The sequence below is a fragment of the Trinickia symbiotica genome (assembly GCF_002934455.1).
GTDB lineage: Bacteria > Pseudomonadota > Gammaproteobacteria > Burkholderiales > Burkholderiaceae > Trinickia > Trinickia symbiotica.
Window position 1 is genome coordinate 57672 of the sequence record NZ_PTIR01000008.1, and the last position, 56800, is coordinate 114471.

A 56800-nucleotide genomic window follows, 5' to 3' on the forward strand; every position below is an offset into this window, starting at 1 on the left:
CTTGAAGCCGGTCAGCGAGTAGTGCCAGATCTGGTTCGTGCCATCGAGGCCAGCCCAAACGTCCCCGTCGGAGTCCAGGCAGAATCCTCCGGTGACGAGCGCAGTTGTCTTGAAGGTATTGAAAGGTCCCGTATTCGGGAGTGCGCCATCGGGTATCGCGATATAGCCGTTCGCCTTGTTGAAGTGATAAAAGAAGAAGTGGGCTGGGCTTTGCCCGGATGCCACGAGAATTCGATTGAGCGGTTTGCCAGGCTGGCCGATAAATGCCATCTGCGCAAAGTTCTCGTCGCGGTCGCCCGTCGTGCTGGTGAGGCGGGGGTCCGATGGGTAAGCAATCGGATCGATCGTGTTCGCTACGAATGTGCCTCCGGCCGTGCCGGTGTAGATGTTGCTGCTCGAGTAAAAATATTGACCGTAGGTGATCGCGTCGGGGACAGGGTCGGGACTCGGGCCCGGTACCCCGTTCACTTCGAATCCGAGCGATTGAAGCTTCCACATCGTGTTGCCGGATGGGTCGAACGCGTGAAGGTCGGTGCCGCCGTGGCGCGCGAGGTCCCAGGTTCCGCCCCATGGGTTAGTGAGCACGTATAGATTGCCAGTCGAGTCTTTGCCGATGCCGACTACGCGCGTGAAGCGCTTGTCGCCAATCTGGCCTTTGACGCCGTACTTCGTATCGAGGTAGCCGCCTCGAACACCGAACGTGCCCGCCAGCGTCGGCTTACGCGTGATGTGGTAGTACTTGATGTTCATGTCGGGCCCTTCGTCGCCGACCCACAGATCTTGAGTCGGCGCGTCGTAGTAGAGCGCGGACGGTCGGGACGTCGATGCCATCCTTATGGTGTCGAGCAGCGCACCGGCCGGACTGAATTTTCGGATCAGGCCTCTGCCCTTCTGCGCGACCCAGATGTTGCCTGCCCCATCGACGGCGAGGGCGCCGGGGCTCGATACAGGAATGTCCAGCTGCGACGCTCCATCGAGCGTATAGACGCGAACGCGGTTCCCAGGGAAATCACTCGCGTAAAGAAGCGAGCCCGAAGTCGCGAGTCCAGTGACGACATCCGCCCGCTGTTCGGACGTATCGGCGCTCACCGGAATGACGAGATCGCGTGTTTGCGTGCTGCGGTTGAAGCGTCCCACGAATCCGCTACCGCCGATCGCGCTGTTAAATTGCAGCGCGGCGAAGACAAAAGTGGCATTGCCTGTAATGGCACTGCCCTGAAATTCGTTGTGAAGCCCGATAGAGCCTTTGTTTTGTCCGCCCTGATATATCGCAACGCCGCCTTCGCCCTCGTCCCACATCGACGCCGTGTATATCGTGCCCTCCGGTGCTACCCACATAGACCGCGCTGCGTTGCCGACATGGGTGGCGTCGGTTCCGAACGTATTCGCCACCCAGTCGGTCGTGTATTGGGATTGGGTTTGCGCCAAGCAGGGGGACGCGTTCGCCGCGGTCAACACTGCCGCGACAAATAGGGCGTGAATTCTCTTCATGGGCCACCGGGAGCAGGCTGTGGGGAGGGCTGCTGTCCGCCAAATCGGCATCAAGCGCAATCAGCTTAGTTAATCGTTGGGCATAAAAAAAGAAAATATATTGCCAACCCCACTGCCTGACGGCGCCGGTCCCGGAGCCGATCTTCGAGCCGTCGGACATTGAGAAGGGCGCCGTGCCGTTGTTGCGTCCCGCGCTAGCCGCGCAATGGAATAATGACCGTCACAATTGCGCTTCGATTGCCGCCTTGTCGATGACCGACCATACCCGTGCAATTTTTCTGTCACGAAACGCGTAAAACACGTTCTCCGTGAAAGAGATCCGCTTGCCGCCGATATCGAGTCCGAGGAAACGGTGGGTGGGACTGCAATCAAACGCCAGACGGCTGGCTACGACAGGTGGCTCGACCACCAGCAGCTCGATGATGAAGCGCAGGTCCGGTATATCGCGTACGTCTCGTTCCAGCATTTCTCGATAGCCCGATAGCCCGATCTGTCGACCGTTGTGAATGACATCGTCGTCGACGAACTGGCCGAGGGCGGACCAATCCCGCCTGTTGAGGCAATCTATGTAGTTGCGGTAAACGTTGCTGAGATTTTGCTCGCTCAAAATGGCCTACCTCCATCTGCTTCTATCGTAAGGTCTTCGAGACAAGCACGCTCGGTACCAAGCAATGACTCGGGCAGGGCGGCTGACGGCGCGCTGGGCCGCTGCGGACGCGTGCATGATGACGCGTCCGCAGTTTTGCATCGGTAGGAACGCCGCTACTACGCGGTCGCTCGGTTCGGTTGCCGTTATGCGCTCCAGTCGAACTCGGTAATCTCCGCGTGGCCCAGGCTTTCCCACTGCCGCATATCGGGATCACGCCAGGAACTGCCTTTGCCGTTCGCGAGCCCAATGTCGTCACGGAATGCGGCCGCGCCGTGCAGCAGTCGCGTGATCTCGCCAGTGGCACCGCGCAACGGTTTGGCGATCGCCACGCCGATTTTTCCGACTGTAATTCGCGTTTCATCCGCGCTGCTCTGGATATCGATCGGCGCATCGACGGTCGGCAGCCATTCCTTGACGAGTTGCCCGACTACTTCATAGACGCCGCCCCGCTCGCCCTTGAACAGTGGCTCGAGCGCGGCCCGCTGCTCGGCTGAAACCGAGGAATCGAAGTAGATGCGTCCAACGCCCTCACCGCCGAGGAAGCCTTTCGGCCAATCGGCAACCCACGCCAATTTGGCGCCGCTTACGTCAACGCCGTCGACATCCCCACTGCCAATGTCGACCCACTGGCCGCCAGAGCACCAGACCTGATCGCCTTCCAACTCACCTAGCACGCAAGGACAGCCCACCTTGCAGCTGCATGGCGCATAGTAAGTTCCCACAATATGCCAGGCCATAGCATGCCTCCTTTTGTTCGCAGGTTATCGAACGCGGCACAGCACGTGTTCTCGTGCCATGCCGCCGCCTGCGGCACACCTGCAGGCGATTTCAGGGATTGGGGTGTCGCCCCTGGAGCCTCAGGCGTTGCTCCAGTCGAACTCATTGAGCTGAGCGTAGGTGTTCTCGTGGCGCATGGCGAGCGGCTCTGGCGCCGTTACCGCCAGGCGCGCCACGCTGGCCATCTCCGCCTTCTTGTACTCGAAGCCGTTCGGCAGTTCGATGCGTGCGCGATGTTCCTCGCCGGTGACCGGATTCTTGATCGGCTCGATATCGCACTCGGCGAGCCCGGAAATGCGGAGTGCGCCGGTGCGGCGCTCGCGATCGACCTGCAGCTCGATCGTGGCGAATGCCGGCTCGAGCGTGTGTGGGCACACGCTCGCCATAATTTCAAAGTATGTTCCGCCTTCTTCGCCACTCTGGATCGCCGCCAGCGCTTGCCGCTGCTCAGGAGAGGCCTGCTCGTCAATGATCCATTGACGGGTGCCGTTACCTTCATGGATAGCGCCGGGCCAACGCACGATCTGAGCGAAGCGCAGGCCGTCGAGGCGAGTGGCGCCGTACTCGCCCGCACGGATTTCGTAACCGATGACCGCCTCGCAATGACCCGTGGTAGGCAGCGCGTTGAACTGACATGGACAGCCCCATGCGCAGTTGCAGCTCGCCACTTCTTCACCGGCCATGCGCCAATTCACCTTGGTCGAGCTCTCCATGGTTCATTCCCCTACCAGTACTATCTTCAGTCGATCGCCAGGGCCGATCCGCCGGGCGATCGTCGACAGTAGGACGCCTTGATCGTTTAGCTGACTCGAGGATTAGTAATTAAGTCGTTATAGCGAGTCCGCCGGAGTCCATCTTTCATTTGGTAAAGGTTAGATGCCGCGCGATGCGAAATCTAGCCGATTGTGCGCTCTGGTGACTTGCCGAAACCAACGTGACGCCTACCCTTGCGACAGCGAGACCGGAACAACGCTTGCTGTGTGCCTAAGGCAGATCAAAGCGACGAGCGGTGCTGAGGCGTAAGCACACGCTCGGCAAAAAGGGACGCAGGGCTTGACGCGGAGATGCCTGTCGCGGTTAGACGCCAGTGGCCGTGGCTGGCGCGATAAAAGCGAAGGACACACGTACTATGAGAAGGCCGTCTGGAACACAGCCGATACTTGCCGCTTTGGCGATTTTGCTCGCTGGGTGTGCCGCCGGCGGCATGCCGTATACGGGGCGGCACCTGACTCCAACGGAGTGCCGTGACCTGGCGGCGCTGAAGACCAACGCGCCGCCTACAATGGCGCAACACCATAGCGAACTCACTGCGCTGAGGAAAGCCGGCTATGACCCATCGCCCTGGTATGACGATCCGTACTACCCGGACGATCTACAGGCGGCACAGCGCCTTGTCGACTATTGGTTCCAAACGGAGTGCCAGCAATCTCAACCCCGCTGAAGAGCCCGTTCGACGTTGCACTGCATAGCGCGCCACGGGCGACAGTCGGAGCGATGTCAGGCCCGCTGGCTCGCATCAGACAGCGCATCATGAAGCAAGCGCTTTTGCGTTAGACCGAGTACTGCTTGCCGCCTTCCGCTTGACTTCGAGAGATGGCGAGCGCTCCGTAAGTGGCGGTGATGAATCGAACCGCGAGCCTTTGAACTGCTGCCGGTATGCCGCGGGTGTCATCTCCTTCGTCGCTTTGAACTGTCTGTTGAAGTTGGCTACATTGTGAAAACCGGATCGAATGGCGACAACGGATATCGGCATCTCCGTATCCGTCAACATGCGGCAGGCGTGACCGATTCGGACTCGGGCGATGTACTGCCCGACGCTCTCGCCCAAGTGCCGCGTGAAGTGTCTCGTCAGCGTGCGTTCGGACAATCCCGCCGCCTTCGCGAGTGCCGAGAGTTTCAATGGCCGCGCGAACTGGGTGTCGATCAATGAAAGGACTCGGTTGAGCTGTTCCGGCTCGTAACCGCGGACAGCACCGACGCGCGTTTCGAAAGCGCCCGGCGACGCCAGAGGTTCGGCAGGCAAGTCCGACAACCAGACGAGGATGTCCAGCACTGCCGCCAGCCTCTCTCGCGCATCGGTGGAAAGGAGCCGATCGAGTTGCGCGCGCATCCGGGTACCGGCGCCTTCGGTGAAAACCAAGCCGCATGCGGCTCGTCGCAGCAGGTTGCGCAGGTCTGCGTACTCCGGGCACAAATCAGCCAGGCGCCGCACCCATGAGCCGTCAAACCATACGACGATGGCGACTTGCGGCTCGGCCGGATCGATAGAGCGATTCGACGACCAAGTATGTGGGAGATCCGGTGGAACCAGCACCAGGTCGTCATCGCCGTAGGCCGCGACAGAATCGCCTATGTAACGCTTCCCACGGCTGTTCATCGTCAGGGTCAGCTCGTACTCCGGGTGGTGATGCCACTCGAACGGCATTCGCGTCAGACGCCGGTGGTAAATCCTGACGGAACAGCTCTCGCCGAATTGAACGTGCTCGTAAGCGGCTTTCATCGTAAAACTAGCCTCGGTTTGAAATCCCGCCCTTCAGCGCGGCGAGCGGGAATCCGGCCTGAAGCCCGGTTCTGCAGCAGTTGCTGTCCGGAATTGCAAAATCATTGGCCCGATCGTATCACTATCGGAGGCGTTGCCGTCGTACGCTTCTCGGGTCAGCAATCACAATATGGAGACGATGCCATGGCCCTGCAAATCGACGACCTCTCGGCTGCAATCAGGCGGGCGAAGCGCGAACTGCGCGAGCAGTTACCCAACTTTAAAGAAGTCTTCGCAGACATCGAGGCGGCGATGATCGATGAGGCCGAGCGTATTGCGAAACTTCGCGACGAAGGCGAAGCCGTCATTCCCGAAATTCGGTTCGATGACATCGTTCACAACCGAATAACGGCGGACCAGATCGCGCTTGTCAAGGCACGGGGCGCCTGTGTCATTCGCAATGTCTTCGACCGCTCGCTCGTCGAGCAGTGGGACGACGACATCGCCCAATACGTCGAGCGAAACAATCTCGATGCGAAGCTGCTCAACCGAGCAGAGGACAGGTATTTCGGTCAGCTGGCGTCGAGCAAGCCGCAGATTTACGGCGTGTATTGGTCGAAACCGCAAGTGATGGCACGCCAGTCCGAGGCACTCACTCTGGCGCGCGTGTTCCTGAACAGGTTATGGAAGGCGGAAAGTGAAGGCCGGGTTCACTTCGACCCGAATCATGTTCCCGTTTACGCCGACCGGTTACGCCGCCGGCCGCCGGGCTCGGAATCGCTCGGGCTCTCCGCGCATTGCGACGGCGGTTCGGTCGAGCGCTGGATCGAGCCGAATTTCCGCAAGGTCTACCGGCACGTGTTCTCCGGCAACTGGCGCAACTATGACCCGTTCGACGCGGCATGGCGAACCGAGGTCGAGGAGATTCCTTCGCCGGCGGTCTGCTCGATGTTCCGCACTTTCCAAGGATGGACGGCACTCACTCCGCAAGGCCCTGGCGACGGCACGCTTCAACTGGTGCCTATCGCCAAGTCGATGGTCTACATTCTCATGCGCGCGCTGCAAGACGACGTCGCCGATGACGACCTGTGCGGCGCAATGGCGGGCCGGGCGCTCTCCATCAAGGAGGCGTATCACGCTCCGTTGTTTCGCGCCCTCTCGTCCATTCCCCCGATGCAGGCGGGCGACACCGTCTTCTGGCACAGTGACGTCATCCATGCCGTCGAAGATGCGCATCGCGGCAAAGGCTACAGCAATGTCATGTACATCGCTTCGCTGCCGTCGTGCGCCAAAAACGACGCATACCTCAAGCGCCAATTGCCGAGCTTCCTCGAAGGGAAGAGTCCGCCCGACTTTCCGGCCGACCATTTCGAAACCGACTTCGTAGGTCGCGCAACGGCCGAAGACCTGACTGCCCTGGGCCGCTCGCAAATGGGCTTGGACTGAGTCCGCCTGATCCGCGATACCATCCACGAGAATGACTCTCGTAGACCTGGAGATGCGAAATGACCAATGCGTCGCGCTCGAGCACCAAATCGACCGGCAGGGAAGACCTCTTTCACGATCGCATCGTGGAAGCTCTGCGAGACGATCTCGCGCTCGCTTTGCGCGCGGCCGCGCACTTCGGTCTGGATGAGGGCGTCTGCAATCACTTCAGTGTCGCGCTGCCAAGCGACGACGGGTTGTTCCTGCTGAATCCGCGCGGGCTGATGTGGAGCGAGGTCGCCGCGGACGATATCGTCATCGTGGATTCCGCTGGTAGTGTCGTCGCCGGCCGTCACGAAGTGGAGCCGACGGCAATGTTCATCCATGCCGCGATTCACCGCCTTGCGAAGAAAGCCTGCGTGCTGCATACGCATATGCCGTACGCAACGGCCCTGACGCTCACGACGAATTGCGGGCTCGATACGACGTTGTCACAGAACGCGATGCGTTTTCACGGCCGTGTGGTCCTGGACCGCGCGTACAACGGCCTCGCGCTCGATGAATCCGAAGGCGAGCGCATCGCGCATGCGTTGGCGGGCCGGGATATCGCATTTCTCGCTAATCACGGCGTCGTCGTCTGCGGAGACCGGATCGATCACGCGTTCGACGATCTCTACTATCTGGAGCGCGCGTGTGCGGCGCAGGTGCTCGCGCTATCGACAGGGGTCGGGCTCAAGCCCGCGACTGCCGATGTGGCGGAACGAGTCGCGCGCCAAATGCAAGGCGAGCGGCTGCAATCCGAAATGTTCTTTGCGGCGCTGAGAAGGACGATTGGGGCGTCTTGACGCAGAGCTGATACACAGCCCGCCGGCAACTACCCCTTGCTCGGAGCCGGCCTCAGCGCATAAGCCCCATCGCCGAGCAAGAACAGCACGATGAGCGCAACAGCCCAGAACGCCGGGTACTCCCATCCGCCGCCCTTGTTCGTGAAGAGCCACCCATTCGCGCCGTGCACCATCGCGATGGTGCCGAGCATTTCAGCCGCGAGGGGCAGCGCGATCCACGATGCATAAATACCGAGAATCAAGGCGATGCCGCCGACGACCTCGAGCACGATCGTCAAGTAAGCCGCAAACGCGGGCAAGCCCAGCGATGCGAAGAAGCCGACGAAACCGGGGATCGAGAACACGAACAGCTTGAGGCCGACGTGTGCGAGGAAGAGGATGCCGAGGCTCACGCGCAATAGCAGCGAGGCGAACGGTGCGGTCTTTGGGTTGATCATGGCGATACCGGCGATTGAGGCAACGCAGTTCGAGAAAGACGACGGCACCGAATCGAGTGCGAGCAGAAAAACAATAAGGACACCGAATGAAAGGCATGCCGTCGAAGCCAGGGCAAACGATACGGTCGCCAGAATGATGGATCAACTCGGCTATGATTGATCCATCATTTACTCCTGGTTGATGATCGGATGGATACCCTCACGAGCATGCAGGTGTTTCGTCTCGCGGTCGAGCTGAAGAGCTTTGCCGCCGCGGCCCGCAGGCTCGACATGTCGCCGGCGATGGCCAGCAAGCACGTCATGCATCTCGAGCAGCGCCTCGGCACGCTGCTGCTCAATCGGACGAGCCGGCACCTGAGCCTCACCGAGCCGGGCGCGGTCTATTTCGAGCATGCGCGGCAAATGCTCGACGATCTCGAGGACATCGAATCGGCCGTAACGAAGGCAAGCGCCGCGCCGCGCGGCATGTTGCGCGTCAGCGCGCCGGTCTGGATGGCGAATCCGGGCTTCATCGGCGTTCTGAACGAGTATCGCCAACGTTACCCCGGCGTGCGGCTCGACGTCGACCTGTCCGGGCGGTTCGTGAATCTGGTCGAGGAGGGCATCGATCTGGCGCTGCGTGCGACGAACCCGGTCTCTTTGAGCCAGACGCTCATTGCGCGGCCAATCGCACCGGTCACCTTCCATGTCGTTGCGGCCCCCGACTATCTGCGTCGGGCCGGACGCCCGACGCGCGCCACGGAGCTCGGCGATCACGCGGTGCTCTCGTATTCGCTGCTGCCGGGCGGCAACGGCTTCGACGTGGAGGGTCCTGACGGCGTCGAATCGGTCAAATTCGAGCCGGTCCTCCAAAGCAACAACGAATCGCTGCTGAGACTCGCCGCCCTCGAAGGCATGGGCGTCGCGTTCTTGCCTAAGTGCCTCGTCGCGCGCGACGTCGAGGCGGGCCGCCTGGAGGTGCTGATGCACGACTATCGGCTCTTCGGCACCCAGCTTTATGGCGTCTACCAGAATCGAAAATATTTGTCGTCGAAAGTCAGAACCTTCCTCGATTTCCTTTGCGAAAAGCCGTCCATAGCGTAAGCGTGTGAGCGGGAAGTAATTTCTGCTGATGCGTGACACAGGCTTTTTTTTTGACTTTCGTCAATTTCACCACGGACGAGAATCGCCTATGCTTGAGGCCAGGCGTGCGTGACGTCCGGCTGCAATGGCGCCGCTCGAAAACGAACAACGGCACGACTTGGGGGGCGGTCATGAAGCAGTGGACGATCTGTGCCATGCTTTGCGCGTTGACAACCTCTGCTCACGCCGAGGATTTGCTTCAGATTTACGGCATTGTCGACGGCGGTGTCGCTTATGCCACGAACATAGCCGGTGCCCATAGCTGGTTTCAGACGAGCGGTGTCGCGCAGTCGGACCGCTGGGGCTTACGCGGTTCGGAAGAACTCGGAGGCGGGAACCGCGCGATATTCCGGCTGGAAAACGGTTTCACTCTCAATGATGGCCGATTTTCACAAGGCGGACTCGAATTCGGCCGGCAGGCGTTCGTGGGTATCGCAAGCGACCGCTTCGGCACGTTGACACTCGGGCGGCAGTACGATTTTATGACAACCAACCTGACGGTTTTTTCGTCGGGAACGTTGACGCCTTCCGTCTTCGCGTTTCATCTCGGCGATCTCGATCGACTAGGCGCCGAGCGTATCGATAACGCCGTCCGATATGTCACGCCCGAATTTGCCGGCTTTCAGCTCGGCGCACTCTACGCATTCGGCGGCCAGCCCGGTAATTTTTCCTCGCATAGCGCGGCCGGTTTTGGCGCGTCCTATGTCATGGGCGCATTCAGAGCCGGCGCGGCTTATACCGAAATTCACGACTATACGGCGGTATTCGGAATCGGCACGACGGTGCTCGGGGCGCCGCTCGTCGGAACGTCCTCGCAAGGATTGCTGCCACGTTTTCAGACGTTCGACAAGTTGACGGGATCGGGCATCGGCGCCAGTTATCAACTCGGGCCGGCCCTGTTTCACGCGCTCTATACGATGGTCGATTTGCGCAAAAACGGTGCAAGTGAAACGTTGCGAACGGGCGAGGGCGGTGTCAGATATTCGATCAGTTACGCGCTCTCGCTTGCGGGAAGCTATGCGCGTTCTACACTGGCAGGCAAAGGATGGAACCAGTTCGTGGGCGGCGCCGACTATTTGCTCTCGAAGCGAACGGACATTTATCTTAACGCGGTCTATTTGCACGCGAGCTCCGGGGTGCGGGCCGAGCTGTTCGGGGTGCCCGGCTCGTCGTCGAACAGCCAGACGGTCGTTACGCTGGGGATGAGACACGCGTTTTAGCGACGTTGCAGCATGGCTGTCGAATTGGATATCCGCGACTTTTTTGATCTAGGTTAACTTTCGGATCCGATTCATACGATATTTTCGGGTTTGCGTTGATAGGGTTTTGCTAGGTTGAAAGGGCACGCCGACACGTTATCCTCATAACATACGGATTGAGGTTTGTCTGAGCTCTCCCGCGCAGCAAGTGCGGCGAGTCGAGGGGGTTTTTGTTTTAGAAAATATACGCGATTATTTTTGCTGAAACCGGTTTTTCCATGCCGGATTTTCAAATGATGGGCCGAAATGGTTTCCTGGGCAAACGAGCGGTTGATGCGCGGTGTCGAGCGATTTGGCTCGGTGCCCACCTTTATGACGGCCGGTTCCGGTCGTCGCTTCGCGGCGCGATGGCATCGCGTGGAGACTGTAGTGCGCGCGAGAATCGATCTAATTCAGCGTTTGCTCGACCAATACTATGGGGGTGGGCTGGCATTGGCCGCGCTGCTGCTCGGTCTTGCCGCGACGTTGACAGTTTATTCGCTGCTTGGCGGATTCGTCGAGCGTGAGGCGCGGCTTCGTTTCGAAAACGATTCGCGAAACGTCGAGCAGCAGATCGCGACACGTGTTCGACTGTATTCGGACGTGCTCGTGACGATGCGTGCATTGATGAGCGCCGATGAGGAAGTGAAAAGAAGCGAATTCCGCGACTTCGTGTCCGGGCTCGATTTGCCGGGCCGATATCCGGGCTTTCAGACGCTCAATTGCGCGTTCTATCTGCGCGATACCGATCTTGACGCATTTGTCGCGCGGCAGCGTATCGATCCGGCGCTGCGAAGCGCGGGAGTCGAATTTACCTTGCATCCGCGCGCTCAGCGCGCGATGCACGAAATACTGACTTACGTCGAGCCGCTCGAACGTAACACGGCGTCGCTCGGGGTCGATCTCGATGCGTTGCCGGACCGCGGCAACGCTTTACAAACATTGCGCGATACCGGTGAAGCCGTCAGCAGCGGTCGATTGATCTACGCCGAGCGCGGCGCCGAGTACGTCGGTCTCGCGATGCGTCTGCCCGTCTATCGCAGAGGGATGCCGACGGCAACGGTGGACGAGCGTCGCCGCGCCTATGTCGGGTCGGTCGGTGCCGGCATCAGAGTGAACGACATGATGGCTGGGCTCTTGAGTGCCCAGACGTTACTCGCGCTCAGATACCGCATCTACGACGCAGGGAGCGTCTACGGCCGCCAGTTCGCACCTTCGGATTCCCGGATGCTCTACGACAGCATCGGCGGAGTATCGGTAAGCTCTGCTGCCGCGGCGAGCGGAGGCGTCAAACCCCTCGATTCCGATAGGCGCAACGGCAATGGCGGGCGGCATGCAGTCGTTCCCGGTGCATCGACGAGCCCGCCGTTCACACGCAGCACGACGCAGCAATTCGCGGGGCGGCGCTGGGTTATCGTATTTTCAGCGCAGCCTGCGGCGTTGATGGGCTCTCAGCGCTATCTGCCGAACGTCGCCCTGCTATCCGGGCTGGTCATTAGTCTGCTGTTGGCGAGTCTCGCGTATGCGCTGTCCACCTCGCGATCGCGGGCGCTGAAAGTGGCCGATGATATGACGGCCGGTTTCCGGGAAAGCGAAAGGGCGCGAGCCGAAGCGCAACGGATCGCGCATTTGGGAGACTGGCGCGTCAATGTAGGCAACGGCGCCGCGCACGTTTCCAACGAGATGGCGCGCCTCGTCGGCCTGAGACGAGGGTCACCCACCGTGAAGATGCTGGCGCGGGCCATCGAATGCGCCGATCGCCCCGCGCTACTGAGTCATCTCAAGCGGACACTCGAGACGCGAGAGCCGTTCGAGCTCGAATGCCGCTACCGCTCGTTACGCGGCAGGCGCGGATGGCTGCGCATCATCGGTCATGCGTGCGGTGAGCCAGGCAGCGGTTGGCTGCGCGGCACCGCGCTCGAGGTGACGAAGCAGAAATCGATCGACCGTGCCCGCGAGCTGGAGCATGCGTTCACGCTTCAACTCGCCACCGCCACGAACGACACGGATATATTCGCCGGGCTCGTCACGCTATTGACGAGCGGCATGAATTGGGACGCGGGCGGGTTCTGGCCGGCCCAGGCGGGCCATCAGCAGTTGCTTCGTCCCGTGTACTCGACATCCGTCGCCGCGCTCGAACAGCGCCTGCGCGCGCAGAGCCTCAAGCCGCCGATCGACGACGCGCCCATCGCTCCGCGCTGGTCCACCTCACGTGCCGCTTCGCCGCGGCTTCCCGCGTCCGGAATTGTCACGACGTTCTCGTTTGCGCTGCATACGGGCAAGGAACTGCTCGGCGTGGCGGAGTTCTATTCGCGCGAACGGCGCCACGTCGAGCCTCAGGCGCTTGCGATGGCAAGCTCCATCGCAAGCCAGATGAGCCATTTCCTGCAACGCCGCATGGCCGAAAGCAATCTGCAATTTCTCGCCAACCACGACGCGCTCACGGGATTGCCGAACAGGCTGATGTTCAAGTCGCACCTCGAGGATTCACTGTCGCGCGCGCATGCGGAAAAGACGGCGCTTCACGTGCTCTTTATCGACCTCGACCGCTTCAAGGACATCAACGACTCGCTAGGTCACAACATCGGCGATCAGATGCTGCGCGCCGTCGCCGAACGCCTCGGCGAGCGCGTGCCGGAAGCCAATATGATCGCGCGCCTCGGCGGCGACGAATTCATCGTGCTCCTCGAGGACCGTGGCGATGGCGCGGCGAACTTGCGGAAGACCATCGACGTCATTCAGGCCGCACTGTCGGACCCGTTCTCCGTATGCGGGATGCAGTTGCGGGCGAGTGCAAGCATCGGCGTGAGTTCGTTTCCGGAGGATGGCAGCGATGCGCAGACGCTGCTGAAGAACGCCGATCTCGCGATGTACGGCGCGAAACAGCGAGGCAAGAACACGTTTCAGATGTACGTGCGCCAAATGAGCATGTCGCTGCAGCAGCGCGTCGAAATGGAGTCGTGTCTGCGGCAGGCTGTCGAGAACCACGAGTTCACGCTGTTCTATCAGCCACGCGTCGATTTGCGCACGAATCACTGCACCGGCGCAGAAGCGCTCATTCGCTGGAACAGTCCGAAGCTGGGGCTCGTTATGCCGGCCGATTTCATTCCGCTCGCCGAAGAGACCGGAGACATTGTATCGATCGGCGCATGGGTGCTGCGCGAGGCGTGCCGCCAGGCGGCGGAATGGCGAGCGGGCGGCCTCGGCGACATTCACGTGGCCGTCAATCTTTCGGCCCGCCAGTTCGCCGATACGCGCCTGCGCGAGACCATTCTCGAAGCGCTCGAAGACGCGCGGCTGCCGGGCCACGTGCTCGAGCTCGAGCTGACCGAGAGCGTGATCATGCGCCAGCCCGAGCAGGCGGTCCACTTGCTCTCCGCGATCAAGAAGACGGGCGTGCGCCTTTCGATCGACGACTTCGGCACCGGTTACTCGTCGCTCGCGTACTTGAACCGATTCCCGATCGACATCGTGAAGATCGATCGCTCGTTCATCCGGCATCTGCCCGAAAGCCATAGCGATGCACAGATCACGAGCGCCGTCATCGCACTGGGACACAGCCTCGGGCTGACGGTCATTGCCGAAGGCGCCGAAACGCAGTCGCATATCGACTTCCTTCGCAAGGAGGGGTGCGACGAAGTACAGGGGTATTTTTTCAGCCGCCCCTTATCCGCCGGCGATATGAGGATCTTCCTCGATCGACCGGTTCAACCGGGGCGCGGCGCCGCGTCGCTGCCCCATTGCACGGACGTGCGGAGCTTGGGCTCCGGGCGTTCGATTCATAGCTGAGACGGAGACGGACCATGCAGGAAAGAAAAAACGACACAGCGGCCATGTGGAGTGCCATCGAGGAACTGGACTTCGAGAGGATCAAATCGAAGCTGCTCCACAAGCATCGTGGGGCGGTGACGGAGCACGACGTCGCGCGTGCCGAGGCGGGATATCGGCAGTTTTTGAAGATCATCGCCAAATATCCCGACGCGCCGGTCGTTCCGAGCGAGGCCGTCGACGAATTCTGGCATATGCATATCCTCGATACACAGCGCTATGGCGCCGATTGTGAGCGGATCTTCGGCTATATGGTGCATCACGACCCGTATATCGGGATCGACGGGCCGCAAGACGAAGCGCGTCTTGCCGATGCGGCGCGCAGCAGCCATGCGCTTTTCATGCGTGAATTCGGTACGGCCGCCGAGGCGCCCGCGTATTGCATTCGATCCGCGGAAGGCGCGATGGCCGCCTATTGCATTCGCGCCGGGGAGAACGGCGCGTCGGCGGCGTATTGCATCAGGCAAGCGGCGGATGCGTCGTCGGCGGCGTATTGCATCAGGCAAACGGCGGATGTGCAGTCGGCGGCATATTGCATTCGACAAACGGCGGATACGTCGTCGGCGGCGTATTGCATCAAGCAAGCGGCGGATGGGTCCTCGGCGGCGTATTGCATCAAGCAAGCGGCGGATGCTTCCTCGGCGGCATATTGCATCAAGCAAGCGGTGGATGTGTCGTCGGCGGCGTATTGCATCAGGCAAACCGCGGATATGTCGGCAGCGGCCTATTGCATCAAGCAGACGACGGATATGTCCTCAGCCGCATATTGCATCAGGCAAGCGGTTGAGCCATCGGGAGCGGCGGCCTACTGCATTCGTTCCGGGCAGCCCGTGCCGGCGTCCGCCGCGTATTGCATTCGAGCCTAACCGGCCGCTCCTTCGTGCTTTTCGCGCGCAAGGCGGGCGATCGTCTCCATCGCGAGATCGAATTCGGTTGTTTTATCGAAGAAATAATCGGCGCCCGCCGAGAAGCTCGCCTTGCGGAACACAGGGGTCGCGTAATTCGTGAGCACGATGGTGACAATCGAATCGGTCCGGTCGCGCAGCGCATGGAGCAGATCGATGCCGTGGCAATCCGTGAGCCGCAAGTCGACGATGACGACCTCAGGTCCGCTGGCCTCGATGCCACGCAGTGCCGTTTCGACGTCTTCCGCTTCGCCCACGACGAGCGCCTCGCCGGCCGGCGGTTCGATGCGGGCGGCAAGGCGCTTGCGGACGAGCGTCGAATCCTCGACGACGAAAACCCTCAGGAGGGACGAGATGGGTGAATTCATGCGCTGAGTATCGTCACCGCCCGGCTTCATGAATATCGGACCGCACACGAAGATTGTGTAGGCGTTGGGGAAACGCCTTGTAGGGCGTTTCCTACAGCCCGCAAAAGCTCGGCTCCGGGCGGTCTTGGCCTGGACAAGTGACGCACCGCTTCCGATCTAAACCTGCTCGCCGTCGTCGAAGAGCTTATGCTGGATCGCGTAGCGGACCAGCGCCGCCTCGTGCGGCATCTGCATTTTCTCGAGAATCCGCGTTTTGTATGTACTTACCGTTTTGGCGCTCACGCAGAGCTCGTTCGCAATTTCGGTAATCGTCTGGCCGGAGGCGATGCGCCGGAACACTTCGAACTCGCGATCGGACAACCGCTGATGCGGCGCCATATCGGTCGGCTCATTGAGGCTTTGAGCAAGCCGCTCGGCCATCGACAGGCTGACGTACACGCCGCCGGCCGCGACTTTCGTTACGGCGGAGACGAGCTCCGTGCTCGCGCTTTCCTTGGTCAGATATCCCGATGCCCCCGCTTTGAACGCGCGCACCGCATATTGCTGTTCGGCGTGCATCGTGAGGACGAGAATCCGTAATGTGGGGATCTCGTCCTTGATCTGCTTGAGGAGCTCGACGCCGTTGCGCGGTCCCGGCATCGAAAGATCGAGCACGAGCACGTCCGCCGGCGTGCCTCGCACGAGCGCGACCGTGCTCGGTCCGTCGTGGGCTTCCCCGGCGACCTCGAAGCCGCTCGTGCCTTGCAGAATGTGCCGCAGACCATCGCGCACGAGCGTGTGGTCGTCAGCCAATAGCACTTTGGTCATGGCAAGGCCTCTTCCTGTTGTATTGCCGCAAGCGGCAGCATGACGGTGAGGATGAAACCGCGATCGGCGGCCGTTTCGATCGATACCGTGCCGCCCAATAAGTGAACCCGTTCCCGAATGCCAAGGAGTCCGAACGAATTCCCCGCGCGTCCTTCGACTTCCTCCGTCGTTGCGCCGCGCCCGTCGTCCGCCACCCGCAATAAGCATCGGCCGCTTTCGACGGCAAGGGCGACGCTGACATGCTTGGCTTCCGCATGCAGCGCGACATTGGTCAGCGCCTCCTGCACGATGCGGAAGAGCGCCGTGGCGCCCTCGCGCGAAAAGTCGAAGGCGGCCGGCTCGATCCGGCGTTCGACTTCGATACCGTAGCGAGTCGTGAAATCGTTGATCAACCATTCAATCGCAGGGCGCAGTCCGAGATCGTCGAGCATGACCGGCCGCAAATCGGCGGCAATGCGACGGGCAGACGCGACCGTGGAATCGATGAGCCGGCGCATGCTCTGCAGCTGAGCGAGAGCGGATGGTGCGACGCCGGGCGTGCCCTCGAGCGTTTGCTGCGCCGAAGAGAGATCCATTTTCAACGCGGTGAGCTGTTGCCCGAGATCGTCGTGCAGCTCCCGGGCGATGCGCGTCTTTTCGTCCTCGCGGACGGTTTGCAGGTTCGCCGAAAGCTTGCGTAGCGCCTCGCGCGATCGCTTGAGCTCGTTTTCGGCTTCAATGCGCGCCGTCGCATCGTGCAGCATGACCGTATAGAATTTGCGCCCCTCGCCATCGGCGAACTGCGTGATCGACGCCTCGATGGGAAACTCCTCGCCGTCGGCGCGCAAGCCGGTCAAAACACGGTGCGGGCCCATTCGTCGATCGCCTGCCGCCGTCGCTCCGAATTGCTCGATATGCGCTTTGTGCGCTTCACGAAAGCGCTCGGGGATGAAGCGCTCGATCGGCCCGCCGATCGCCTCCGTCGCCGCGCAGCGGAAAAGCTGTTCGGCCATCGGATTGAAGAGAACGATTCGCTGCGCCTCGTCGATGGTGATGATGGCTTCCGGCGACGACCGGACGATGGCCATGAGCCGCGCTTCGTTCGGCGTCGAGCTCGAGCGCCTCGCGCGCGCGCCGGCGTCAGAGAACGGCGCGACGCGGCGGCGCCCGAACAGCAATACCCCGGCGCCCGCCGCGAGCGCCGCGGCACAACCCGACCCGGCGAATGCGTTTGTGCCGAACTCGGCGGCCGCGGTCAGCGACGGGTCGCGCGTCGCATAAGTGAGCGCGAACGTCTCGCCGCCGAATCGCAACACGTCGGTGCGGCGAAAAAAAGCTGTCGGCAGCGGCAAGTTGGCGGGCGTCTCCGCGGGTGGATAGAGAACCCGCGACGGCGAGCCTGCCACGACTTCCAAGCCCGTGCGCGGCGTGCGCGCGGCCACGCTCGCGAAAAGGTACTCGGTATCGAGCCGCGCGACGATGAAGCCGGCCAGCGAGGCGCGCCGCTCGGCTGGCTGCGAGGGAGGCGGCGCGTCGCGATAGACGGGGAAGAATGCGTCGACGCGGGGGCGCGGGACGTCGGACGACGACTCTTCATCGTGCGCCGGGCGCATGGCCAGCGCGATCTGCGCGGTATTGGCCGCGCGCAGCAGCGCATTGCGCGTTTCGGGATCCGTGCCGATGCCGTCCGCGCCGGCGCTGGCGTGCAGCGGCCAGAGGAGCGAGAGGCGCGCGATCGGCGTTTCTGGCGGGGCGGCGAACGCATCGCCCGACGCCTGGGCGAAGCCGAGTGTGCGCAGGCACGGCTGTGCGTCCTCGAGCGCGAGCCGGGCGATGTAGCGATCCCAGGCATCGGCCGAAGGAGGAGCGCCCGCAGGTGATTGTTGCGACGCAATGAAGCCACTCGCGCCGCGCATCGCTTCGGTGCAAATGACGAGCTCCCGCCGCAGGTCGGCCGTGACGTGCGCGGACAGCGTCACGAAGCGTTCCTGCGCCGCATCGAGCAGGCGCGCACGAACGAGCGAAGCGGCAACGGCGGTGATGACGAGGACGACCGCGGCGGTCGCGAGCGCAGCGAGCCACGCGCCACGATAGGCGGACATGCCCTCCCGAGCGCGGCCGGGCGGCGGTGCGGCGGGCGACGGCGAAGAACCGGCAGCAAGCATGCGATCGGGCGTAGCGCGAATGGGTCTCGGCGGTACGCCGCGACGGCTTCGACGAAATCGGGAGCCGGCGCTTGTAGGAAACGATTGCCGGCCGCATCGGATCAGATTGTGCGCGATCTACGCAGCAATTGCCAATGATCTATGGATTGTGGCGGAGAACGGCGGGGCCGCGGCCTTCCCGGTTCGCTGTACCCACGAAACGGCTCTCGCGGCGCGCTATCGTGCCTGCGCGACCGGCGCGTTCACGTGGACCGGCTTCGCCTTGCCGCCGGAGTGCGGCGTGACGAGGAAGCGCTCGATGACGTCCGCCTTGAAGACGAGGCAATACGTCGAGCCGCCGTATTGGAAGAAGCCGAGTTCATCGCCCTTGCGGACATGTTGACCCGGCATGACGTCGATGATGCACGACGATACCTCCGCCATACCGATGAAGACGCAACCGACTTCCCCGATCTCGGGGACGTCGCAATCGATGACGATGACGGCGCGCGTGGCGATCGACGTCGTATAGCCTTGCGAATCGTTGAGGCCGTTCGGGTCCGGGCCTTCCGCTTCGAGCGCGGAATAGTAGCTGCCGTCGACGAGGTATGCCTTCGTAATGGTGCCGCTGACGGGCGCGTGCCAGCGATGGTAGTTGTATGCGCTCAGAAACGCCTGGTAGACGGAGCCTCCCGCGAAGCGCTGCGCGAGTTCGCGTTGGCTCGGGGTGAACATTTCCTGCAGCGAATACGGCTGCGACTTGATCCAAAAGCGATCATGGATGTTCGCCCCGCCGCTGATCGCGTAAGGCGACGCCTCGCAGGCGCTGACGATGAGCTTCTCGTCGTCCGGGCTCGCGACCGGGCGCGCGCCCGATTTGAACTGACGCGTGAAAAACGCGTTCCATGAGGCGAAACCCCAGTGAGGTTGATCAGGACTGCATACGAATTGATCGATGCCGACTTTCTCGGTGGCTTCCCGGCTGAACCAGCCGTCCGGCGGGCGCTCGTGCAGATGCATGCGCGAATGAGGCCCGCACAGGAAGCCGCACCATGCGTTGAGGACACGTTTCAGTTGCAGGTTGAGCGCCGGATCGCGAAAGAACGCGTAGCCGCTCGGCATGCACATCGGCCACTCGAGCACGGCGTTGAGCGGACAATGGACGAGGCTCGAGTCGCTGAACGGCGGCGCGTACGTCATCAGGTAATCGATGATGGCGATGAGTTCGTCGATCGTCGAGTGGCCGAGCCGGTAGCCTGCCGCGATGGCATCGTCGATGGCGCGGACGAGATTCATCCGCAATACCGCGTCGTTCTGAATCAGCGTCGCGAGATCTCGCACCACCTCGGCACGAGGTGCGTTACGTGCCCGATCGCGCGCGCGGCGGGCCAAGTCCTCCCTAAATGCGCCGACCTGATCTTCGGCTTGCGGCAGCCAGCCGCCAAGTCGCCGCCGTTCGCCAACCGGTGCATCGGTCCCGTCTGCCATCTGCAAGCTCCGTTCGTTGCGCGTCGTTCGCCGCGAACGCGCAAATAGCTTGCCCGGGGGACTTCGCGGCTACGTCGGGCGCTTTCCCGCCGCGATGTCGAGAATCGCTTCGCGCAGGCGAAACGCTTCTCCCGCTTTATCGAGCACGTAGCGTGCGCCGAGATCGAAACAAGCCTGCCGTATCTGCGGATAAACGAGGTTGCTCAATACGACCGCGACCGCGGACGGCGCACGGTCATGCAGCGACTCGAGTACAGTGAGACCGCTCGTGCCAGACTTGAGCTGCAGATCGACGACGACTACATCAGGTTGGGTCGCACCGATCACATCGAGCGCATCATCGGGATTGTCGGCGGTGCCGACGATTGTCGCGCCCGGGATCGTCAGCACCCATTGCTCGAGTTGCGCACGGATGGGTGCATAGTCCTCGACAAGGAGCACTTTGACGACGGAGATGGGCGAAGGCGAATTCATGGCGCGAGTGTGGTGCAAAGCGCCATGAATTGAAATCGGCGGCGGACGCGATTGCTGTGCGATTTCGTGAGGCGTTGTCGGATACCGCCTACATCGACCGTCAGAATTCATATTCGACCGAGAAGTCGAGGGCCGTTTCCCCTGCCTTCTGCGTCAGCGGACTGCGCGCGGCCGATCCGAACAGCTGCTGGAAGGCCGCGTTGCCGGTGACATACCAGTGCTTGGCCGGCATCCAGGTCGCCGCGACGCCGAGGCCCGCGGACTTGACGCCCGCGGACGCATGGTACGGCGCGTAGCCTGAGCGCGCCGATTGCGCGGCGTTGATGCCGAACCAGCTGTTCATGTAGCGGCCGTCGGCGAACTCGACGGTCGGGCCCGCGAACCACGTGAATTTCTCGGAGCTGCCGGGCATCGGAAGGTAGGCGCCGAGGTCGCCCACCCATCCGTCGTCGCCGCCGATGTCGCGCCGCAAATCCGCCCGCAAGACGAGCGGAAACGATTTCGACACGACATATTCGCCGAACAAGTGAGCGGATGGCGCCGGATTGATGTTGTTCATGCCGTGCAAATGATCGATGTCGTCGGCCGCGCGTCTGCCCAGATCGTAGGAAATCGCGATGCCCGCACGCCAGTTCGGCCCCCTCAGCACGTTGACGCCGAGGCCCTCTCCGGTCGAGAGAAAAAAGAGGTCGCGGTAGCGAATGTCGATAGTTGGGCCGGCGACCACGACGTAGCTGTCCGCGCCGTCATAACGCGGCTGGAAACTCACGGATGGCCCGATTCTGATGCGCCACTTCGGAAGATCCGGCTCGAACATCTGCTCCAGGGTGATGCCAGCCGAGTACTGCCATTGAGCGAGGGGCGAGGGCGTCTGCGCGTGCGCCGGCGCCAGTGTTGCGCCCAGCAGGCCGGCGAGGGCGACGCGCGCTACCGTGGTTGAGGTCGGCATGAGCTTTCCTTCTTCGATTTTGCTGGTGGATTACCGGGTCGCTGAAATCGGCCCTTCGGTTCCGACATCAATCGTGCCAGAACCGACAGCAATGCGCATGCCGTTTCGGTTCCGGATCAGGCGGGTTCGTATTTTGCATTGCAATATACCCGTGCCTCACAGACCCTGCACCGTGGAGCTCCAGTTGAACGACTCTTCTGACGGCGAAGCCAATCAAGACGTCGTATTGTGGCGGACGTTCCGGCCGGCGATGGCCGATCATCGTCGCGTACTGGTCGTCGACGACTACCGCGATGCTGCCGAGGCGTTGCAACTTTTGCTCGATGCTGACGGCTTCGAATGCCGGGCGACGAGCGACCCGCTCGACGCATGCGCGATCGCGCGAGAATGGCAGCCGTTTGCCGCCTTGCTCGACATCGCGATGCCCGGGCTCGACGGGCTCGAACTCGCGCGCCGGTTGCGCGCCGATCCGATCACGGCGGAAATCGTCCTCATCGCGTGCAGCGGCTATGCGTCCTCACACGACCGACGTCGTGCTCGCGAAGCCGGCTTCGACGCGCATTGCGCCAAGCCGCTGACGCCAGAGCTCATCCTGCGCGTCCTCGAGTTCGCGACCCAGGGGCGCGCCGATCACCATTGAGCCCGGTTGCCAAAAGCGCGACGAGCGTGATCAAATCGGGCGGGATCGAGTCGCGCGAATCGTGAGGTTCTAGCTAGCCGCTCGCGCGACTCGCCGTTCCGGGGGCCGACACCGATGAGTCCAACAACGCCGAAGAGCCGCCGCCGCGTCGGGTTCACGTTTGCTCTGCTGTCGCTGCTTGCATGGGGTTGCGCACGAGCCGAAGACCCGCGAGTCAATCGCGGGGGCGATCCTTTCTTTCAGATTTCGCACGCGCTTGGCCGTTGTCCGGCGCCGCTCGGGCCGCTCGAGACGGAGGAGGAGTGGCTTGCCCAGAGTCACTACCGGATCGAGCGCGGCAACAGCTGTTGGTGGGAAGGCCGATGCCGGCTGCCCAACAGCTATCTTTACGACAAGGAAATCGCCGATTCGGTCAAAAGGCGGCTTTCGTTCATCGCGCCTTCCACTCACTGGAAGGAGGGCACGACGCTGTGGCTGACGCTGCAGCGCCGTTTCATCGTCGTTCAAGGCTGCGTGACGCCCGGCTTCGACAAACAGGCGTTCCTGGCCGAGCTTGCAAAAACGGCGGACGTGGAGCGCGTGATCGACGAAACGACGAGCGACCCGAAGGCACCGCCCGCCTACGGCACGTTGGCGAATCCGACTGCGCCCGTGAATGAATGATCGAAAGTCTGGGCTCGACATTCAGTCGCGCTTCACCGCTTCCTCGTGCATGCGGTAACGGCGATACCGCCGCATCAGCGGTGTGGCCGATACGCCGTGGACGAGCACCGAAGCCGTCACGATGGCGAGGGCGATCGGAGCGAGCGCTTTGACATCGCTGCTTGGGTTCTTCTCGAGCGCATCGGCGAGATAGTAGACGGTGCCTACGCCGCGGATCCCGAACCAGCTCATCAGTCCGCGCTCTTTGCGCGAAGCGTGAGATCCGAGCAGCGACAACTCGACCGTGACGGGCCGCACCACGAGGAACAATACGAGGAAGAGCGCGACGTTGCTCCAGGTCAAAAGCGATCCGTTCAGCGTCGCGAGCAGACTGCCCACGACGATCATCATGGCCATCTCGACCATCCGCTCGACTTCGACCGTGAAGCGCAGCACCGTCTCGGCCATGTAAGCGTGCGCGCTTTCGGGGTCGGCGGCGGTGGCGGCCACGTCGGCCGGATCGATCGATCCGATCGCGGCTTGCGGCGTTCGTTCGCCCGTCGCCCGATGCTCGACTCGGCGCATGGCCACACCGGCCGCGAATGCCGCGAGGAACCCGAAGGCATGCGCGAGCTGCGCGGCCCCGTACGACAATTCGATCAGCCCCAGCGCAAAGAATCCTTCGAGGCCAAGCGCTTGCGAGTGCTTCGTGCGCAGCCAGGTCACCGCATGCGTCGTGGCGAAGCCGAAAATGCCGCCGATCGCGATGCCGCCCAAGAGCCCCCAGAGCGTTTCGCCGGCTAGCGCGAACACCTGTCCCCTGCTTGGATGGGCGAGCGAGCCCGCGCAGAGCATCAGTGCGATGATGGTGAAGGGCTGAGCGATTCCGTCGTTGAGGCCGCCCTCGCCCGATAGCGCGAACCGGACGGTATCGAGATCGTTTGCGTCGCGCACCTGCACATCGTGAGCGAGCACGGGGTCGGTGGGCGACAGCATGGCCGCCAGAAGCAGGGCCAGCGGCCACGACAGACCGAGGACCCATACGCCGGCGATGACGATCATCGGGATCGTGATCGCCATGCCGAGCAAACCGAGACGCAGCGGGAGCGTCCAAAGTCTATCGGACAGCGGCAGCCGCAGCCGCAAGCCGATGGCGAACAGCGACGCAAGCAGTGCAATTTCGCTGAGCACGCGCACGAGATGCGCATCGCGGACGATATCGAGCGAGAGCATGCCGGCCCCGGCGGGGCCGAGGGCGAACCCCGCGGCCATGTAGAGCATCGCGCCCGTCAGCGGCAATCGCTTGACGAACGAGCTCGCGACGCCCATCGCGACGCATATCCCGCCGACGACGAGGAACCAGATGGCTTCGTGCATGCGGTATACCGCGTGGACCGCGCGTTACTTGGGACGGCCGAACGCTTCGCGCAACTTGCCCTTGGCGTTTTCGAGCACTTTGCGCTGAGATTTCGGCAAGTTTCTCCCCGCGCGATTGACGTAGAAATTCAGCATCGACATGGCCGACTGGAACGGCGTGCCGCGGCGCCTGCGGCTCGCGAGCGACGAGCGCTTGAGCGATTGAGCGATTTCGTCGGCGTTGCCCGACTTGAAGATGCCCGGCTCGAGATCGAGCGCGTCGCTCTTTTGCATGACCTCGTGCGACCAGCGACGTGGCTTGCCGCCGCTTTTAGCGGACTCCTTGTTCTTGCTCGCACTGGCCTGCTCATGGCGTTGGCGCGGGGGCCGGCCCGAGCGATGACGCGTCGACGCGTGCGGGGTGGAGCTGCGAGTCATCAGTATCCCTTTCTGACAAACGGAATGAATGAGTGGATGTAGCAAATGAATGGAAGCTTCGATGCAACGTGCGTGCCCGGGTCCGCCGCACCGGCGCTTGGCTCATTCGCGCGGACTGGCACGTTAGATGCCTGGACCCATTGATGGTGCGGCGCACGAGCGTGCCGCGCCCGACGCTGCCGATGTTTCACTTTCTGTATGTAAACCGATGGAGGGATCATGGCTAATCAACAACCGTTCTTGACCGACGTCAAAGAGATTCGCAAGCGGGCCCGCGAGCATATCGACGAGGGCGCGGTGACGGCAGGCTACAAGGCGGACCGCGACACCGTCGTGAAGCTGCTCAACGATGCGTTGGCTACCGAGATCGTCTGCACGCTGCGCTATCGGCGCCACTATTTCATGGCGAAGGGCATCGATTCGAAGAGCGTCGCCGACGAATTCCTGGAGCATGCGAACGAGGAGCTGGAGCATTCCGATTTGCTCGCCGAACGGATCGTGCAATTGGGCGGCGAGCCGAACTTCTCGCCGGATGGGCTGCTGACGCGCAGCCATGCTGAATACGTCGAAGGCACGTCGCTCGCCGACATGATCAAGGAAGACCTCGTGGCCGAGCGCGTGGCGATCGATAGCTATCGAGAGATCGTCGAGTATCTCGGCGACAAGGATCCGACGTCGCGCCGCGTGATGGAAACGATCCTCGCGCAGGAAGAGGAGCATGCCGACGATATGGCCGATCTGCTCGCTGGATTGCCGGCGGAGCGCAAGGCGAAATGACGAACGAGGCAGAGGCTGTGCGGGGCGCCAGGCTGGGCACCACGCTTGCTGACTCGGTTCGGAGGACGAGAATGATTCAGTATTTCTGATTCAGTATTTCGTCACTTGTTCGAGGAGTTCGACTCATGACTAAGAAGCTGGAAGGGTGCAAGATCGCGATCCTGGCGACGGACGGATTCGAGGAAGCGGAACTCGTCGAGCCGAAGCGGGCGTTGACGGAAGCCGGCGCGATGGTGCATGTGATATCGAAAAAGCCCGGCCAGATCCAGGGCTTTCGCCATACGGACCGTGGGGGCATGGTGACCGTCGACGCGACCTTCGACCAGGTTCGCCCGGACGACTATGACGCGGTCGTGCTGCCGGGCGGCGTGGTGAACGGCGACGCGATGCGCACGATACCCGAAGCGCAAGCGTTCGTGCGCGAGATCGATGCCGCGCATAAGACGGTTGCCGTGATTTGCCACGGCGGCTGGTTGCCCATTTCGGCCGGCATCGTGAAGGGCCATACGATGACGAGTTGGCCGAGCTTGCAAGACGACTTGCGGAACGCGGGGGCGAGCTGGGTCGATGAAGAAGTCGTCCAGGACGACAATCTCATCACGAGCCGCAAGCCCTCCGACATTCCCGCGTTCAACAGGAAGATCATAGAGTCCCTGGAGCAGCGAGGACACGCGGGTTGAACGAACTAATGCCCGCCCGGCGCTTCCTGGCTGCGGTTTGAAATCGACGAGCAAAGAGCAGGAGGACATGTCATGTCGCTGATCGTGGCTGGCCGGTTCACGACGTTCGCCGACGCGCAAGCGGCGGCCCGGCGCATCTTCGAGAACGGCTTCATCGAAGAGGACGTCACGCTCTTCTTCGTCAATCCGCGCGGCCAGCATGCGCGGTATCCGGTCGGCGGCGACGAGTATGCCGACCCGCAGGCCGCGCGTGCCTCCGTCGGTGCGGGCAAGGGCGGGCTGATCGGCGGCGTGTTGGGCGCCATCATCGGGGTCGCGCTGTTCGGCGTGATGTCCGCGCCGTTTCTGGTGCTTGCCGTGGCGGCGGGGATCGGCGCCTATGTCGGTTCGCTGATCGGTGCGATGACGCATACGGCGGGTGGCGGAAAGGTGCCCGATCATGCGGTGCCTCACGAGTCGCGCGATTCGGGCGTGCTGCTCGCCGTACACGTGAATCCGGACAACCAGCAGACAGCGGCGCGCGTGCTTCGCGAGGCCGGAAGCCTCGAGATCGAACGCGCACACGGGCGCTGGCAGGACGGCCGTTGGGCCGATTTCGATCCGACGAAGGACGTCGAGCCGATCGACGCGGCGGGCAGCGGCGCCGGCCCCGCCCCCGCCCCTCGGCAAGAGCCGCGCGCGAATCGGTAGATGCTTTCGCCCGATGGAGCGGGCGCGAGGCCGCGACAGATTAGCCGCCGAGTGGCGGCGCGTGCCGCGAATCCGACGGGCACGAGCCTTGCAGACCTGATTGTTGTTGCTGCCGAGAATGCCGCCAGTCGGTTGCGCCGCCCATGAAGCAGCAACGCTACTGGTGCGCCGCACTTCAACCCAGGAGGAAGACATGCTTCGATACGCCGTCATCTTTTTCATCGTCGCGCTCATCGCCGCCGTGTTCGGCTTTACGGGCATTGCCGCCGGCGCCGCCGAGATCGCGAAGATACTGTTCTTCATTTTCCTCGTCATTTTCCTCGCGACGCTGTTGATTGGTGTCTTCCGATGACGTTCGGGCCACGGCCGGCCGCGCAGGTGAAAGCGGCCGGCCCATCGCCGGACCCGTCGATCGAATGGTGGGTGCTCAACCGTTCCATGCGTTGGCGCATTTGATGCATTAACCTTCAGTTGCCTGTTGCGTGAACAGGTACCGATGAGAAGGAGCCGCCATGTCACGCATTATCTGGAAAGGGGCGATCAGTTTCGGCCTCGTCAACGTGCCGGTGCAATTGCATCCCGCAACGCGCCCCGAGCGCACGAGCTTCAATCTGATCGACAAGGAAACAGCCGACCCGGTCGGCTATAAGCAGATCAATAAGCGCACTGGAAAAGAGGTGAAGCGCGAGAACATCGTGCGTGGCTTCGAGTACGAGAAGGGCCACTACGTGTTACTTGCCGACGAGGAAATCCGCGCGGCGAGCCCTGAATCGACGCAGACGATCGATATTCTTTCGTTCGTCGAAGCCTATACGGTCTCCTTTCTCTATCTGGACACCCCTTATTACCTGGTGCCCGAGCGCCAGGGCAAGAAGGCCTATGCGCTGTTGCGCGAAGCGCTGGCGCAATCGGGGAAGATCGGCATCGCCAATGTGGTGCTGCACAACAAGCAGCATCTGGCCGCGCTGATTCCAGCGGGGCCCATCCTCGCGTTGAACACGCTGCGGTGGGGAGGCGAGGTTCTGCCCATCGACGATCTCTCGGTGCCGCCGGAAGACGCCAAGACGGCGGGCGTATCCGAGCGTGAAATCGACATGGCAAAAAAGCTCATCGAGGACATGACCGAAACATGGAATCCCTCCGAATACCATGACACGTTTCGAGAGGACATCCTGGCCCTCGTCGACAAAAAGGTGCGCGAGGGTAAGACCAGCGAGATCAGCGAGGGTGCCAAGGCGCCGGCACGCACGCGCGCCACGGCCGACGTCGTCGATTTGTCGGAACTGCTCAAGCGCAGCCTCGGGCGCGGCAAGGGCAAGCATGCTGCCTGAGCGCGGGTAAGCCAATCGAACGAGCGGAGCGGCGACGATGTCGGACAAACTCGAAACCTACCGGAAAAAGCGGCGCTTCGACGACACGCCGGAGCCATCCGGCGCGCGCTCCGCGCGGCGCGGCCGAGGGGATTCCGCACCGAAGCATGCCCCCGGCGCGCTTTCTTACGTGATCCAGGAGCACCACGCGAGGCGCCTGCATTACGATTTTCGGCTGGAACTGGATGGCACGCTGCGATCGTGGGCGATCCCCAAGGGGCCGAGTCTCGACCCGTCGGTGAAGCGGCTCGCGGTCCATGTCGAAGATCACCCGCTCGAATACGGCTCGTTCGAAGGTGAGATACCGCAGGGCAACTACGGCGCCGGTACCGTGATCGTCTGGGATCGCGGTACATGGGAGCCAGTCGGCGGTGTGGAGCAAGCGCGCAAGGACTATGAAGCCGGCAAGCTGAAATTCTGGCTGGACGGCAAGAAGCTCCACGGCGGCTGGGCCCTCGTGAGGAGCGGCATGCGAGGCAGCGGCGACAAGGAGCAATGGCTACTGATCAAAGAGCGCGACGAAGAAGCGCGTGGCGAGGCGGAGTTCGACGTCGTTGCCGAGCGCCCCGGCAGCGTTTTGGGGCAGCCGCGTGCGCGCGCGGCGCATGACGGAAAGGCCGTGACCACCCGCGCCGCGCGAGGCGCTTCCGGGCAGCTGGCGGTGCCCGCTAAAGCACCCCATGCGGGCGGGGCGAGCAGCTCTCGCCCCGACATCGTCGCGACGCGCAGCACCGATTCGCTGCGCGAGCTCGCGCAGAATCCGGCGATCGAAGGGGCCGTCAAGGCGCCGTTGCCGTCCGAGCTGAAGCCCCAGCTCGCCACGCTGGTCGATTCGCCTCCGCATGGCGACGATTGGACTTACGAGATCAAGTTCGACGGCTACCGGGTGCTTGCGCGCATCGATCGGCGCGACAAAAAGCCAGTGCGGATCTTCACGCGCAACGGACTCGACTGGACGGCGAAATTCGGTAAGCAGTCCGAAGCGCTGGCCGCGATCGGCGTCGATACGGCGTGGATCGATGGGGAGGCCACTGTCCTCGACGAGCGCGGCGTGCCGAATTTTCAGGCATTGCAGAATGCGTTCGATGCGAGACAACCTCAGCAGATCTCGTTCTTTCTTTTCGACCTGCCTTATCTGAACGGGTATGACTTGCGCAAGGTCCCGCTCGTGCAGCGGCGCGCGCTGCTGCGCGCGTTGATGGAGAGCGTCGAGAGCGATACCGTCCGCTTCTCCGAAGACTTCGCGCTCGATGCCGGCGACATGCTGCAGAGCGCCTGCGATATGGGACTCGAAGGGATCATCGGCAAGCAGCGCGACAGTCACTATGTATCGAGGCGCAGCGGCAGTTGGGTGAAGCTGCGCTGCCGCCGTCGGCAAGAGTTCGTCATCGGCGGATATAGCGAGCCGTCGGGAAGCCGTTCGGGCTTCGGTGCGTTGCTGCTCGGTGTCTACGACAAACAGGGGAACCTGAAATATGCCGGACGCGTCGGCACCGGGTTCGACACCTCCACGCTTGCCGCGGTGAAGAAGGAGCTCGACGCGCGCGAGGCCAAGCAGATGCCGTTCGCCGAAGTACCGCGTGAGCGCAGCCGCACCCGCGTTCATTGGGTGCGGCCCGAACTCGTGGCCGAGTGCAATTTCTCGGAATGGACGAGCGAGGGAATCGTACGCCAAGCCTCGTTCATCAGCTTGCGCAGCGACAAGCCCGCGCACGACATCGTGCAGGAAAGCCCGCGCAAAGGGGACGATATGAGCGGTCAAGCCACGAACGACGAGGCGTCGCCGGAGCCGTCCGGGCGCAAGGCTGCATCGACTCGCCGCAAGGCAGAGGGCGGCGGCGCGCGCAAAAAGGCCGCAGCCGAAGAAACGATTGCCGGCGTGCGGATCTCGCATCCAGATAGAGTCATGGACAAATCGACGGATACTCGCAAGATCGACCTCGTCCATTACTTCGAATCGGTTGCGCAATGGATCCTTCCGCACTTGAAGGACCGCCCGCTCGCGCTCGTGCGCGCGCCAGAGGGCATCGACGGGGAGCTGTTCTTCCAAAAGCACACGAGCCGGCTCGAAATTCCGTTCGTCACGCAGCACGAAGGTCTCGATCCGGGCCATCCGCCGCTCTTGACGATCGACAACCTGCAGGCGCTGATCGGCGTGGCGCAGATGGGGACCGTCGAGCTTCATACCTGGAATGGCGTGGCGTCTAACCTCGAGAAGCCCGACCGGATCGTGTTCGATCTCGATCCCGATCCCGCGCTCGGTTGGGACCGCATGATAGAAGCGGCGTTGCTGACGCGATCGCTGCTCGAGGAACTCGGTCTTCGGTCCTGGTGCAAGACGAGCGGCGGCAAAGGGTTCCACGTCGTTGTGCCGATCGCGAAACAGGCCGGCTGGGATGAAGTGAAGGCGTTCGCGCAGGCCGCGGCGCAGCATATGGCATCGACGTTGCCCGATCGATTCAGCGCGAAGATGGGCGCGCAAAACCGGCGTCGCCGGATCTTCATCGACTATCTGCGCAATAACCGCGGCTCGAGCACCGTCGTCGCGTTTTCGCCGCGCGCAAGGGCCGGAATGGGGGTATCGGTGCCGCTCGGCTGGGACGAGGTCGAACAGACGACGGGTGGCGCGCAATGGAACGTCGCGAACGTCCATGAGCGGCTCGACGCGCTGAAGGAAGATCCGTGGAAAGACTATGCGCGCGTCAGGCAGCGCATCACGCGCGAGATGAGGGACAGGCTGGGAATGGAATCGTAGCCTTCAGCGGCCCGCTGTGACGCAGGGGCCGACGGACCGTCGCTGCGCACGGGCGTTTCGCGGTTCAGGCTCGGTCCTTGCACGCCTTGCATTGCTAGGCTCATCGCAATGTGGAGGCACAGATGGCGCAAACGGTAGGCGATTTCATCGTTGAAAGACTGCATCAATGGGGCGTGCGCAGGATGTACGGCTTCCCCGGAGACGGCATCAACGGGGTGTTCGGCGCGCTCAACCGAGCGGAAGGGAAAATCGAGTTCATTCAGGCCCGCCACGAGGAAATGGCGGCGTTCATGGCAAGCGCCCATGCGAAGTTCACGGGCGAGCTCGGCGTCTGCATCGCCACCTCGGGCCCGGGCGCGGCTCACCTCGTCACGGGGCTCTATGATGCCCGGCTCGACCATATGCCGGTGCTTGCCATCTGCGGACAGCAGGCGCGCGCCGGGCTCGGCGCGCACTATCAGCAGGAGATCGATATCACCTCGATGCTGAAGGATGTCGCGGGCTCGTACGTGCAGCAGGCAAGCGTTCCCATGCAGGTGCGGCATATGGTGGACCGGGCGGTGCGCATCGCGCTCGGCGAACGCCGCGTCACCGCCATCGTGCTGCCGAACGATCTTCAGGAGCTCGAATTTTCGCCGCCGCCGCGCAAGCACGGCACGGCGCATTCGGGCGTGGGCTATGCGCGTCCGCGTGTCGTGCCGCAGCCCGCCGAGCTCGCACGGGCCGCCGATGTGCTCAATGCTGGTAGTCGCGTCGCGATGCTCGTCGGCGCCGGCGCGCTGCATGCGACCGACGAGGTCATCGCGGTTGCCGAGAAGCTCGGAGCCGGCGTCGCCAAGGCGCTGCTCGGCAAGGCCGTGGTTCCCGACGAGTACCCATGGGTGACGGGATCCATCGGCTTGCTCGGCACGAAACCGAGCTGGGAGCTCATGACGAGCTGCGACACGTTCTTCATGATCGGATCCGGCTTCCCTTACTCTGAATTCCTGCCGAAGGAAGGCGAAGCGCGTGGCGTACAGATCGACATCGACCCTGGCATGCTGAGCCTGCGTTATCCGATGGAAGTGAATCTCGTTGGAGACACAGCGGAAACGCTCCGTGCGTTGCTGCCGCTGCTTGATCAGAAGACCGACGATAGCTGGCGCAAACGCATAGTCGGCTGGACCGACGACTGGTGGAAGACGCTCGACAAGCGCGCGCACCAGGCGGCGAAGGTCGGCGTCAATCCGCAATTGCCGTTTACGACGCTCTCTCCGCGCTTGCCGCATGACGTGATTCTGACGAGCGATTCGGGTTCGTGCGCGAACTGGTACGCGCGCGATCTCAAGATACAGCGCGGCATGATGTGCTCGCTTTCAGGCGGGCTCGCGTCGATGGGCGCCGCGGTGCCCTACGCGATCGCCGCGAAGTTCGCGCATCAGGGACGGCCCGTCATTGCGATGGTCGGTGACGGGGCCATGCAGATGAACAACATGGCCGAGCTCATCACCGTCGCCAAATACTGGAAGCGCTGGGCCGATCCGCGTTGGATCTGCATGGTGCTCAACAACGAAGACCTCAATCAGGTGACGTGGGAGCAACGCGTGATGGAGGGCGATCCGAAGTTCGAAGCTTCTCAGGATATTCCGAACGTGCCGTTTCACCGCTTCGCCGAGTTGATCGGCTTGAAGGGCATCTACGTCGATAGCGCGGAGGGAATCGCGTCGGCTTGGGACGAGGCGTTGGCCGCGCGCCAGCCGGTCGTGCTCGAGGTGAAGACCGATCCCGAGGTTCCGCCGCTGCCGCCTCACGTTACGCTGCAGCAGGCGCGTCACTTCGCTCGAACGCTCATGCACGGCGACCCGCAAGAGCGCCACATCATCGCCGATACCGCCAAGCAAGTGATGGCTTCGGTGCTGCCGGGCAAAAAGGAGTGATGGCCGACGATCGTGAGATGAGAACGACAAGCCCGATCGGCCGGCTTGCATGAGCAGGGGCCGGCCCAGGGCGTCGGACTCCGCCGAGGGCGAGTCCTGTGCTGCTCGCCGGCAATCTAATGGACGCTGCGCACGCTAAGGACGGCGCGTCGCCCAACGCCTCGCCATAAGTGCCACGAGTGCGAGGCCGAGCGCCGTTCCGATCGCGCCACGATGCATGTCCAGTTGCAGCGACGCGCACGTCTCTTTCGCCTCCGCATCGAAGCGACCGCGTATCCGGTGCGCGCCGTGGACCGGCTGCCACAGATCGACCGGCCGGCCGGGGGCGGGCGGTGTGTCGCGCTCCTGCGCCGCGTAAGCCTTTCGCGCGAGATAGCGATCGAGTAGACCGGGCGCGACCTTCGTCGCGAGGATAGCCTTGATGGAAGAAAGCCCGACGAACATTTCGCGGCGCCGGTGCAGCGCGGCCCAGACGATCGCGCGCGCCGCGACCTCGGGCTGATAGACGGGCGCGACGGGCCGCGGGGCGCCGGGCGTGCGACATAGGGCCCAGTCGAACTGCGGCGTGTTCAACGCCGGCATCTGCACCATTGTCACGTGTATGCCGCTTTTCTCATGCTCCAATTCACATCGCAGGGCATCGGTAAAGCCGCGAATGGCGAACTTGGCCCCGCAGTAAGCCGATTGTAGGGGGATGGCTCGATAGGCGAGCGCCGAGCCAACCTGGACGATGACCCCGCGATTGCGTGTGGTCATCCGCTTGAGTGCCGCCATCGTCCCCCAGACGTAGCCGAGATAGGTCACGTCCGTTACACGCTCGAACTCGGCCGGCGCGATGCGTGCGACCGGCGAGAATACGGTTACCATTGCGTTGTTGACCCAGACATCGATCGGGCCGAGCGAGTCTTCGACTTGCTCGGCCGCTGCATCCACGGCATCGGCCTGGCTCACGTCGATTGCAATCGGCAGCGCCTTGACCCCCAATGCGCGTGCAGCCTGGGCGGTGTCCTCGAGCGCATGCGCGTCGCGAGCGATCAGCGCGACATCGGCGCCCTCGCGTGCGAAGGCGAGCGCCGCGGCACGGCCGACGCCGGCGCTCGCGCCGGTCACGACGACGACTTTCGGCAAGGGGGAGTGCGGCATGGCAAGTCTCCTTGAAGTCGAACTTCTCCTCGACGGATGCGTTAAGCCCGCGGCGTCCGCGTCTTTTTGCATCCGTCTTCGCGTTCTCTTGCATGACGCATGCCGCGCATACCTTCTATCGATGAAGCTGTGTGCGCTGCGCGTAGCCGCCGTTTCATTGCCGGAGCCGGCGCGTGCGCACAAGCGGCATTGCCTTTGCTGCAACCCGCCTCGTGCTTTCCCTTTCGTTGTTACAACGGTCCCCTTGTCATGAGCGCACTTGTCCTTTCCCGTCTGCAGTTCGCCTGGGTCATCGCGCTTCATATCCTTTTGCCCGCATTCACCGTCGGCCTTTCGTGCTACATCGCGACGCTGGAAGTGCTATGGTGGGCGACCGGACGCGATGTCTATCGCCGGCTCTCGGTCTTCTGGCTTCGCATCTTTGCCGTGTCGTTCGGCATGGGCGTGGTATCGGGAATCGTCATGCCGTTTCAGTTCGGAACGAACTGGAGTCGCTTCTCGGCCGCGGCGTCGAGTGCCATCGGCGCGCAGATGACTTACGAGGTGCTGACGGCGTTTTTTCTCGAATCCGCATTCCTCGGCGTGTTGTTGTTCGGCCGCAAGCTCGTGCCTCAGTGGGCGCATGCGTTCTCGGCGATCTTCGTCGCGCTCGGCACGCTCATGTCTTCCTTTTGGATTCTGGCCGTCAATAGCTGGATGCAAACACCACGCGGCTTTCATATGGTCGATGGCAAGTTCGTGCCCGACAGCATGCTCGCCGTGATCTTCACGCCGTCGTTCCCTTACCGGCTCGCTCATACCGTGACTGCGTTCCTCGTGACGACGGCCTTCGTCATATTGGGCACGGGCGCGCACTATCTGCTCAAGCGCCGTGCTCCGGAAGAGAGTCGCGTCATGGTCAGCATGGCGCTCTTTTTTCTGACTGTGATGGTTCCGCTGCAGATCGCGTTAGGCGATGCGCACGGCCTCAACACGCTCAAGTACCAACCCGTGAAAATCGCCGCGATGGAAGGCCTGTGGGACACGGGCCGGCGCATACCGGCCAATCTATTCTCGATCCCCGACGACGAAGAAGAGACCAATCACTTCGAAATCTCCGTTCCCATGCTTGGCAGCATCTATCTGACACACGATCCGAACGGGCTCGTGCACGGCTTGAAGGACTGGCCGCGCGAAGACCGGCCTGTCGTGCCGATCGTCTTCTTCGCCTTTCATATCATGGTGCTGATAGCGGTATTGATGCTAGTCGTGGTGGTGTGGGGCCTGGCGCTTTGGCGCGGACGAAGGCTCTACGAGAATCGGACGTGGCTCGCGCTCGCGCGCACCGCCATGCCGATCGGATTCATCGCGGTGATCGCCGGGTGGACGACCACCGAGGCGGGCCGTCAGCCCTGGACGGTTTATGGATTGATGCGAACGGCCGATTCGGTGACGCCGTCGCTCACAACCGGCGATGTCGCGCTGTCGCTTGCGCTTTATGTCATCTGCTACATCGTGATTTTCGGCTCCGGGCTCGTCTTGATGAAGCGGCTGGTGCACATCGGCCCGACCGTGCCCGAGGAGCCGCCCGCAATCAAGCCCGAGAAGCGCGCGGCGAGGCCGCTGTCGGCCGTGGGGCGTTCGTCCGATTCGACGCGCAACGAAGCCGCGTCCGTTCCTGGCACGGGAGGCGACGATGCATCCGCTTGATCTCGTACCGCTTTGGGCGGCCATTCTCGGCTTCGGCGTGCTGATGTATATCCTGCTCGACGGGTTCGATCTCGGCGTGGGAATTCTATTCTTGCTGCGCAAGTCCGAGGCGGATCGCGACCTCATGATCGAATCCGTGTCTCCCGTCTGGGATTTCAACGAGACTTGGCTCGTGCTGGGCGGCACAGCGTTGCTCGCGGCGTTCCCGGGCGCATTTGCGATCGTCGTGCCGGCCGTCTACTTCCCGGTACTCATCATGTTGCTCGGCCTCGTCTTTCGCGGCGTGGCGTTCGAGTTTCGCGGGGTGCCCGAAGCGAACAAGGCGCTATGGAACGTCGCCTTCTGCATCGGTTCGCTGATTGCCACCTTTGCGCAAGGCGTGGTGCTCGGTATGTTCGTCGAGGGATTTCCGCAAGCGAACGGTCAATACATCGGGACGAGCTGGAACTGGATCAGGCCGTTTCCGATTTTCACGGGCCTAGGGCTCATCGCCGGCTACACACTCCAAGGCGCCACCTGGCTCATCATGAAGACCGAGCACGATTTGCAGCAGTGGGCGCGCGACGTCGCGCAGCGCGTCATGGTGCTCGTCTTCATCTTTATTGCAGCGGTGAGCCTCTGGACGCCGTTGATGAGCGCTCGCATCGAGGCGCGTTGGTTCAGCTGGCCCAACATTGCATTCTTCTCGCCGGTGCCGATCGTGACGGTGGCGCTCGCCGCGCTGCTCGTCTGGGGCGCGCGCGGCAAGCGCGAAGTGCTGCCCTTCGTCTGCTCGGTGGGACTCTTCTTCGTTTCGTTCACGGGGCTCGTGATCAGCCTTTGGCCCTACATTGCGCCGCCCTCGATGACGCTATGGGACGCGGCATCGTCGACCGTCACGCACGAGTTTCTCATGATCGGCACGGCGTTCGTGTTGCCGATCCTCATCATGTATGTGGTCTGGTCGTACTGGGTGTTCAGAGGAAAGGCGCGCGGCCATGCTGGGTATGGGCACGAATGATGATCGAGGCAGGACGGGATCGGTGAAGAACGGCTGAGACTAAGACTTCGCCGTCTTCACCTCGCGCTTGCTACTTTTTCTCGTCGCCTTCGCCTTCTTCCACGCGCTCGAGCGAAAAAACTTGCTCGCCGCGCGCGCCGTTGACGCTGTCGATATCGACGATGCCGCGCCGCTCGATGCGCCACCCTTCGCGCGTCGAGATCACTGGCATCGTGCCGCCGGCGCGTGTATCGAGGGTGACGAGACCTTCGTCCGGTATCGGCACGGAGTTCTCGGTCGTCGCGTTCGAGTAGACGATGTTGTCCTGCCACTGAGATTCCTCACGCCGGGCCTCGAGGCCCTTGCCGTCGGTATCCACGGTGTTGCCGGACGCTGCCATGCCCTTATTGTCTACGGACGCGATCCGCGCGTTTGCGCGTTCGACAGGGTCGCCGCTCTCATCCCCCGACGTTCCGTGTTCGATCGGCGGTAACGGCGCCGGATTCTTCGCGGCGACAGACTGGGGCGACGTGGAAACTTTCGTTTTGCCGAACTCGCGCGCCTGCGTCTTGGCATCGGGCGTCTCGGTGCCGGCCGCCGGCGTCTTGGCGGGACTCTTTGCGGCTATTTCATTTTGTTGCGCTTGGGTCGGGTTTTGCTCTGCATTTTGCACGATGGTTCCCCCACAATGGACTTGTGCACTCCTTTGATTTGTCGCAACGGGCATGCCACGGACAGCCCTATCCATCAGGCCTTTACAATTCACCACGTGCGCGCATCGCTGCGATACGGTCCGCCGTTCTGCAGGCGATTGCCTGAATGGTCAACGAAGGGTTCACGCCCCCCACGGTCGGGAACACCGAGCCATCGCAAATCCAGAGGTTGGGAATATCCCAGCTTCGGCAATCGGCGTTGACGACGCTAGAGCGTGGATCGTCGCCCATGCGTGCCGTGCCGTTCAAATGGCACGTGTCGTCGGTTTGAAGCCATATTTCGCGAGCCCCGGCGGCCGCTAACGCTTTCCCCATGAAGTCGAGCGCGTGACCGATGAGTCGCTTGTCGTTGTCGCAGAACGAATGCGTCACGCGCGCGATCGGAAGGCCGAGCGAATCCTTTTCGTCCGCGAGCGTGACCCGATTCGTCTCCTGCGGCATCGTTTCGCCGACCATCTTGAGCCCCGCCTGATGGTTGTACTTCGCCATCTCATCATGGAGTGTCTGCCCCCAAAGGCCACGCCCGTTTTGCACGGCAACCCAAGCATTCGGCAACGGGCCCTGGCTCATATAGCAATAGCCGCCGAAAAAGTCCTTGCCTTCGTCGGTGTAGTTCCAGTGCTCGGTCATCGCGAGCGAAGGCGGTCCCTTGTACCAGCGCACCTCTTCGTTCATGATCCCCCACGCCGCCTGGTTAGCCTGCACCATCAGGTTCTTGCCGACGAGGCCTGACGATCGGTTCGCGAGTCCTTCGGGAAAGCGCGACGTCGCGGACAGCAGCAAGAGGCGCGGCGTTTCGATCGCGTAGCCGGCAACGACAACGTTGCGAGCGCGCTGAAATTGCCAGCGACCCTCGCGGAAATATTCGATTCCCGTGCAGCGATCATTCGAACCGACATCGATGCGGCCCACCATGGCAAGGTCGCGGATTTCCGCGCCGGCCCGAACCGCGCGCGGTATCCACGTAACGAGCGCGCTTTGCTTCGCATTCGTCGAGCAGCCGGTCACGCAGAATCCGCGATAGACGCAGGGATGGGCGCGGCCGCGTGGAGCGGAGAGCGTTGCGAGCGGCGTCGGGCACCAGCGGATGCCGAGCGCTTCGGCGCCGCGCGCAAGGACGAGTGCCGCTTCATTGAGCTCGTGCGCACGGTAAGGGTAGCGGGGCCTCGCGGGTCCCCAAGGATAGCGCACGGGCCCGGATATCTTCAGCGCATCCTCGACGTAGCTGTAGTAGCGCCACATTTCGCGCCAATCGACGGGCCAGTCCGCGCCATAGCCGAGCATGCTGCGCGACTTGAACCATTCGGGGCGAAAGCGCAGCGAGACCATCGCGAAGTGCACCATGCTGCCGCCTACCGCGCGTCCGCTGTTGTTGCTGCCGAGCTTCAGCGGCCAGTCGCCGTCGCAAATGCGGTCATCGGTCCAGTAAAGCTTCGCTTGATGCGTCTCGTCCGACGCGAATTCCTCGAGCGGGCGCCACCATGCGCCGGCATCGAAAGCCACGACCGAAAAGCCTTGCTCGGCGAGCCGGCAAGCGAGTGTTCCGCCGCCCGCACCGGTGCCGATAATCGCGAAATCGACAGGCTCGTCGACGGGGTACTCGCGCATCGGCACCCAGCCGCCGATCGAAAAGACGTCGGGCGCGCGGCCATTCTTGCCGCGCGGCGTATGCATCGCGTCATCGAGCACGGGCGTTCCCCTTTGCAGCTTGCGCCTCGCGGCCCGGGCGCGCTTCGACGGCTTCCCAAGGGTCGCGCCGATTGGCCTGCATGCGGACATACCCGCGCGGATTGGCCGGGCCGCCGAAGCCGATCTCGCTCCAGGCGTGAGGATGCGAGTAGTAGGCGGAGCCGATGTCGTGCAGCAGACGAAGACTGAAAAAAACGTCGCACGGCATGCCCCGCCACGACGGATGATCGAGCTCGCCGCGCTGCATGCGGGAAAGCAGATCGCGTTGAGCCTCTTCGCTCAGGTCCGCGAAAGCCGCGTGATGACGTGCGCGGCTTTCCTCATCGATCGCGGCGAGACCGGTTCGCCAGGCTTCTCGCAGCGGCGGCAGGCGCGCGTCGCGGTAGCCGTCGCGGGCATCGTCGGCGAGCTTCGTATCGACGAGCCCTGCCACCGGTACGCGCGGCGGCGCGAAGCGTCGATGTTCGGCGTCGACGGACTCGTCGAGCGATTGCGGCACGATGACGGCCGCGAGTGCGCAAAGCGCTCGCCATTCGGTGTCGGTGCAAAAGCGCGGCGCATTCGGTTGCGCCAGACGTTTCTCGATGATGGCGCGCGTCGCATCGTCCCACGAGGGCGTATCGCGCTTCGCCAGCACGTCGTAGCCCGGATAGCGCGACCGAGCGGGTTCGTTCATGATTGGCGGCCTCCCCTTTCAGGCAACTCCGTTTCGCGCAATCGCAATGCCGCGAGCCCGGCCGTGGCAAGCGCGGTGAAGCTCGGCGGCGCGGGTAGCGGCGGCCCGTTCAGCACGTTCTGCGACCAGTTGCGCCAGCCGCCTTGTTGCCGCGCGACACCGCGTGTATGGAACGCAACGCCGATCGCGCCCAGCGCGGCCGTGACGCGCAGCCATAGACGTGTCCACCAGCGCTCGCGCGGTGTGGCGAGCGCTGCGCGCAGAAGCAACGCGGCCGCAACCGGCGGCACGGCGACGGGCGCATACATGGCGCGGTGCTGAAATGCGCCGCGGAAATGCAGGAGGCCCACTTCGCCGACGGTGCCGACGAGTCCCGCGGCCGCGAGCAGTGCGAGCGCCTTGCCGGCCGGCATCCCGAAGAGGCGCGGATCGTAGGAGGGCTCGTCGCGCAGCCTCTCGCCGACCGCGCCGAGCGTGCCCGATAAGAACAGCGCCATCGGCGCGCCGAGCGGCGCCCCGTAAAAGAGGTTGTGCCAGCTCCAACCCCCGGGCCGTTTCAGCACGTTGTAGAGGTGAAAACCCGTGCCGGCGATGCCCACGCCCGCCGCGCCCATGTACACCGCGCGGCGCAGGCTGTGGGTGCTCTCGAGGCGGTCGGCGCCGCCGTGGATGCCGGCGATCAGCGTCATTGCCCCCGCTGCAAGCGGCACGAACATGCCCGGATTCATATACGAGCCGCGGTAGTGCTCGATGGCCGAATCGGTGAGCGCCGACCACGCAAGCAACGCTGAGCTGCGGTTGAAAGCGCGCGCCGCGGCGATATGCGCGGCGAATTCCGCTGAAGGGCGCGCTCGAGCGTGCTCGACGATTGCCGGCACGACCGCTTTGGCACCCCGCCGCGCGAGGGCATCGCGGCGCGCTGGTTTCGTGAATGCCCTGGCGGCGATGATTCCGCCAGCGATGCCTGCTGCAATGCCCAGCCCCGTGAGCAGTCCGTCGTATGATCGGCTCATCGTAACGTCCGCGCGCTCATATCGCGTAGCGCTCGGCGTCGCGGCGCTTGAACTCGAGACCGCAGCCGGGGCGTGACAGATCGGGCATGATCGCGCCGTCCCGCGGACGCGGCGCGCCGTCGAACAGCATCGATTCGATGCGAACGTGGTCGTGGAACCATTCCTGGTGACGCAGGCGCGGCGCCGCCGCGGCAACGTGGAGATGCAACGCCGGCGCGCAATGCGCGGAAAGCGGGATGTGCCAGGCATCGCAAAGGTCAGCCGCTTGCAGAAAACCCGTCACGCCGCCGCAGCGAGTCAAATCCGCCTGCATGACGTCGACTGCTTCGGCCTCGAGCATGTGACGAAAATCATCGGCCGTATAACCGTATTCGCCGGCCGCGATATCCATCGACGCAGGCGCTGCGCACCGCACCGCATTGAGTCCGGCGAGATCGTCCGATGAGACAGGTTCTTCGAACCAGGAAACCCCGTGCTGCGCGAAACGCTCGGCACAGTCGAGTGCTTGCTTGACGGTGAGCGCGCCATTTGCATCGACGAAAAGCTGGCGCTCGCCGATGGCGTCGCGCGCCGCTTTCACGCGTTGCGGATCGCGCGCGGGATCGCTGCCGACTTTCATCTTCACCGCCCGGCAGCCGTCGTTCTCGACCCATCGCACGAATTGCTCGCGCAGTTGTGCGTCGGTATAGCTCGTGAAGCCGCCGCTCCCGTAGATCGGCACGCATTCGCGCGCCCTGCCGCCCAGCAGGCGCACGAGCGGGACTTCGACGAGCCGTGCATTGAGGTCCCAGAGCGCGCAGTCGATGGCCGAGATGGCGGTCGCCGCGAGCCCGGAGCGGCCGAGGTTGCGCACGCGCCGCCAGAGTTTCAGTGAAAGCGCGCGGATGCGCCTCGCGTCCGCATGCAGGAGTTCGGGAGCGAGCGTATCGACGATGAGGCTCGCCGCGCTGGCATCGGTATAGGTATAGCCGAGCCCGGTGCAGCCGCCCGCATCGATTTCGACGACGACGATCGTCGTCGCATTCCATTCGAACGTGCCATCCGCTTCCGGCAGATCGGTCGGAATTTTATAGGGCCGCGCGCGCACGGCCGCGATAGGGGTGGTATCCGTCGCGGCGTGAGAGTCGTCGGAAGCGTCTTTGATCGGCGTGGCGCCGGGTGCTGAGTTGGCGGGCGAATCCTGATGTGCGTTCATCGTGGTTCTGCGAAGGGAATGCTTACGAACGTGAACCAATCAGCAAGCGGCATGCCGCCTGCCGGCCCAATTCGTCATGTTTGCTGCCATCCGCCGCCCAGCGCTTTGTAGAGCGCGACGAGATCGGTCGCGACTTGGGTCGTAGCCTGCACGTATTGCTGCTTCGCCTGCGCAAGGCGAGTTTGAGCATCGAGGACCTGAATGAACGTGCTGAACCCCTTCGCATAGCGTTCGCGCGCGAGATCGAATGCCGATTGGTCGGCATCGACGCTGCGCCCGAGTGCGTCGCGGTGAGCCAGATCGCTGCGGTAGACGGCGAGCGCATTGTCGACGTCGCGCAGCGCGACGAGCACCGTCTTGCGATAGTTGAGCGCCGCCTCGGCTTCCCGCGCGTTGCTGAGTCTTAGATTCGCGCGTAGCGTGCCGCCCGAAAAAATCGGCAGCGAAATGGCGGGCCCGAACGAATAGAAAAGATGGGACCAGCGGGCGAGGTCGGACGAGTATTGCGCGCGCGTGCCGATTTGTCCCGTCAGCGAAATGTCGGGAAAGAACTGCGCGACGGCCACGCCGACGTTCGCCGTTGCCGCATGCAGTTGCGCCTCCGCCTGGCGAATATCCGGTCTGCGCCGCGCAAGCGTCGCGGGAAGGCCGATCGAGACGCTCGGAGGTACCGGCGGGACCGCTTCGTGCCGCTCCAGCTCAGCGTCGAGCGAACCGGGCGGTGCGCCCACGAGCAGCGCGAGCCCGTTCTCGGCTTGGACGATCTGACCGTCGTAAGGCGGCAGTTGTGCTTCGGTTTCGGCAACTTGCGCGGCGGCCTGCTTCACGTCGAGCGCGCTCGCGAGTCCGACCGACGCCTGACTTTGCGTGAGCCGCAGCGTTTGCTGAGCATCGTCGACGAGTTGCTTCGCGAGGTCGTATCCCGCTTGCGCCCCGCGCAGTTGCAAATAGGTTTGGGCCACCTCGGCCTCGAGCGAAAGCAGCGCGTCGTTGCGGCTTTCGCCGGCCGCCTGAACCTGAGCCTGCGCCGATTCGACCGAACGGCGCACGCGGCCGAAAAAGTCGAGCTCCCACGAAGCATCGAAGCCGGCCTGCCAGAGATTGATGGGCGAACTCAGGTTATTGAGTGCGTTTTTCAGGCCGTTACCGGCGGCGGCACCGGCACCCGGGGAGATTTTATCGATAGGCGAACCCGGCTGCGCGAGTCTGTCCGCATCGTCGTAAATTCCATTCTCTTGGAGAAGCCCTTTGAGCCCGAGTTGTTCGCGCTGATAGCGTGCGCTCGCGCGCAGGTTGGGCAGTCCTTGCGCCGCCGTCGATTGCACCTGGATACGAGCCTCGGCGATACGCAGGACCGCTTGCTGCAAGTCGAGATTGCCAGCCCGCGCGCGCTCGATCAGCCGGTCCAACATCGGGTCCTGAAACCCATGCCACCAGCGCGGATCCGGGTCGGCATCGACAACGACGGGCGATTCGTGCCGCGCCGCCCCCGCCGTTGCCGCCTTATCGTCGCGCTGCAGGTCGTGCCATCCGGCGGGGGCATGCGCGTCCGGCGGGCGGAAGTCGGGACCGACGGTGCACGCGGCCAGCGTGGCGGCAACCGTAAGCAGCAGGCCGAGCGGGCAACGCAACGAGCGTGCGGAGCGTCTCTTCGTCGTCGCCATCGCTCAATGCCCCCCGCCACCGGCCGCCTTTCCGGGCGAAAAGAAGAACATGAAGGGCACGCAGACGGCGCACAGGATCGTCAGCATCGCGAACACGTCGATATAGGCGAGCATCGATGCCTGCTCGATATACGTCTGATACATCATTCCGTTGGCCGTTTGCGCGGCCAGCGCGGGAGGCTGACCGACGAAGCTCGTGATTGCCGCGGCACGCTCGTGCGTCGCATCGACGAAGTTCTGCGAAAGCGTCGACATATGCGGAGACAAGTGCGCCATGCGTGCCTGAGTCCGTTCCCGCACGAGCGCGGTGGAGACGGAAATACCCACCGATCCGAAGACGTTGCGGAACATCGTAAACAGCGCGGAGGCATCGTTGTTGAGATCGGGCGGTATGCTCAGATAGGCGATCGATGTGATCGGCACGAAGAGGCAGCCGATGGCGACGGATTGCGCGAGGCGCATTTTGACGAGCGTCTCGTAGTCGATGTCCGGTGCGAGCGTGTGCGTGTACGCGAGCGCGGCCGCCAGCACCGCGAAGCCGAAAGCGATGATGAAACGCGTTTCGATGACAGGCATCAGGCGGCTCACGATCGGGATCTCCATCGTGATCAGCACGGCCCCGGGAGATAGCACGAGGCCCGCCAACGTCGCCGTGTAGCCGAGGTGCTGCTGGGCCAGTTGCGGAATCAGCACCGCGCTGCCGTAAAGGATCATCGCGAACGCCGACATGGCGGCGCAGCCGAGCGCGAAGTTTCGGTCCTTCATCACGTCGAGCCGCACGACCGGGTGCTTCGCATAGCTGAGCCAGAGCGAAGCGCCAACGATCCCGATTGCCGCCAGCGCCGCGAACGTGCGAATGAAGCCCGAGCCGAACCAGTCTTCGTCCTCGCCCCGATCGAGCATGACCTGAAGACAGCCGAGGCCCACGGCCAAAAGCGCGATGCCGATATAGTCGATCGACAGCTTTTCGCCGCTTTTGCGGGCCCACGGCGGATCCTCGACGAGCGCCTGTACGCCGAGCGTCGCGACGATGCCGACGGGCACGTTGAGCAGGAACACCCAGCGCCAGGTGAAGTGATCCGTGATCCAGCCGCCGAGCGTCGGCCCGAGCACCGGGGCGACGACGATCGCCACGGCCGAAATCGAAAACGCGCGGTTTCGCTGGGCGGGGGGGAAGGTATCGAGAATGATCGACTGCTGATTCGGTTGCAAGCCGCCGCCGAAGAACCCTTGCAGCACGCGAAATACGATAAGTTCTCCTAAATTCGTCGCGATGCCGCAGAGAAACGAGCAGACGGTGAACGAGACGATGCAGAGCATGAAGTAGCGTTTGCGGCCGATGAGCCGCGCGAGGAACGCCGAGATCGGCAGCACGATGCCGTTCGCGACGAGATAGGAAGTAAGCGTCCATGTTGCCTGGTCGTAGCTCGACGACATCGTCCCCGCGATGTGCGGCAACGCGACGTTGACGATCGTCGTGTCGAGGATCTCCATGAACGCCGCCAACGTGACGACGACGGCGATGAGCCACGGGTTCGCTGAGGGGCGCCACTGCTCGGTCGGCATTTCGTCAACTCGTCGCTTGGGTCATATCGGTCACTTGAAATAGACGGTCGGCTCGACCGAGAGGCCGAAGGGCAACGGATGATCCTTCGGCATTCCGCTATCGATGACGATTTTCACCGGCACCCGTTGGACGATCTTCACGAAGTTGCCCGTCGCGTTTTCGGCGGGGAAGGCGGAAAAGCGCGAGCCGCTGCCCTGCTGGACGCTGTCGACATGGCCACGCAGTTCGAGGCTCGGGTAGGCGTCCACGTCGATCTTGACTCTGTCGCCCGGGCGCATCCGATCGAGCTGCGATTCCTTGTAATTCGCCACGACCCAGACGGGCGGCGTCACCAGCGAAAAGAGCGTCGTGCCGGCCTGCAGATAGCTGCCGAGCTGCACGTTGCGACGGGTGACCCAACCGTCGGCCGGCGCGCGAATTTCGCACCAGCCGAGGTTGAGCTCGGCCTGAGCCAGCTGCGCATGGGCCTGAGAGACGGACTCGCGGCGCTCCTCGACGGCGACGGTCGCCTGCCGGATCTGATCGGGTACGAGCGCCGCCGTGGCGAGGCGTGCGTCGGCTTGCCGGACGTTGGCGCGCGCGGTCGCGGCGCGCGCGTCGGCCGCGTCGATGTTTTGCTGCGTGGTGGCGCGCAGATCGACGCCGTGCTCGCGCGCATAGTCCTTCTCGGCTTGCCGCAGGTCCGCGCGAGCCGAGTCCGTTTCCGCCTGAGCCTGCCGATAGGCGGCCGGGAACTGCACGCGAGCGATGTCGAGCTGCACTTCGGCCGCATGTAATTGGGCATCAGCGAGGCCGAGCTGGGCTCGCGCTTCGTCGACGCGTGCCTGGTAGTCGCGCTTGTCGATGACAAGAAGCAAGTCGCCCTTGTGGACGTAGACGTTGTCGTTGATCGCAAGGCTGACGACGTAGCCGGAGACCTTCGGCGCGATTGCTATCGCGTTGCCGTCGGTATAGGCATCATCGGTCGATTCCTGGTTGCGTGTGGAGAACCACCAGAAGAACGCACCGATTCCGATTGCGACGACGGCGACCGCCAGAATGACGAGCGGCAGCTTTTTGCGCGGCTTACGTCCGTTTCCAGTGCCTTCCGACTCTTTCCGATCAGGGCGGTCGTCGCCGTTCGAGCGGCGTTCGCTTTTGCCCGCGTCTTCTTGATGGCCTGCTTGCTCGGTGGATTCTTCTCCTTCGTTCATGGGGTCAAGGCGGCAATGGGTTGACGAAAGAATGGATAAACAAACGTGCACGAACGTCCGCAATGGCCATGCCCGGCAGGTGCGCTGGCATGTGCCGTGCGCGAGGCACTCGCAAGGGGTTCGGCCGCGCGCAAGCGTGCGCTGGCCAGGGAAATCCAGAGAAGCTTTTACACGGCGACGGGAGTGCCCGCGCAGCGGTTGCTCGGCCTAAATCAGGCATAAGCCTTGCGGCTCGCGGGACGTTCGATGCATCAACGAAAGGCAGAGCATCATGGGCGACAAAGACAAGGAAGTCCGGCAAGCGCAGGATCAACGTCATACCGATGAGCATGACGAACAGCGCGAGGAAGAGCGCATCGACCGAGGTGTCGAGGATACGTTCCCGGCCAGCGATCCGACGGCAGTCGGGGGTGCCACACGAATCGAATCCGGGCGCGAGGCGAACGGCGAGGGCAAGCCGAGCGAAGACGACGGAGCACCCGGTAGCGCGCCCGGCAAGCAGCGGGACGACGATTCTTCCAGCGGACAATGAAAACGGCGCCGCTCGAGTATCTCGCCCATGCGGCGGGACCGGCGAGCGAGCCGACGCAGCAGCTGGAGTGGGCTCTCATCGCGTTGGTCTCGGCGGTCGTCATCATCATCACCGTCCTGCTCGTGGGAGCGATCGCGCGCAGGCGGCCGGGCGCGCGGACCGACCGCGTCGGGGCGGAATCGGTCGGTGTACGGTGGATCTATGTCGGAACGGGAATATCGACCGTCGCGCTGTTCGCGGCGCTCATTTATACGATGGTGACGCTCGAATCGGTCGCGTCTCCGCACCGCGAGCCCGGACTGACGATCGACGTCACGGCGTACGACTGGTGGTGGAAGGTCGAATACCCGGACCCGGACAATCCTTCGCAGAGCTTCGCGACAGCGAACGAGATTCATATTCCCGTCGGCGTGCCGGTACAGGTGAAGCTGCGCAGCGCCGACGTGATTCACGCTTTCTGGGTGCCGCAACTCGCGGGCAAAACCGAGACGATTCCCGGCCAGATCAACGAGCAGTGGATCGAAGCCGATGCGCCGGGCATTTATCGCGGGCAATGTTCGCAGTTTTGCGGCGCGCAGCATGCGCATATGGCGTTCGAAGTCGTGGCGGAGCCGGCCGCGCAGTTCGATGCATGGCGCCGTTCGCAGGCGCAGGGCGCCGCGGCGCCGGCGGCGCCCGACGCGATCGCCGGCAAGCGCATTTTCAACGATCGTTGCGCGGGTTGTCATAGCGTGCGCGGAGGCGGAGCAGCCGGCATGCAAGGGCCAGACCTCACTCATCTCGCGTCGCGGCGCCTCATTGCGGCGGGCCAGCTCACCAATACGCCGGAAAACCGGCTCGACTGGATCGAGCACGCGCAGCAATTGAAGCGCGATTCGTTGATGCCTTCGATGCCGTTGTCGGCGTCCGATGCCACTGCCTTATCCGCCTATCTCGCCACACTGCAATAACAAAGGAGCTTGTCGATGTCCGATACGCCCGCATCGTCATCGTCCCTTCCCGGCGAATCGCAGAACTCGTTGCGGCTGTCGCGGCCGCTCGTGCGCGGAACCATCGATGCCGAAGGCGAGGCGCGCCTTCGCGAGATGTGGGAGACGCGGCCCGGCTGGCGGGGATGGTTTTCGACAGTCGATCATAAGGAGATCGGCCTTCGCTATCTCGTCACTTCGTTCGTCTTTCTGCTGATCGGGGGGCTCGAAGCGCTCGTGATGAGAATTCAGCTTGCGGGGCCGAACGAGACGCTGCTGACGCCCGAAGCATACAACCAGCTTTTCACGATGCACGGGCTGACGATGATCTTCCTCTATGCGCTGCCCGTGCTCTCGGGGTTCTCGAACTATCTTTGGCCGCTCGTCTTCGGCGCGCGCGACATGGCTTTGCCGAGGCTCAACGCGTTTTCGTATTGGGTCTATGTCTTTGCCGGCATTTTTCTCTATGCGAGCTTTCCGCTCGGACTCGGCGCCGATGCCGGATGGTTCAACTACGTGCCGCTTTCGGGGCTCGCTTACGATGTCGGGCCCAACATCGATGTCTATGCGCTCGGCATGGTCCTACTCGGCATCTCGACGACCGTCGGTGCGGTGAACTTCATCGTCACGCTGTTGAGAATGCGCGCGGCAGGCATGTCGCTCGATCGGATACCGGTGCTCGTGTGGGGCACGTTGACGATCTCGGGCGCCAATTTGTTCGCCGTGCCTTCCGTCAGCCTTGCATTCTTCATGCTCTGGCTCGATCGCCGCATCGGCACTCATTTCTTCGATGTGACCGCCGGTGGCCACGCGCTGCTCTGGCAGCACATGTTCTGGATCTTCGCGCATCCATGGGTCTATGTGGTCGTGCTGCCCGCGATGGGCATCGTCTCCGACGCGCTGCCCGTGTTCTGCCGGCGCCCGCTCGTCGGCTACGGGCCGGTTGCGATTTCCACGGTGGCCACGATGGTGATCGGCTTCGTCGTGTGGATCCACCATATGTTCGCGACAGGACTGCCGCCGCTCGCGCTGTCCTTCTTCGGATCGGCAAGCATGATCATTACGATACCGAGCGCGGTCGCGACGTTCGCCTGGGTGGCGACGATCTGGACCGGCCGGCCCGTGTTTCGTGTCCCGTTCTTCTTCTTCGCCGGTTTCGTGCTGCTTTTCGTGATCGGCGGCGTGTCGGGCGTCATGACGGCGGCCGTTCCGCTCGACTGGCAGCTGACCGACACCTACTTCATCGTCGCGCATCTGCACTACGTGCTGATCGGAATCAATGTGTTTCCCGTTGTAGGCGCGATCTACTTCTGGTTCCCGAAGTTCACGGGGCGAATGATGAGCGAGCGGCTCGGCCGAATCGTGTTCTGGCTCATGTTCATCGGCTTCAATCTCGGCTTTTTCCCGATGCATATCGCAGGGCTGCTCGGCATGCCGCGGCGGATTTACACCTACGCGCCGAACATGGGCTGGAATACGGTGAACTTGCTCACCACGATCGGGTCATTCGTTTTCGCCGTGGGCGTGCTGCTCTTTCTCGTCGACGTGTTTTACAGCCGCAAGCACGGACCGATCGCGGGCGACAACCCCTGGGACGGTCATTCACTCGAATGGGCGACGTCCTCGCCGCCGCCGCCGTACAACTTCGCCGTACTGCCGATCGTCGCAAGCCGCCATCCGCTTTGGGAGGGGCGTATCGAAGGCGAGAGCGAAGACGGACCGCGCTCGCGGATCACCGAGGGCTATCTGCTCGACCGTGGAAGAGAGGCGCTCGGAACGACCGCCCTCGAAGCCGAGCCGTACGTCATTCTGAAGATGCCCGAGGACTCTTACACGCCATTCTTCCTCGCCCTGTTCGGGGCGCTGTTTTTCACCGGTCTCGCCTTTCGTGCCTGGGTCTTTACAGGGCTGATGCTTGCCGCCTGCGCCATATCGCTGATCGTCTGGCTCTGGCCGGAGCGCGCCTTGATCCAGCGCGAGCCGGAACCGGCTTCGGGAGGTTGACCATGGCCAGCGATGCGCAATCGGCCGTCTTGCTCCAGCCCGGCAACACCGTTCCCGTCGGCAGTGCCGGCGAACGGGCAGCCGGCTGGCTCGCTTGCCTCATGCTGATCGTGACCGAAGGATCGCTCTTCGGCTATCTGATCTTTTCGTACTTTTACCTCGCGGTGCAGAACACGCGCCATTGGCCGCCTGAAGGCCTGCCGAAGCTTCCGCTCGGCTCGATCAATACGCTGATTCTTCTATCGAGCAGCGGCTTCGTCTGGCTTTGCGAGCGGTTCGTCAAGCGCGGGCGTGTGCGGTCCGCCGTCATATCGATGATCGTTGCCATCGTGCTCGGCATCATCTTCGTGGGAATTCAGCTCCACGAGTGGCATGCGCATCCGTACGGCCTGACTTCGAATCTCTACGGCTCGCTCTATTTCACGATCACCGGGTTTCACCTGGCTCACGTGCTCGTGGGCCTCGTCGTGCTGATTTTGCTCTGCACGTGGACCGCACTCGGCTACTTCGAAGCGCATCGTCACGCCGCATTGACGATCGGTGGGCTCTATTGGCACTTCGTCGATGTGGTGTGGCTCTTCATCTTCACGACGATCTACTTGACGCCGTACTGGATCAGATAACGATATTGCGCGCGCAGCGTGCGACAAAAGTGGAAAGACTCATGGAAATGACAAGCAATGCCGAATCGATATCGCCATGGCGAGTGTTTGTCGCGGTGCTCGCGGCGCCGGCCGCATGGACGATGCAGGTCGCCATCGCCGAAGCGCTCGTCGCGCAAAGCTGCTTTCCCTACGATGCGCCGATGCGAGCCTCGTATGCGGACGCCGCGTTGCGTGCCGTCATCGGCGTAAGCGCGGCCGCACTGCTAGTCGGTATCGCCGGGACCTATTTCTGCTGGCGCTACTGGCGCCGCCTCGCGGCGAAATCGCCGGGCGAGAAGGGCGGCCAGCAGGGGAGCCGTCCGAACGGCGAGACGTTCGTCGCGCGCGTGGGATTCATGTCGAGCGTCGTATTCCTCTTCGCGCTGGTCGCCACCGACATCGCGACGGGGTTGATTTCCTCGTGCGGCTGACGGTGGACGCGCGGGGGACCGGAGGTTGATCTTGTTTGCACGGTTCGTCTTGTCGGCGCGGCGTCATGCCGGAGCAGCGTTCGTTCTCCTGATCGCATTCGCCGCGCTGGCCGTTTTCTTCATCCGCGTTACACCGGCGCGTTCACAGCCATCCGGCGCCGGAGGGGATGTCTCCCCAGCGCTGATCGAGCGCGGCGCCTACCTCGCGAAGCTTGGCGATTGCGCCGGATGTCATACGGCGGCGCCGGCGAGGAACGGCGGCAAGAAGACCGATCCGTTCGCGGGCGGACTGCCGATGGGCTCGCCATTCGGAACGATCTGGACGAGCAACATTACGCCCGATCCGACCTACGGCATCGGCCGCTATAGCTATGGCGACTTCGAGCGGGCCGTGCGCGAGGGCGTCGCGCCCGGCGGCAAGCGGCTCTATCCGGCGATGCCTTATCCGTCGTTCGCGAAGATCAGCGACGACGACATGCATGCGCTTTACGCGTATTTCATGCACGGCGTGAAGCCGGTGGCGAGACCAGCCCCCAAGACAGATCTGCCGTTCCCGTTCAACCAGCGCTGGGCGCTCGTGTTCTGGGACGAGTTCTTCGCTTCGCACGAACGGTTCTCGCCGCGCGAGGACCGCGGTGTGCAATGGAATCGCGGCGCTTATCTCGTGCAGGGGCTCGGCCATTGCGGCGCTTGCCATACGCCGCGGGGCCCGGCTTATCAGGAGCGCGGGCTCAGCGACGGCGATCCGCTCTATCTCACGGGCGGCACGCTCGATCATTGGTTTGCGCCGAATCTGACGGGGGACCCCGGCTCGGGGCTCGGCCGGTTCTCGGCGGATGACATCGCCGAATTCCTGAGATACGGTCATGGCGGCGGCCTCGCGGCATTCGGCAGCATGGTCGAGGTGATCGAGGACAGCGGGCAATACATGAGCGATGCGGACCGCCATGCCATCGCCGCCTATCTCAAGACTTTGCCGCCTCGCGCGAAGAGCGGCCACGCGAATAGCGATCAGGAAAAGAGCGATCGCACTGTAGACGTCCTGCGCACAGGCGCAATCGAGGTGCCCGGCGCGGGCATTTACAGCGCATTCTGTGCGCGCTGCCACAAGGAAGATGGACGGGGAGAGGCGGGCAAGTACCCACGCCTAGCGGGCAACCCGACAGTCATCGCGCCTGAAACGACTTCATTGATGCGGCTGCTGATCGAAGGCGGGCGCGCGGCCCAAACCGATGGCGGCCCGAAGCCCGAACGAATGCCGTCGTTCGCCGCCAAGCTCACCGATACGGAAATGGCGCGCGTGCTGACTTTCGTGCGCAGTGCCTGGGGCAACGAGGCGGAGCCGGTCACGCCACGCGAAGTCCGAGTCTTGCGGCACGTCCTGCACAAGTGAACGCCGTGACCTGGTGCACGAAGGACGCTGCGCGTCTCGGCACATGCATTGGCGCGGCGACGGATGGATGATGGAGACATCGAATGACGTCTTTTGCTCGCTTTGCGCGAACTGTCGCCGCCGGGGCATTCGCGGCGCTGTGCAGCAGCGCGTTCGCTCAAGGGGTCGTCACCGACGACTCCGCGCGAAAACCCGGAACCGAAGGCGGTGTCGGCACGGCCGGAGCATCGACGGCGGCCTCGGCAACAACAGCGGTCCCGCCGGCCAGTAGCGGAACCGGCGGGGACACTTCGCGCGAGCGCGCGAAACGTCCCGGCCCAGGAAGCAACGCCCCCGCGCGCCGCCCCGAAGCAACGAGCGGCGCATCGCCGGGCTGAGGGGGGAATAGTTCCTACAGTTTCCTACAGCTTGACGCCGCCCGATTCCGGCGCGTCGGGATCGAGATCCTCCGTAGCTGTGCCGACGCCTCGCTCATACTCGTCGTCGGCGCCGAGGCTGCGCCAATAGGGCTCGCGGCCGTAGTACTCGTGAAGCGACGTGGCCCAGGAGCGGTCCGCCATCGCCGGCCAGTGGTCTCGGTCGAATCCCGGCGCGTTCTTGACTCGTTCGGACGACAGCGCGAGCAAAAAGCACTTGCGCGTCGTGTCGAGCGTCAGTGCGCTCCACGGAATGGCGAGCAGCTTGTCCCCGATACCGAGAAAGCCGCCCGACGACATGACGACGTAAGCGATGCGTCCCGTCTGAACGTCGAGCATGATGTCTTTCACCTTGCCCACTTCATCGCCGTCCGTGCTGAGGATCCGGTCGCCGTCCAGCGTACTCGCCGCCATGACGTCGGGGCCCGGCCCTTCCGCCGTTTCGCTGCCTTTACCGACGATGCGTGCGCCCGCCGCGCGCGGGTCAGTGGTGTTTCCGGACATTCTTTGACTACGCATGACTGATCTCCGATTGATGCTGCCTGTTATTCCGGCAATGGGCGTTCCGATGGGACAGTCGGCGGCTATTCGCTTTTGCCGCCGCCGTCGAGGCCGGAACCTTTGCGCCAGACTTCCTTTCCCTTCTCCGAGAGCTCGCCGCAGCTATGCGTCGGATCCGCCTCGGTCTGGTCGGCGGCCATCCGCCCGCCGGGCTGCTCCAGCGAAGGCAGTTTTTTTTGTTTGCGCGCGGAGACGCGCTCGTCTTGCGATCGACCTGCATGCGGATTCATAGGCACTCCTTCGACAAAAACACTCAAGGAGTGTGGCGCATCGCACGTGCCCACGCGGCCCAGCGGCCCACGCGAGGCGGCGAGGGACCGACTCGCGCAACCGTCCGCCGCGCTGATAGGCGCGCACGTTGCTGGCAATGATGGCGGGGATGAACAGTCCTCGATAGTTCACCATTCGTTCATCAGTTCAACGAGGAGATGACGCCATGGGCAGCACATTGGATCCCGACAACGCTCTGCCGGAACCGTCCGACGAGGGTCGCGACACGGGCGCGCTCGGGCCGAGCGACACCTCGGATTCGGGCAGCGACATAGCGGGCGCGAAGCGGCACGATTTCGATCGCGACACGGAACTGGACGAGCACGCTCTCGAGACAGGTGAAAGCGAGCTTTCGAGCGATACGGACAGCAGGGGGACCGGCGAGCGGTCATCGGCCGACGGCGATTCGACCCTGACGGAGGATGCCGATATTCGGCCAGACCGGATCGAGACTCCCTATGGGGCGGGGGAGGAGTCCGAACGCGAATACGAAGGGGAACGCGAAGGAAAGATGCCTCCGGATCTAAAGCAGTCCTGACGATCGGTCATTTTTGCGGCGGTGGCGGCTTGGCCGGGGGGAGCCCCAGCGAAGGAGGCTGAAGCCGCCGCGGGGCGCGCCGCCTTGACATCGACTGCATCCGGATAAAGCGCGATCAGCACGCGCAAGGTGCCGTTGGTCCAGCCGAACCCGTCCTGCAGCGGATACTCGCCACCGCCCGCCGACACTGCGCTCGAGCGCGTGTCAATGTCGTATTTCTCCACCAGCTTGCCCGTACGGACGTAGTACTCGACGGTGGTCCGGATCCAGCGTGTCGCGATCTCGCGCGCGAGGTCGCTCTCGCCATAGCGACGCAGGCCCGTGACGGCGAGGTATTGCAGCGGAGCCCAACCGTCGGGCTCGTCCCATTGCTGGCCGGTGCGCGCTTGCGTCGTGGCCATCCCGCCCGGTCTCAGCAGACCGCGCCTGACGGCACTGGCGACCTTGCGCGCCTGATCGCGCGTCGCCACGCCGGCGAACAGCGGATAGACCGTGGCGGCGGTGAGCCGGTGAGTGAGCGTGCGCTCGACGAAGTTGTAGTCGCCGAACGCCTGCAGCTTGGGATCCCACAGCACCCGACGGATGGCATCGGCGCGCGAGCGTGCGCGTGTTTGCATATTTTCGGCGTGCGCCGCATCGCCCTTCACGCGGTACGCCTTGGCGAGCGTCGTCTCGAGCCCGTAGAGCAGTGCGTTGAGATCGACCGGAATAAGAGACGTAACGTCGATCGACGATAGCGTCCGATCGTCGGCAAACCAGCGCGAGCTGAAATCCCATCCCGTTTCTCCGCCCGCGCGCAAGTTGCGCCAAAGGTCGCCCGCGTTTCGCTGCGGTACTCGCTGCGCCGTTGCGACGTCTTCGCGATACGACTCGTCGCGCGGTGTGTCGCGATCGTCCCAGTATCGGTTCAGCAGCGTGCCGTCCGGTAGCCTCACGAGGTGCCGAAACGCGTGCCCGGGCGAGAGCGTATCGGAGCCATCCATCCAATACGTGTATTCGGCTTTCAATTCGGGCAGATAGCGCAGATAGACCTTATCGCCGTCCTCGTTCGCGATGAGGCCGACCATCTGCGCGAAAAAGGGCGGTTGTGAGCGGCTCAGGTAGTAAGTCCGGTTGCCGTTCGGAATGTGGCCGTAGCGATCGATCAGCGTCGCGAAGTCGTCGAGCTCGTCGACGGCGAGATCGTGGCGCCCACTTTGTTCGAGCCCAAGCATGATGAAATACGAATCCCAGTAGTAGACCTCGTCGAAGCGCCCGCCCGGAACGATGTAGGGCTTCGGCAGCGGCAGCAGCGACGACCAGCGGCTCACGACGGCGTCGGGCCCGCGCCGTAAAACATTCCACAGCGTATCGATATGCTCGACGACGTTCTCATTGGGATCGGATACATAGTTGCTGTCGGAGCGCGGCGGCCCACTGAAATGACTATCGACGAAGCCCCGTAGATCGAAGCCGGGCTGGCCACGGGATGCTTGGTAGTCCGAAACGATCTGCGGCGGCGGCGCATTCGGGATCATATCGGCGAAGGTTTTGCTGTCTGGAAAGACGCCGCCGAGTTCGACGGCGCGATAGAGATCGCCATACAGGTCGGACGGCGGCACCGGCTCGACGGGGGAGGGCTCCGCGTGTGGATTGCCTTGCGCGGCCGGCGGGGAACGAACGGCGCTTCGGGGCACGTCGAACGTCTGGATCGGCTCGGCGCCATGACAGACGCCGGCAAGCAGAAAGACGGCGATGGCGAGGCGTCGCGCGACGGAAAGAGACATAGGCAGTCATCCCGATACGTTGGAAGGGCTGCGGCTCCGAGTCTCCGGGCCGTGGACATCGTTGCCGAGCGAGCACGCGGGCGATGATGCCGTCAGCCTTCGACGCCTGCTGCAAAAACGGTGCCCGAGCGCAAATGCGCGGAGCACTGCAAGAATGGGCCAGAGCAGGGGGCGTAAAAAAGCCGCGCGCTGTCTGATGCGACTCAGGCAGCGCGCGGCGAATTCCGTTCGGCCGCGCCCGATGCGCGACGCACGGGCATGACGAACGGGGGCGGAACGTTAGGGCCTCGAATTGGTGTGAACGGCCCAGGGGCGCGATCGTCCGTGGAGTTCTCGCTGCGCTGTCTCCTCCTACCGCTCCATTTCCAGTTGTGCGTCCGCGGCTCGTCGAACGACGGGCCGCCGGCCGGCTTCGATCACTGCAGATGCTGCCCGCCGTTGATCGCAATGTTGGCTCCGGTAACGAAGCCTGCTTCGTCGGAGCAGAGGTAGGCGATGAGCGCCGCGACTTCCTCGGGTTTGCCGAGCCGTCCGACCGGTATTTCCGGGAGGATCTTCGTTTTGAGCACTTCCTCCGGCACGGCCATGACCATGCGCGTGGCGATGAAGCCGGGCGAGACGGTGTTGACGGTCACGCCCTTGCGTGCGAGCTCGAGCGCCAGCGATTTCGTGAAGCCGTGCATGCCGGCTTTCGCGGCCGCATAGTTCGACTGCCCGAAGCCGCCCTTTGAGCCGATCACGGACGAAATGTTGATGATTCGTCCCCAACCGCGCGCCGTCATGCCCTCGTACCATTGCTTCGTCATGTTGAAGACGGAGTCGAGGTTGGTACGCAGCACGGCGTCCCAAGCGCCCTTGTCGAGCTTCTTGAAGCTCGCGTCGCGCGTAATGCCGGCGTTGTTGATCAATATGTCGACCGCCCCGACTTCCTCGCGGATCTGCGCGGCGCAGCGTTCGCACGAAGCATAGTCGGCTACGTCGACAGCGTAGGCGCGGAACTGTCTGCCTTCAGCTTCCATCTTCGACAGCCAGTTGTCCGCATTCGTGTTGCTCGGAGAGTAGGTGACGAGCACCCTATGCCCGGCAT

At 63.3% G+C, this 56800-nt stretch carries 52 protein-coding genes (2 of these 52 only partly in view); 25 read left to right on the plus strand and 27 right to left on the minus strand.

All coding sequences use genetic code 11. The features are described from left to right. The 4 genes from B0G57_RS13470 to B0G57_RS13485 all read right to left on the minus strand — a co-directional run. On the minus strand, positions 1–1491 hold the 5' portion of the coding sequence (locus tag B0G57_RS13470; RefSeq protein ID WP_026230266.1) for an SMP-30/gluconolactonase/LRE family protein. It extends 519 nt beyond the left edge of the window; only the first 1491 of its 2010 coding nucleotides appear in the window; it begins with the start codon at positions 1489–1491; its stop codon lies off the left edge, out of view. 220 nt (positions 1492–1711) lie between these two features. Beyond that, positions 1712–2098: an ester cyclase gene (locus tag B0G57_RS13475; RefSeq protein WP_018443889.1), complete on the minus strand. Its 387-nt coding sequence runs from the start codon at positions 2096–2098 to the stop codon at positions 1712–1714. A gap of 185 nt (positions 2099–2283) precedes the next feature. After that, on the minus strand, positions 2284–2877 hold the full coding sequence (locus B0G57_RS13480) for a DUF1326 domain-containing protein (protein ID WP_018443890.1): 594 nt from the start codon (positions 2875–2877) through the stop codon (positions 2284–2286). Positions 2878–2997: 120 nt separating this feature from the next. Continuing rightward, complete coding sequence (locus B0G57_RS13485; RefSeq protein ID WP_018443891.1) at positions 2998–3630, minus strand: DUF1326 domain-containing protein; 633 nt, start codon at positions 3628–3630, stop codon at positions 2998–3000. Between the two features lie 416 nt (positions 3631–4046). Here B0G57_RS13485 and B0G57_RS13490 point away from each other — a divergent pair, with 416 nt between their 5' ends. Then, the gene (locus tag B0G57_RS13490) at positions 4047–4358 is read left to right on the plus strand and encodes a DUF4148 domain-containing protein (RefSeq protein ID WP_020566564.1); all 312 of its coding nucleotides are present in this window, start codon (positions 4047–4049) and stop codon (positions 4356–4358) included. An 87-nt stretch (positions 4359–4445) separates the two neighbouring features. Here B0G57_RS13490 and B0G57_RS13495 read toward each other — a convergent pair whose 3' ends face one another. After that, positions 4446–5417, minus strand: a complete 972-nt coding sequence (locus B0G57_RS13495) for a helix-turn-helix domain-containing protein (RefSeq protein ID WP_018443893.1) — start codon at positions 5415–5417, stop codon at positions 4446–4448. 183 nt (positions 5418–5600) lie between these two features. Here B0G57_RS13495 and B0G57_RS13500 point away from each other — a divergent pair, with 183 nt between their 5' ends. Together B0G57_RS13500 and B0G57_RS13505 are read left to right on the plus strand one after the other, a co-directional pair. Then, on the plus strand, positions 5601–6842 hold the full coding sequence (locus B0G57_RS13500; RefSeq protein ID WP_018443894.1) for a DUF1479 domain-containing protein: 1242 nt from the start codon (positions 5601–5603) through the stop codon (positions 6840–6842). 59 nt (positions 6843–6901) lie between these two features. Next, positions 6902–7666 (plus strand): aldolase, encoded by a 765-nt coding sequence (locus tag B0G57_RS13505; protein ID WP_018443895.1) that lies wholly within the window; start codon positions 6902–6904, stop codon positions 7664–7666. Between the two features lie 29 nt (positions 7667–7695). Here B0G57_RS13505 and B0G57_RS13510 read toward each other — a convergent pair whose 3' ends face one another. Next, on the minus strand, positions 7696–8103 hold the full coding sequence (locus B0G57_RS13510) for a DoxX family protein (RefSeq protein ID WP_018443896.1): 408 nt from the start codon (positions 8101–8103) through the stop codon (positions 7696–7698). 189 nt (positions 8104–8292) lie between these two features. On the opposite strand from B0G57_RS13510, the gene B0G57_RS13515 reads away from it, so the two are divergent. The 4 genes from B0G57_RS13515 to B0G57_RS13530 all read left to right on the plus strand — a co-directional run bounded on the left by B0G57_RS13515 (position 8293) and on the right by B0G57_RS13530 (position 15157). Then, the gene (locus tag B0G57_RS13515; protein WP_018443898.1) at positions 8293–9186 is read left to right on the plus strand and encodes a LysR family transcriptional regulator; all 894 of its coding nucleotides are present in this window, start codon (positions 8293–8295) and stop codon (positions 9184–9186) included. Positions 9187–9290: 104 nt separating this feature from the next. After that, entirely contained in the window at positions 9291–10445 is a 1155-nt protein-coding gene (locus tag B0G57_RS13520; protein WP_018443899.1) for a porin, read from the plus strand. Positions 10446–10730: 285 nt separating this feature from the next. Then, a complete protein-coding gene (locus B0G57_RS13525; RefSeq protein ID WP_018443900.1) occupies positions 10731–14252 on the plus strand; it encodes a bifunctional diguanylate cyclase/phosphodiesterase in 3522 nt (1173 codons plus the stop codon). Between the two features lie 14 nt (positions 14253–14266). Next, complete coding sequence (locus B0G57_RS13530; RefSeq protein WP_018443901.1) at positions 14267–15157, plus strand: glycine-rich domain-containing protein; 891 nt, start codon at positions 14267–14269, stop codon at positions 15155–15157. Here the strand turns inward: B0G57_RS13530 and B0G57_RS13535 are convergent. The 6 genes from B0G57_RS13535 to B0G57_RS13560 all read right to left on the minus strand — a co-directional run bounded on the left by B0G57_RS13535 (position 15154) and on the right by B0G57_RS13560 (position 21405). Continuing rightward, positions 15154–15564, minus strand: coding sequence for a response regulator (locus tag B0G57_RS13535; protein WP_026230268.1), 411 nt, complete (start codon positions 15562–15564; stop codon positions 15154–15156). The two genes, B0G57_RS13530 and B0G57_RS13535, sit on opposite strands and share 4 nt — an antisense overlap. Before the next feature lie 156 nt (positions 15565–15720). Then, a complete protein-coding gene (locus B0G57_RS13540; protein ID WP_018443903.1) occupies positions 15721–16371 on the minus strand; it encodes a response regulator in 651 nt (216 codons plus the stop codon). After that, entirely contained in the window at positions 16368–18515 is a 2148-nt protein-coding gene (locus B0G57_RS13545) for a sensor histidine kinase (RefSeq protein ID WP_018443904.1), read from the minus strand. Before B0G57_RS13545 ends, B0G57_RS13540 begins: the two co-directional genes overlap by 4 nt. 216 nt (positions 18516–18731) lie before the next feature. Further along, positions 18732–19982 (minus strand): phosphatidylserine decarboxylase family protein, encoded by a 1251-nt coding sequence (locus B0G57_RS13550; RefSeq protein ID WP_026230269.1) that lies wholly within the window; start codon positions 19980–19982, stop codon positions 18732–18734. A gap of 69 nt (positions 19983–20051) precedes the next feature. After that, positions 20052–20456, minus strand: a complete 405-nt coding sequence (locus tag B0G57_RS13555) for a response regulator transcription factor (protein ID WP_018443907.1) — start codon at positions 20454–20456, stop codon at positions 20052–20054. Between the two features lie 100 nt (positions 20457–20556). Beyond that, positions 20557–21405 (minus strand): MipA/OmpV family protein, encoded by an 849-nt coding sequence (locus B0G57_RS13560; protein ID WP_018443908.1) that lies wholly within the window; start codon positions 21403–21405, stop codon positions 20557–20559. A gap of 184 nt (positions 21406–21589) precedes the next feature. On the opposite strand from B0G57_RS13560, the gene B0G57_RS13565 reads away from it, so the two are divergent. Then, positions 21590–22045, plus strand: coding sequence for a response regulator (locus B0G57_RS13565; RefSeq protein WP_026230270.1), 456 nt, complete (start codon positions 21590–21592; stop codon positions 22043–22045). A 114-nt stretch (positions 22046–22159) separates the two neighbouring features. Then, positions 22160–22708, plus strand: a complete 549-nt coding sequence (locus B0G57_RS13570) for a hypothetical protein (RefSeq protein ID WP_018443910.1) — start codon at positions 22160–22162, stop codon at positions 22706–22708. Between the two features lie 21 nt (positions 22709–22729). Here the strand turns inward: B0G57_RS13570 and B0G57_RS13575 are convergent, their stop codons facing one another. Continuing rightward, entirely contained in the window at positions 22730–24064 is a 1335-nt protein-coding gene (locus B0G57_RS13575) for a cation:proton antiporter domain-containing protein (RefSeq protein WP_018443911.1), read from the minus strand. 24 nt (positions 24065–24088) lie between these two features. Next, complete coding sequence (locus tag B0G57_RS13580) at positions 24089–24481, minus strand: DUF3175 domain-containing protein (RefSeq protein WP_026230271.1); 393 nt, start codon at positions 24479–24481, stop codon at positions 24089–24091. Positions 24482–24700: 219 nt separating this feature from the next. Here B0G57_RS13580 and B0G57_RS13585 point away from each other — a divergent pair, with 219 nt between their 5' ends. From B0G57_RS13585 to B0G57_RS13615, 7 genes are all read left to right on the plus strand, one after another. Beyond that, entirely contained in the window at positions 24701–25258 is a 558-nt protein-coding gene (locus B0G57_RS13585) for a ferritin-like domain-containing protein (RefSeq protein ID WP_018443913.1), read from the plus strand. Between the two features lie 125 nt (positions 25259–25383). Next, the gene (locus tag B0G57_RS13590) at positions 25384–25938 is read left to right on the plus strand and encodes a type 1 glutamine amidotransferase domain-containing protein (RefSeq protein ID WP_018443914.1); all 555 of its coding nucleotides are present in this window, start codon (positions 25384–25386) and stop codon (positions 25936–25938) included. A gap of 72 nt (positions 25939–26010) precedes the next feature. After that, positions 26011–26628, plus strand: coding sequence for a hypothetical protein (locus B0G57_RS13595; RefSeq protein ID WP_018443915.1), 618 nt, complete (start codon positions 26011–26013; stop codon positions 26626–26628). Between the two features lie 193 nt (positions 26629–26821). Beyond that, positions 26822–26980: a DUF1328 domain-containing protein gene (locus B0G57_RS13600; RefSeq protein ID WP_018443916.1), complete on the plus strand. Its 159-nt coding sequence runs from the start codon at positions 26822–26824 to the stop codon at positions 26978–26980. Between the two features lie 160 nt (positions 26981–27140). Then, entirely contained in the window at positions 27141–27959 is an 819-nt protein-coding gene (gene ku, locus B0G57_RS13605; RefSeq protein WP_018443918.1) for a non-homologous end joining protein Ku, read from the plus strand. Between the two features lie 37 nt (positions 27960–27996). Then, positions 27997–30753 carry a DNA ligase D gene (ligD, locus tag B0G57_RS13610; protein ID WP_018443919.1) on the plus strand — a complete coding sequence of 919 codons (2757 nt, stop codon included), beginning with the start codon at positions 27997–27999 and terminating at the stop codon, positions 30751–30753. Between the two features lie 122 nt (positions 30754–30875). Continuing rightward, positions 30876–32669: a thiamine pyrophosphate-requiring protein gene (locus B0G57_RS13615; RefSeq protein ID WP_018443920.1), complete on the plus strand. Its 1794-nt coding sequence runs from the start codon at positions 30876–30878 to the stop codon at positions 32667–32669. Positions 32670–32804: 135 nt separating this feature from the next. Here the strand turns inward: B0G57_RS13615 and B0G57_RS13620 are convergent, their stop codons facing one another. Then, the gene (locus B0G57_RS13620; protein ID WP_020566567.1) at positions 32805–33812 is read right to left on the minus strand and encodes an SDR family oxidoreductase; all 1008 of its coding nucleotides are present in this window, start codon (positions 33810–33812) and stop codon (positions 32805–32807) included. 249 nt (positions 33813–34061) lie between these two features. Here B0G57_RS13620 and B0G57_RS13625 point away from each other — a divergent pair, with 249 nt between their 5' ends. Both B0G57_RS13625 and cydB read left to right on the plus strand, forming a co-directional pair. Next, positions 34062–35501, plus strand: a complete 1440-nt coding sequence (locus B0G57_RS13625) for a cytochrome ubiquinol oxidase subunit I (protein ID WP_018443922.1) — start codon at positions 34062–34064, stop codon at positions 35499–35501. Next, positions 35488–36501 carry a cytochrome d ubiquinol oxidase subunit II gene (gene cydB / locus B0G57_RS13630; protein WP_018443923.1) on the plus strand — a complete coding sequence of 338 codons (1014 nt, stop codon included), beginning with the start codon at positions 35488–35490 and terminating at the stop codon, positions 36499–36501. Before B0G57_RS13625 ends, cydB begins: the two co-directional genes overlap by 14 nt. Positions 36502–36571: 70 nt before the next feature. On the opposite strand, the gene B0G57_RS13635 is transcribed toward cydB, so the two are convergent. From B0G57_RS13635 to B0G57_RS13670, 8 genes are all read right to left on the minus strand, one after another. Continuing rightward, complete coding sequence (locus B0G57_RS13635) at positions 36572–37153, minus strand: DUF3005 domain-containing protein (protein ID WP_018443924.1); 582 nt, start codon at positions 37151–37153, stop codon at positions 36572–36574. An 82-nt stretch (positions 37154–37235) separates the two neighbouring features. Beyond that, the gene (locus B0G57_RS13640; protein WP_018443925.1) at positions 37236–38882 is read right to left on the minus strand and encodes a GMC family oxidoreductase; all 1647 of its coding nucleotides are present in this window, start codon (positions 38880–38882) and stop codon (positions 37236–37238) included. Next, positions 38872–39558: a gluconate 2-dehydrogenase subunit 3 family protein gene (locus B0G57_RS13645; RefSeq protein WP_018443926.1), complete on the minus strand. Its 687-nt coding sequence runs from the start codon at positions 39556–39558 to the stop codon at positions 38872–38874. The genes B0G57_RS13640 and B0G57_RS13645 overlap by 11 nt, the downstream gene beginning before the upstream one ends. After that, entirely contained in the window at positions 39555–40571 is a 1017-nt protein-coding gene (locus B0G57_RS13650) for a hypothetical protein (protein ID WP_018443927.1), read from the minus strand. Before B0G57_RS13650 ends, B0G57_RS13645 begins: the two co-directional genes overlap by 4 nt. A gap of 16 nt (positions 40572–40587) precedes the next feature. After that, complete coding sequence (locus B0G57_RS13655; RefSeq protein ID WP_018443928.1) at positions 40588–41766, minus strand: enolase C-terminal domain-like protein; 1179 nt, start codon at positions 41764–41766, stop codon at positions 40588–40590. Positions 41767–41840: 74 nt separating this feature from the next. After that, the gene (locus B0G57_RS13660) at positions 41841–43430 is read right to left on the minus strand and encodes an efflux transporter outer membrane subunit (protein ID WP_018443929.1); all 1590 of its coding nucleotides are present in this window, start codon (positions 43428–43430) and stop codon (positions 41841–41843) included. 3 nt (positions 43431–43433) lie between these two features. Continuing rightward, complete coding sequence (locus B0G57_RS13665) at positions 43434–44996, minus strand: DHA2 family efflux MFS transporter permease subunit (RefSeq protein WP_018443930.1); 1563 nt, start codon at positions 44994–44996, stop codon at positions 43434–43436. 30 nt (positions 44997–45026) lie between these two features. Continuing rightward, entirely contained in the window at positions 45027–46190 is a 1164-nt protein-coding gene (locus B0G57_RS13670; protein WP_018443931.1) for an HlyD family secretion protein, read from the minus strand. A 271-nt stretch (positions 46191–46461) separates the two neighbouring features. On the opposite strand from B0G57_RS13670, the gene B0G57_RS13675 reads away from it, so the two are divergent. Genes B0G57_RS13675 through B0G57_RS13700 form a run of 6 tightly spaced genes read left to right on the plus strand, consistent with a single transcriptional unit; the run spans position 46462 to position 52162 of the window. Then, entirely contained in the window at positions 46462–46722 is a 261-nt protein-coding gene (locus tag B0G57_RS13675; protein WP_018443932.1) for a hypothetical protein, read from the plus strand. Next, complete coding sequence (gene coxB, locus B0G57_RS13680; protein WP_018443933.1) at positions 46719–47672, plus strand: cytochrome c oxidase subunit II; 954 nt, start codon at positions 46719–46721, stop codon at positions 47670–47672. Before B0G57_RS13675 ends, coxB begins: the two co-directional genes overlap by 4 nt. A 15-nt stretch (positions 47673–47687) precedes the next feature. Beyond that, a complete protein-coding gene (ctaD, locus tag B0G57_RS13685) occupies positions 47688–49694 on the plus strand; it encodes a cytochrome c oxidase subunit I (protein ID WP_018443934.1) in 2007 nt (668 codons plus the stop codon). Positions 49695–49696: 2 nt separating this feature from the next. Then, on the plus strand, positions 49697–50317 hold the full coding sequence (locus B0G57_RS13690; RefSeq protein WP_018443935.1) for a cytochrome c oxidase subunit 3: 621 nt from the start codon (positions 49697–49699) through the stop codon (positions 50315–50317). A 41-nt stretch (positions 50318–50358) separates the two neighbouring features. Beyond that, positions 50359–50769: a hypothetical protein gene (locus tag B0G57_RS13695; RefSeq protein ID WP_018443936.1), complete on the plus strand. Its 411-nt coding sequence runs from the start codon at positions 50359–50361 to the stop codon at positions 50767–50769. A 25-nt stretch (positions 50770–50794) separates the two neighbouring features. Beyond that, a complete protein-coding gene (locus B0G57_RS13700; protein WP_018443937.1) occupies positions 50795–52162 on the plus strand; it encodes a c-type cytochrome in 1368 nt (455 codons plus the stop codon). A 401-nt stretch (positions 52163–52563) separates the two neighbouring features. On the opposite strand, the gene B0G57_RS13710 is transcribed toward B0G57_RS13700, so the two are convergent. Both B0G57_RS13710 and B0G57_RS13715 read right to left on the minus strand, forming a co-directional pair. Next, entirely contained in the window at positions 52564–53082 is a 519-nt protein-coding gene (locus B0G57_RS13710) for a PRC-barrel domain-containing protein (RefSeq protein ID WP_018443939.1), read from the minus strand. An 80-nt stretch (positions 53083–53162) separates the two neighbouring features. Beyond that, positions 53163–53369 carry a hypothetical protein gene (locus tag B0G57_RS13715; RefSeq protein ID WP_018443940.1) on the minus strand — a complete coding sequence of 69 codons (207 nt, stop codon included), beginning with the start codon at positions 53367–53369 and terminating at the stop codon, positions 53163–53165. A gap of 206 nt (positions 53370–53575) precedes the next feature. Between B0G57_RS13715 and B0G57_RS13720 the strand changes: the two genes are divergently transcribed. Continuing rightward, positions 53576–53947, plus strand: a complete 372-nt coding sequence (locus B0G57_RS13720; RefSeq protein ID WP_026230274.1) for a hypothetical protein — start codon at positions 53576–53578, stop codon at positions 53945–53947. Here the strand turns inward: B0G57_RS13720 and treF are convergent. Together treF and phbB are read right to left on the minus strand one after the other, a co-directional pair. Beyond that, a complete protein-coding gene (gene treF / locus B0G57_RS13725) occupies positions 53866–55713 on the minus strand; it encodes an alpha,alpha-trehalase TreF (RefSeq protein ID WP_018443942.1) in 1848 nt (615 codons plus the stop codon). The genes B0G57_RS13720 and treF overlap by 82 nt on opposite strands. Positions 55714–56129: 416 nt before the next feature. Then, positions 56130–56800, minus strand: partial view of an acetoacetyl-CoA reductase gene (gene phbB / locus B0G57_RS13730; RefSeq protein WP_026230275.1) — the 3' portion only. Its footprint extends 73 nt past the window's final position; the window shows 671 of its 744 coding nt (coding positions 74–744); the start codon falls outside the window, past its right edge — the gene reads right to left on this strand; it ends in the stop codon at positions 56130–56132.

Excerpts from the sequence above, each read along its gene's own strand:
- B0G57_RS13715 (WP_018443940.1), bottom strand. The coding sequence starts at position 53,369 with ATGAATCCGCATGCAGGTCGATCGCAAGACGAGCGCGTCTCCGCGCGC.
- B0G57_RS13555 (WP_018443907.1), bottom strand. The coding sequence starts at position 20,456 with ATGAATTCGCCTTCGCCCATCTCCGTCGTCAAAGTGCTCCTTGTCGAG.
- B0G57_RS13580 (WP_026230271.1), bottom strand. The coding sequence starts at position 24,481 with ATGACTCGCAGCTCCACCCCGCACGCGTCGACGCGTCATCGCTCGGGC.
- B0G57_RS13480 (WP_018443890.1), bottom strand. The coding sequence starts at position 2,877 with ATGGCCTGGCATATTGTGGGAACTTACTATGCGCCATGCAGCTGCAAG.
- B0G57_RS13675 (WP_018443932.1), top strand. The coding sequence starts at position 46,462 with ATGGGCGACAAAGACAAGGAAGTCCGGCAAGCGCAGGATCAACGTCAT.
- B0G57_RS13690 (WP_018443935.1), top strand. The coding sequence starts at position 49,697 with ATGGCCAGCGATGCGCAATCGGCCGTCTTGCTCCAGCCCGGCAACACC.
- B0G57_RS13720 (WP_026230274.1), top strand. The coding sequence starts at position 53,576 with ATGGGCAGCACATTGGATCCCGACAACGCTCTGCCGGAACCGTCCGAC.
- B0G57_RS13710 (WP_018443939.1), bottom strand. The coding sequence starts at position 53,082 with ATGTCCGGAAACACCACTGACCCGCGCGCGGCGGGCGCACGCATCGTC.
- B0G57_RS13660 (WP_018443929.1), bottom strand. The coding sequence starts at position 43,430 with ATGGCGACGACGAAGAGACGCTCCGCACGCTCGTTGCGTTGCCCGCTC.
- ku (WP_018443918.1), top strand. The coding sequence starts at position 27,141 with ATGTCACGCATTATCTGGAAAGGGGCGATCAGTTTCGGCCTCGTCAAC.
- B0G57_RS13485 (WP_018443891.1), bottom strand. The coding sequence starts at position 3,630 with ATGGAGAGCTCGACCAAGGTGAATTGGCGCATGGCCGGTGAAGAAGTG.
- B0G57_RS13665 (WP_018443930.1), bottom strand. The coding sequence starts at position 44,996 with ATGCCGACCGAGCAGTGGCGCCCCTCAGCGAACCCGTGGCTCATCGCC.
- B0G57_RS13515 (WP_018443898.1), top strand. The coding sequence starts at position 8,293 with ATGGATACCCTCACGAGCATGCAGGTGTTTCGTCTCGCGGTCGAGCTG.
- B0G57_RS13595 (WP_018443915.1), top strand. The coding sequence starts at position 26,011 with ATGTCGCTGATCGTGGCTGGCCGGTTCACGACGTTCGCCGACGCGCAA.
- treF (WP_018443942.1), bottom strand. The coding sequence starts at position 55,713 with ATGTCTCTTTCCGTCGCGCGACGCCTCGCCATCGCCGTCTTTCTGCTT.
- B0G57_RS13620 (WP_020566567.1), bottom strand. The coding sequence starts at position 33,812 with ATGCCGCACTCCCCCTTGCCGAAAGTCGTCGTCGTGACCGGCGCGAGC.
- B0G57_RS13645 (WP_018443926.1), bottom strand. The coding sequence starts at position 39,558 with ATGAACGAACCCGCTCGGTCGCGCTATCCGGGCTACGACGTGCTGGCG.
- B0G57_RS13650 (WP_018443927.1), bottom strand. The coding sequence starts at position 40,571 with ATGAGCCGATCATACGACGGACTGCTCACGGGGCTGGGCATTGCAGCA.
- ligD (WP_018443919.1), top strand. The coding sequence starts at position 27,997 with ATGTCGGACAAACTCGAAACCTACCGGAAAAAGCGGCGCTTCGACGAC.
- B0G57_RS13560 (WP_018443908.1), bottom strand. The coding sequence starts at position 21,405 with ATGCCGACCTCAACCACGGTAGCGCGCGTCGCCCTCGCCGGCCTGCTG.
- B0G57_RS13500 (WP_018443894.1), top strand. The coding sequence starts at position 5,601 with ATGGCCCTGCAAATCGACGACCTCTCGGCTGCAATCAGGCGGGCGAAG.
- coxB (WP_018443933.1), top strand. The coding sequence starts at position 46,719 with ATGAAAACGGCGCCGCTCGAGTATCTCGCCCATGCGGCGGGACCGGCG.
- B0G57_RS13655 (WP_018443928.1), bottom strand. The coding sequence starts at position 41,766 with ATGAACGCACATCAGGATTCGCCCGCCAACTCAGCACCCGGCGCCACG.
- B0G57_RS13505 (WP_018443895.1), top strand. The coding sequence starts at position 6,902 with ATGACCAATGCGTCGCGCTCGAGCACCAAATCGACCGGCAGGGAAGAC.
- B0G57_RS13585 (WP_018443913.1), top strand. The coding sequence starts at position 24,701 with ATGGCTAATCAACAACCGTTCTTGACCGACGTCAAAGAGATTCGCAAG.
- B0G57_RS13540 (WP_018443903.1), bottom strand. The coding sequence starts at position 16,371 with ATGACCAAAGTGCTATTGGCTGACGACCACACGCTCGTGCGCGATGGT.
- ctaD (WP_018443934.1), top strand. The coding sequence starts at position 47,688 with ATGTCCGATACGCCCGCATCGTCATCGTCCCTTCCCGGCGAATCGCAG.
- B0G57_RS13510 (WP_018443896.1), bottom strand. The coding sequence starts at position 8,103 with ATGATCAACCCAAAGACCGCACCGTTCGCCTCGCTGCTATTGCGCGTG.
- B0G57_RS13490 (WP_020566564.1), top strand. The coding sequence starts at position 4,047 with ATGAGAAGGCCGTCTGGAACACAGCCGATACTTGCCGCTTTGGCGATT.
- B0G57_RS13495 (WP_018443893.1), bottom strand. The coding sequence starts at position 5,417 with ATGAAAGCCGCTTACGAGCACGTTCAATTCGGCGAGAGCTGTTCCGTC.
- B0G57_RS13570 (WP_018443910.1), top strand. The coding sequence starts at position 22,160 with ATGAGTCCAACAACGCCGAAGAGCCGCCGCCGCGTCGGGTTCACGTTT.
- B0G57_RS13590 (WP_018443914.1), top strand. The coding sequence starts at position 25,384 with ATGACTAAGAAGCTGGAAGGGTGCAAGATCGCGATCCTGGCGACGGAC.
- B0G57_RS13615 (WP_018443920.1), top strand. The coding sequence starts at position 30,876 with ATGGCGCAAACGGTAGGCGATTTCATCGTTGAAAGACTGCATCAATGG.
- B0G57_RS13525 (WP_018443900.1), top strand. The coding sequence starts at position 10,731 with ATGGTTTCCTGGGCAAACGAGCGGTTGATGCGCGGTGTCGAGCGATTT.
- cydB (WP_018443923.1), top strand. The coding sequence starts at position 35,488 with ATGCATCCGCTTGATCTCGTACCGCTTTGGGCGGCCATTCTCGGCTTC.
- B0G57_RS13535 (WP_026230268.1), bottom strand. The coding sequence starts at position 15,564 with ATGAATTCACCCATCTCGTCCCTCCTGAGGGTTTTCGTCGTCGAGGAT.
- B0G57_RS13695 (WP_018443936.1), top strand. The coding sequence starts at position 50,359 with ATGGAAATGACAAGCAATGCCGAATCGATATCGCCATGGCGAGTGTTT.
- B0G57_RS13550 (WP_026230269.1), bottom strand. The coding sequence starts at position 19,982 with ATGGCAGACGGGACCGATGCACCGGTTGGCGAACGGCGGCGACTTGGC.
- B0G57_RS13670 (WP_018443931.1), bottom strand. The coding sequence starts at position 46,190 with ATGAACGAAGGAGAAGAATCCACCGAGCAAGCAGGCCATCAAGAAGAC.
- B0G57_RS13545 (WP_018443904.1), bottom strand. The coding sequence starts at position 18,515 with ATGCTTGCTGCCGGTTCTTCGCCGTCGCCCGCCGCACCGCCGCCCGGC.
- B0G57_RS13530 (WP_018443901.1), top strand. The coding sequence starts at position 14,267 with ATGCAGGAAAGAAAAAACGACACAGCGGCCATGTGGAGTGCCATCGAG.
- B0G57_RS13600 (WP_018443916.1), top strand. The coding sequence starts at position 26,822 with ATGCTTCGATACGCCGTCATCTTTTTCATCGTCGCGCTCATCGCCGCC.
- B0G57_RS13575 (WP_018443911.1), bottom strand. The coding sequence starts at position 24,064 with ATGCACGAAGCCATCTGGTTCCTCGTCGTCGGCGGGATATGCGTCGCG.
- B0G57_RS13625 (WP_018443922.1), top strand. The coding sequence starts at position 34,062 with ATGAGCGCACTTGTCCTTTCCCGTCTGCAGTTCGCCTGGGTCATCGCG.